Annotated in this window: 53 protein-coding genes and 1 tRNA gene (2 of these 54 cut by a window edge); 28 read left to right on the plus strand and 26 right to left on the minus strand. The window is 58.6% G+C overall.

Features of this window, described 5'->3' with window-relative positions; translation table 11 throughout:
* Both ACQUTI_RS13050 and ACQUTI_RS13055 read left to right on the plus strand, forming a co-directional pair.
* Nucleotides 1-720, plus strand: partial view of an ABC transporter ATP-binding protein gene (locus tag ACQUTI_RS13050; protein WP_017900983.1) — the 3' portion only. 63 nt of this gene lie to the left of the window's left edge; the window shows 720 of its 783 coding nt (coding positions 64-783); its start codon lies beyond the left edge, outside the window; its stop codon occupies nt 718-720.
* Nucleotides 713-1,408 (plus strand): ABC transporter ATP-binding protein, encoded by a 696-nt coding sequence (locus ACQUTI_RS13055; protein ID WP_004204908.1) that lies wholly within the window; start codon nt 713-715, stop codon nt 1,406-1,408. Before ACQUTI_RS13050 ends, ACQUTI_RS13055 begins: the two co-directional genes overlap by 8 nt.
* Nucleotides 1,409-1,524: 116 nt before the next feature.
* Here the strand turns inward: ACQUTI_RS13055 and ACQUTI_RS13060 are convergent, their stop codons facing one another.
* Complete coding sequence (locus ACQUTI_RS13060; protein ID WP_002890108.1) at nt 1,525-1,695, minus strand: hypothetical protein; 171 nt, start codon at nt 1,693-1,695, stop codon at nt 1,525-1,527.
* 334 nt (nt 1,696-2,029) lie between these two features.
* Here ACQUTI_RS13060 and ACQUTI_RS13065 point away from each other — a divergent pair, with 334 nt between their 5' ends.
* From ACQUTI_RS13065 to ACQUTI_RS13080, 4 genes are read left to right on the plus strand one after another with little or no spacing between them, the layout of a single operon-like run.
* Nucleotides 2,030-2,839 carry an ABC transporter substrate-binding protein gene (locus tag ACQUTI_RS13065; RefSeq protein ID WP_002890106.1) on the plus strand — a complete coding sequence of 270 codons (810 nt, stop codon included), beginning with the start codon at nt 2,030-2,032 and terminating at the stop codon, nt 2,837-2,839.
* Nucleotide 2,840: 1 nt separating this feature from the next.
* The gene (locus ACQUTI_RS13070) at nt 2,841-3,659 is read left to right on the plus strand and encodes an amino acid ABC transporter ATP-binding protein (RefSeq protein ID WP_004204909.1); all 819 of its coding nucleotides are present in this window, start codon (nt 2,841-2,843) and stop codon (nt 3,657-3,659) included.
* Nucleotides 3,656-4,408 (plus strand): amino acid ABC transporter permease, encoded by a 753-nt coding sequence (locus ACQUTI_RS13075; protein ID WP_017900980.1) that lies wholly within the window; start codon nt 3,656-3,658, stop codon nt 4,406-4,408. The genes ACQUTI_RS13070 and ACQUTI_RS13075 overlap by 4 nt, the downstream gene beginning before the upstream one ends.
* On the plus strand, nt 4,398-5,087 hold the full coding sequence (locus tag ACQUTI_RS13080) for an amino acid ABC transporter permease (RefSeq protein WP_017900979.1): 690 nt from the start codon (nt 4,398-4,400) through the stop codon (nt 5,085-5,087). Before ACQUTI_RS13075 ends, ACQUTI_RS13080 begins: the two co-directional genes overlap by 11 nt.
* A gap of 3 nt (nt 5,088-5,090) precedes the next feature.
* Here the strand turns inward: ACQUTI_RS13080 and ACQUTI_RS13085 are convergent, their stop codons facing one another.
* The 6 genes from ACQUTI_RS13085 to ecpR all read right to left on the minus strand — a co-directional run bounded on the left by ACQUTI_RS13085 (nt 5,091) and on the right by ecpR (nt 11,883).
* A complete protein-coding gene (locus tag ACQUTI_RS13085; protein ID WP_017900978.1) occupies nt 5,091-5,801 on the minus strand; it encodes a fimbria/pilus periplasmic chaperone in 711 nt (236 codons plus the stop codon).
* A complete protein-coding gene (gene ecpD, locus ACQUTI_RS13090; protein WP_004204915.1) occupies nt 5,770-7,413 on the minus strand; it encodes a fimbrial adhesin EcpD in 1,644 nt (547 codons plus the stop codon). Before ecpD ends, ACQUTI_RS13085 begins: the two co-directional genes overlap by 32 nt.
* On the minus strand, nt 7,403-9,928 hold the full coding sequence (locus ACQUTI_RS13095) for a fimbrial biogenesis outer membrane usher protein (RefSeq protein ID WP_043521468.1): 2,526 nt from the start codon (nt 9,926-9,928) through the stop codon (nt 7,403-7,405). Before ACQUTI_RS13095 ends, ecpD begins: the two co-directional genes overlap by 11 nt.
* A gap of 25 nt (nt 9,929-9,953) precedes the next feature.
* Nucleotides 9,954-10,622 (minus strand): hypothetical protein, encoded by a 669-nt coding sequence (locus ACQUTI_RS13100; protein ID WP_017900976.1) that lies wholly within the window; start codon nt 10,620-10,622, stop codon nt 9,954-9,956.
* A 57-nt stretch (nt 10,623-10,679) separates the two neighbouring features.
* The gene (gene ecpA, locus ACQUTI_RS13105) at nt 10,680-11,267 is read right to left on the minus strand and encodes a common pilus major fimbrillin subunit EcpA (RefSeq protein ID WP_004204919.1); all 588 of its coding nucleotides are present in this window, start codon (nt 11,265-11,267) and stop codon (nt 10,680-10,682) included.
* Between the two features lie 73 nt (nt 11,268-11,340).
* Nucleotides 11,341-11,883 (minus strand): ECP biosynthesis operon DNA-binding transcriptional regulator EcpR, encoded by a 543-nt coding sequence (gene ecpR, locus ACQUTI_RS13110; RefSeq protein WP_004144585.1) that lies wholly within the window; start codon nt 11,881-11,883, stop codon nt 11,341-11,343.
* A gap of 837 nt (nt 11,884-12,720) precedes the next feature.
* Between ecpR and phnC the strand changes: the two genes are divergently transcribed.
* From phnC to phnE (ACQUTI_RS13130), 4 genes are all read left to right on the plus strand, one after another.
* Nucleotides 12,721-13,563: a phosphonate ABC transporter ATP-binding protein gene (gene phnC, locus ACQUTI_RS13115; protein WP_042939290.1), complete on the plus strand. Its 843-nt coding sequence runs from the start codon at nt 12,721-12,723 to the stop codon at nt 13,561-13,563.
* Nucleotides 13,564-13,585: 22 nt separating this feature from the next.
* Nucleotides 13,586-14,524 carry a phosphonate ABC transporter substrate-binding protein gene (gene phnD / locus ACQUTI_RS13120; RefSeq protein WP_032426081.1) on the plus strand — a complete coding sequence of 313 codons (939 nt, stop codon included), beginning with the start codon at nt 13,586-13,588 and terminating at the stop codon, nt 14,522-14,524.
* A 66-nt stretch (nt 14,525-14,590) separates the two neighbouring features.
* Nucleotides 14,591-15,463, plus strand: a complete 873-nt coding sequence (gene phnE, locus ACQUTI_RS13125) for a phosphonate ABC transporter, permease protein PhnE (protein ID WP_002890001.1) — start codon at nt 14,591-14,593, stop codon at nt 15,461-15,463.
* On the plus strand, nt 15,460-16,344 hold the full coding sequence (phnE, locus tag ACQUTI_RS13130; RefSeq protein ID WP_017900973.1) for a phosphonate ABC transporter, permease protein PhnE: 885 nt from the start codon (nt 15,460-15,462) through the stop codon (nt 16,342-16,344). Before phnE (ACQUTI_RS13125) ends, phnE (ACQUTI_RS13130) begins: the two co-directional genes overlap by 4 nt.
* Nucleotides 16,345-17,078: 734 nt before the next feature.
* Here the strand turns inward: phnE (ACQUTI_RS13130) and ACQUTI_RS13135 are convergent.
* The gene (locus ACQUTI_RS13135; protein ID WP_049002969.1) at nt 17,079-17,744 is read right to left on the minus strand and encodes an HAD family hydrolase; all 666 of its coding nucleotides are present in this window, start codon (nt 17,742-17,744) and stop codon (nt 17,079-17,081) included.
* A 95-nt stretch (nt 17,745-17,839) separates the two neighbouring features.
* Nucleotides 17,840-18,709: a DMT family transporter gene (locus ACQUTI_RS13140; RefSeq protein WP_049002967.1), complete on the minus strand. Its 870-nt coding sequence runs from the start codon at nt 18,707-18,709 to the stop codon at nt 17,840-17,842.
* 410 nt (nt 18,710-19,119) lie between these two features.
* On the opposite strand from ACQUTI_RS13140, the gene ACQUTI_RS13145 reads away from it, so the two are divergent.
* Nucleotides 19,120-19,686 (plus strand): NlpC/P60 family protein, encoded by a 567-nt coding sequence (locus ACQUTI_RS13145; RefSeq protein WP_004222859.1) that lies wholly within the window; start codon nt 19,120-19,122, stop codon nt 19,684-19,686.
* Nucleotides 19,687-19,731: 45 nt separating this feature from the next.
* Here the strand turns inward: ACQUTI_RS13145 and phoE are convergent, their stop codons facing one another.
* Nucleotides 19,732-20,784, minus strand: coding sequence for a phosphoporin PhoE (phoE, locus tag ACQUTI_RS13150; protein WP_004204700.1), 1,053 nt, complete (start codon nt 20,782-20,784; stop codon nt 19,732-19,734).
* A 288-nt stretch (nt 20,785-21,072) separates the two neighbouring features.
* Here phoE and proB point away from each other — a divergent pair, with 288 nt between their 5' ends.
* The 3 genes from proB to ACQUTI_RS13165 all read left to right on the plus strand — a co-directional run bounded on the left by proB (nt 21,073) and on the right by ACQUTI_RS13165 (nt 23,629).
* Nucleotides 21,073-22,176 carry a glutamate 5-kinase gene (gene proB, locus ACQUTI_RS13155; protein WP_008805306.1) on the plus strand — a complete coding sequence of 368 codons (1,104 nt, stop codon included), beginning with the start codon at nt 21,073-21,075 and terminating at the stop codon, nt 22,174-22,176.
* 10 nt (nt 22,177-22,186) lie between these two features.
* The gene (gene proA, locus ACQUTI_RS13160; protein ID WP_004147253.1) at nt 22,187-23,440 is read left to right on the plus strand and encodes a glutamate-5-semialdehyde dehydrogenase; all 1,254 of its coding nucleotides are present in this window, start codon (nt 22,187-22,189) and stop codon (nt 23,438-23,440) included.
* A gap of 113 nt (nt 23,441-23,553) precedes the next feature.
* Nucleotides 23,554-23,629, plus strand: a tRNA-Thr gene (locus ACQUTI_RS13165).
* 239 nt (nt 23,630-23,868) lie between these two features.
* Here ACQUTI_RS13165 and ACQUTI_RS13170 read toward each other — a convergent pair.
* Nucleotides 23,869-26,634, minus strand: coding sequence for a LuxR C-terminal-related transcriptional regulator (locus ACQUTI_RS13170; protein WP_323112693.1), 2,766 nt, complete (start codon nt 26,632-26,634; stop codon nt 23,869-23,871).
* Between the two features lie 253 nt (nt 26,635-26,887).
* Here ACQUTI_RS13170 and ACQUTI_RS13175 point away from each other — a divergent pair, with 253 nt between their 5' ends.
* The 4 genes from ACQUTI_RS13175 to lpdA are packed head-to-tail and all read left to right on the plus strand — an operon-like array spanning nt 26,888 to nt 31,804.
* Nucleotides 26,888-27,847, plus strand: coding sequence for a thiamine pyrophosphate-dependent dehydrogenase E1 component subunit alpha (locus tag ACQUTI_RS13175; protein ID WP_032455609.1), 960 nt, complete (start codon nt 26,888-26,890; stop codon nt 27,845-27,847).
* Between the two features lie 11 nt (nt 27,848-27,858).
* The gene (locus ACQUTI_RS13180) at nt 27,859-28,878 is read left to right on the plus strand and encodes an alpha-ketoacid dehydrogenase subunit beta (RefSeq protein ID WP_004178692.1); all 1,020 of its coding nucleotides are present in this window, start codon (nt 27,859-27,861) and stop codon (nt 28,876-28,878) included.
* Between the two features lie 3 nt (nt 28,879-28,881).
* On the plus strand, nt 28,882-30,417 hold the full coding sequence (locus ACQUTI_RS13185) for a 2-oxo acid dehydrogenase subunit E2 (protein WP_186602296.1): 1,536 nt from the start codon (nt 28,882-28,884) through the stop codon (nt 30,415-30,417).
* Nucleotides 30,407-31,804, plus strand: a complete 1,398-nt coding sequence (lpdA, locus tag ACQUTI_RS13190) for a dihydrolipoyl dehydrogenase (protein WP_122543333.1) — start codon at nt 30,407-30,409, stop codon at nt 31,802-31,804. Before ACQUTI_RS13185 ends, lpdA begins: the two co-directional genes overlap by 11 nt.
* Nucleotides 31,805-32,144: 340 nt before the next feature.
* On the opposite strand, the gene ACQUTI_RS13195 is transcribed toward lpdA, so the two are convergent.
* Nucleotides 32,145-32,609: an HNH endonuclease gene (locus ACQUTI_RS13195; protein WP_004191854.1), complete on the minus strand. Its 465-nt coding sequence runs from the start codon at nt 32,607-32,609 to the stop codon at nt 32,145-32,147.
* A gap of 218 nt (nt 32,610-32,827) precedes the next feature.
* On the opposite strand from ACQUTI_RS13195, the gene ACQUTI_RS13200 reads away from it, so the two are divergent.
* The gene (locus tag ACQUTI_RS13200; protein WP_048323085.1) at nt 32,828-33,466 is read left to right on the plus strand and encodes a glutathione S-transferase family protein; all 639 of its coding nucleotides are present in this window, start codon (nt 32,828-32,830) and stop codon (nt 33,464-33,466) included.
* Between the two features lie 40 nt (nt 33,467-33,506).
* On the opposite strand, the gene ACQUTI_RS13205 is transcribed toward ACQUTI_RS13200, so the two are convergent.
* On the minus strand, nt 33,507-34,256 hold the full coding sequence (locus ACQUTI_RS13205; RefSeq protein ID WP_032455602.1) for an SAM-dependent methyltransferase: 750 nt from the start codon (nt 34,254-34,256) through the stop codon (nt 33,507-33,509).
* Between the two features lie 57 nt (nt 34,257-34,313).
* A complete protein-coding gene (locus ACQUTI_RS13210) occupies nt 34,314-34,571 on the minus strand; it encodes a YjhX family toxin (protein WP_002889848.1) in 258 nt (85 codons plus the stop codon).
* 462 nt (nt 34,572-35,033) lie between these two features.
* Between ACQUTI_RS13210 and glaH the strand changes: the two genes are divergently transcribed.
* The 6 genes from glaH (at nt 35,034) to csiR (ending at nt 42,349) form a co-directional block, all read left to right on the plus strand.
* On the plus strand, nt 35,034-36,011 hold the full coding sequence (gene glaH, locus ACQUTI_RS13215) for a glutarate dioxygenase GlaH (protein WP_025999352.1): 978 nt from the start codon (nt 35,034-35,036) through the stop codon (nt 36,009-36,011).
* Nucleotides 36,012-36,038: 27 nt separating this feature from the next.
* Nucleotides 36,039-37,307, plus strand: a complete 1,269-nt coding sequence (gene lhgO / locus ACQUTI_RS13220; RefSeq protein WP_065878132.1) for an L-2-hydroxyglutarate oxidase — start codon at nt 36,039-36,041, stop codon at nt 37,305-37,307.
* Nucleotides 37,308-37,330: 23 nt separating this feature from the next.
* A complete protein-coding gene (gene gabD, locus ACQUTI_RS13225) occupies nt 37,331-38,779 on the plus strand; it encodes an NADP-dependent succinate-semialdehyde dehydrogenase (protein WP_122543335.1) in 1,449 nt (482 codons plus the stop codon).
* A 12-nt stretch (nt 38,780-38,791) separates the two neighbouring features.
* Nucleotides 38,792-40,075, plus strand: coding sequence for a 4-aminobutyrate--2-oxoglutarate transaminase (gabT, locus tag ACQUTI_RS13230; protein ID WP_004204663.1), 1,284 nt, complete (start codon nt 38,792-38,794; stop codon nt 40,073-40,075).
* A gap of 135 nt (nt 40,076-40,210) precedes the next feature.
* A complete protein-coding gene (gene gabP / locus ACQUTI_RS13235; RefSeq protein ID WP_004204661.1) occupies nt 40,211-41,611 on the plus strand; it encodes a GABA permease in 1,401 nt (466 codons plus the stop codon).
* 45 nt (nt 41,612-41,656) lie between these two features.
* Nucleotides 41,657-42,349, plus strand: a complete 693-nt coding sequence (csiR, locus tag ACQUTI_RS13240) for a DNA-binding transcriptional regulator CsiR (protein ID WP_043521479.1) — start codon at nt 41,657-41,659, stop codon at nt 42,347-42,349.
* A gap of 97 nt (nt 42,350-42,446) precedes the next feature.
* Here the strand turns inward: csiR and crl are convergent, their stop codons facing one another.
* The 3 genes from crl to gpt all read right to left on the minus strand — a co-directional run bounded on the left by crl (nt 42,447) and on the right by gpt (nt 44,711).
* Entirely contained in the window at nt 42,447-42,845 is a 399-nt protein-coding gene (crl, locus tag ACQUTI_RS13245) for a sigma factor-binding protein Crl (protein ID WP_002889793.1), read from the minus strand.
* 57 nt (nt 42,846-42,902) lie between these two features.
* Entirely contained in the window at nt 42,903-44,147 is a 1,245-nt protein-coding gene (gene frsA, locus ACQUTI_RS13250; protein ID WP_004204644.1) for an esterase FrsA, read from the minus strand.
* A 105-nt stretch (nt 44,148-44,252) separates the two neighbouring features.
* Entirely contained in the window at nt 44,253-44,711 is a 459-nt protein-coding gene (gpt, locus tag ACQUTI_RS13255) for a xanthine phosphoribosyltransferase (RefSeq protein WP_002889733.1), read from the minus strand.
* Between the two features lie 257 nt (nt 44,712-44,968).
* Between gpt and pepD the strand changes: the two genes are divergently transcribed.
* Nucleotides 44,969-46,426 carry a cytosol nonspecific dipeptidase gene (pepD, locus tag ACQUTI_RS13260; protein WP_042937963.1) on the plus strand — a complete coding sequence of 486 codons (1,458 nt, stop codon included), beginning with the start codon at nt 44,969-44,971 and terminating at the stop codon, nt 46,424-46,426.
* A 48-nt stretch (nt 46,427-46,474) separates the two neighbouring features.
* On the opposite strand, the gene ACQUTI_RS13265 is transcribed toward pepD, so the two are convergent.
* Both ACQUTI_RS13265 and dinB read right to left on the minus strand, forming a co-directional pair.
* The gene (locus ACQUTI_RS13265) at nt 46,475-46,921 is read right to left on the minus strand and encodes a GNAT family N-acetyltransferase (RefSeq protein WP_023319792.1); all 447 of its coding nucleotides are present in this window, start codon (nt 46,919-46,921) and stop codon (nt 46,475-46,477) included.
* Nucleotides 46,922-46,923: 2 nt separating this feature from the next.
* Nucleotides 46,924-47,979 (minus strand): DNA polymerase IV, encoded by a 1,056-nt coding sequence (gene dinB / locus ACQUTI_RS13270; RefSeq protein ID WP_004204641.1) that lies wholly within the window; start codon nt 47,977-47,979, stop codon nt 46,924-46,926.
* Nucleotides 47,980-48,138: 159 nt separating this feature from the next.
* Here dinB and ACQUTI_RS13275 point away from each other — a divergent pair, with 159 nt between their 5' ends.
* The gene (locus ACQUTI_RS13275; RefSeq protein ID WP_122543340.1) at nt 48,139-48,999 is read left to right on the plus strand and encodes a glycerophosphodiester phosphodiesterase family protein; all 861 of its coding nucleotides are present in this window, start codon (nt 48,139-48,141) and stop codon (nt 48,997-48,999) included.
* A 236-nt stretch (nt 49,000-49,235) separates the two neighbouring features.
* On the opposite strand, the gene nqrM is transcribed toward ACQUTI_RS13275, so the two are convergent.
* The 7 genes from nqrM to ACQUTI_RS13310 are packed head-to-tail and all read right to left on the minus strand — an operon-like array spanning nt 49,236 to nt 55,296.
* Complete coding sequence (gene nqrM, locus ACQUTI_RS13280; RefSeq protein ID WP_122543337.1) at nt 49,236-49,451, minus strand: (Na+)-NQR maturation NqrM; 216 nt, start codon at nt 49,449-49,451, stop codon at nt 49,236-49,238.
* A gap of 2 nt (nt 49,452-49,453) precedes the next feature.
* The gene (nqrF, locus tag ACQUTI_RS13285) at nt 49,454-50,677 is read right to left on the minus strand and encodes an NADH:ubiquinone reductase (Na(+)-transporting) subunit F (protein WP_004204637.1); all 1,224 of its coding nucleotides are present in this window, start codon (nt 50,675-50,677) and stop codon (nt 49,454-49,456) included.
* Between the two features lie 12 nt (nt 50,678-50,689).
* A complete protein-coding gene (gene nqrE / locus ACQUTI_RS13290; RefSeq protein WP_004177335.1) occupies nt 50,690-51,286 on the minus strand; it encodes an NADH:ubiquinone reductase (Na(+)-transporting) subunit E in 597 nt (198 codons plus the stop codon).
* Between the two features lie 6 nt (nt 51,287-51,292).
* On the minus strand, nt 51,293-51,931 hold the full coding sequence (locus ACQUTI_RS13295; protein WP_002889716.1) for an NADH:ubiquinone reductase (Na(+)-transporting) subunit D: 639 nt from the start codon (nt 51,929-51,931) through the stop codon (nt 51,293-51,295).
* Nucleotides 51,924-52,718 carry a Na(+)-translocating NADH-quinone reductase subunit C gene (locus ACQUTI_RS13300; RefSeq protein ID WP_032455592.1) on the minus strand — a complete coding sequence of 265 codons (795 nt, stop codon included), beginning with the start codon at nt 52,716-52,718 and terminating at the stop codon, nt 51,924-51,926. The genes ACQUTI_RS13295 and ACQUTI_RS13300 overlap by 8 nt, the downstream gene beginning before the upstream one ends.
* Nucleotides 52,711-53,949, minus strand: a complete 1,239-nt coding sequence (locus ACQUTI_RS13305) for an NADH:ubiquinone reductase (Na(+)-transporting) subunit B (RefSeq protein WP_004204634.1) — start codon at nt 53,947-53,949, stop codon at nt 52,711-52,713. The genes ACQUTI_RS13300 and ACQUTI_RS13305 overlap by 8 nt, the downstream gene beginning before the upstream one ends.
* A 3-nt stretch (nt 53,950-53,952) precedes the next feature.
* Nucleotides 53,953-55,296, minus strand: coding sequence for a Na(+)-translocating NADH-quinone reductase subunit A (locus tag ACQUTI_RS13310; protein WP_064188071.1), 1,344 nt, complete (start codon nt 55,294-55,296; stop codon nt 53,953-53,955).
* A gap of 411 nt (nt 55,297-55,707) precedes the next feature.
* Here ACQUTI_RS13310 and dpaA point away from each other — a divergent pair, with 411 nt between their 5' ends.
* Nucleotides 55,708-56,379, plus strand: partial view of a peptidoglycan meso-diaminopimelic acid protein amidase gene (gene dpaA / locus ACQUTI_RS13315; RefSeq protein ID WP_122543338.1) — the 5' portion only. Its footprint extends 69 nt past the window's final position; the window shows 672 of its 741 coding nt (coding positions 1-672); the start codon lies at nt 55,708-55,710; its stop codon lies beyond the right edge, outside the window.

A 56,379-nucleotide genomic window follows, 5' to 3' on the forward strand; every position in this document is an offset into this window, starting at 1 on the left:
GCCATCGACAACGTCAGCTTCCATGTTGACGAGGCGGAGATCTTTGGCCTTATCGGCCCGAACGGCGCGGGTAAGACCACCCTGTTTAACGTCATCACCGCCAACTATAAGCCCACCAGCGGCAGCGTCACCCTCGCGGGCGCCTCGCTGAAGGGGCTGAAGCCCAACCAGGTGGTGAACGCCGGGATCGCTCGCACCTTCCAGAATATCCGGCTGTTTAACTCTATGACGGTGCTGGAGAATGTGATGGTCGGGCTCGACCGGGCCAGCCGCTATTCGTTGCTGGAGGCGGCCCTGCACATTGGCCGCTACTTTCCGGCCGAGCGGGCGGCGAAGGCCAAAGCGATGGCCATTCTGGAGGATATCGGCATCGCCCACTTCGCCCATATGCAGGCCACGAACCTGAGCTATGGCAACCAGCGCAAAGTGGAGATCGCCCGCGCGCTGGCCACCGCGCCGAAGCTGCTGCTGCTCGATGAGCCGGCTGCCGGGATGAACCCAAAGGAGACCGAGGATCTGGCGGAGCTGATCTTCCGCATGCGCCATGACTATCAGCTCAGCGTCCTGTTAATCGAGCACGATATGCCCTTCGTCAACCGCCTGTGCGAACGGGTGATGGTCCTGGAGTATGGTAAGCCATTGTTCAGCGGCCTGATGGCCGAGGCGATCCAGCATCCGGACGTCATTTCCGCTTATCTGGGAGAAGCCAATTATGCTTAACGCCCGGGAACTGAAGGTTTTTTACGGCGTGATCCAGGGGCTGAAGGGCGTCGATATCGACGTCTATGACCGGGAGATCGTCACCCTGATCGGCAGCAATGGCGCCGGTAAAACCTCCACCCTCAATGGGATCGTCAACCTGGTGCGCTCCAGCGGGCGCGTCAGCTTCCTTAACGACGATATCTCGCGCAGCCAGACCCACCAGATCGTGCGCCGCGGGCTTGCGCTGGTGCCGGAGGGACGCCGGGTCTTTACCAACCTGACCATCGAAGAGAACCTGCGCATGGGCGCTTACAATAATCTCGCCGGCTACACCCGCCTGCGCGATCGCATGTACGCCCTCTTTCCACGGCTCAAGGAGCGGCGCCATCAGATGGCTGGCACCATGAGCGGCGGCGAGCAGCAGATGCTAGCCATCGCCCGGGCGCTGATGAGCGAGCCGGTGTTATTGATGCTGGATGAACCGAGCCTCGGACTGGCGCCGAAAATTGTCGGCGAGCTGTTCGGCATCATTAAGCAACTGCGCGAAGAGAATATGACGGTGCTGCTGGTGGAGCAGAATGCGACGGCCGCGCTGGCGATCGCCGATCGGGCGTATGTCCTGGAGAATGGCCGGATCACCTTGTCAGGCGCGGCGCGGGAGATGCTGACTAATCCGGAAATTAAGCGGATGTATCTGGGGGGATAGGCATGGTCAAAACTGCCTGGGCTGCGGCGGCGCCTCCTGCGAGGCCGCAACCTCAGGCAGTCTCTTGCTACACAAAGCACACCTCGTTCCAGTAGGCTTCTCGCGTCCTGCGTCGCTCAGTATGTCTTATCATGACGGAACCACCGGGTTTCCACGTTGCCAATGTCCACGCCGTAAAGGCTGGCCACCGGCAGGATCGCCTCCATGACGCGTTGGGTATCTTGCTGTCCGGCTTCACCGTTGGACAAAAAAGCCAGCCAGCCCGTTAACCGTTGCCACAATGCCACTTTCGTTTTCTCCTCTGTCGGGAAGCGTATCGCCTGGGTCTATTTCAACCACAGTTGGCCGGGCGCGGGAAATATTAATTCCGAATTTGCAATCCTGGCTGGCGCATATTATCCCCGGTCCTTTTCCCCTCACCCTAACCCTCTCCCTGAGGGAGAGGGAACCGTTCGGCGGTCGTTGTCGCACCGGGAAAACGCCAGCGGCGCATAAAGAATACCCACAGGTTTGTTAAGTTCTTTTTGGTTATAGATAAGAATTTTTTCTTCTTTGCCGCCGATGGGCAATTTATGGGAGCGTGATGTCCACAAAACAAAACAGGGATTCAGGGGAAAAACTATGCGCAACAAAACCACAAAAATCGCACTGGCGCTGGGTATGCTGCTGCTCGCCTCGCAGGCGCAGGCCGACCAGTTGGCTGACATCAAAGCCGCTGGCGTCGTGAAAGTCGCCACCTTTGACGCCAACCCGCCGTTCGGCTCCGTAGACGCCAAAACCCACCATATCGTCGGCTACGACGTCGACTTTGCCCAAGCGCTGGCGAAAGCGCTCGGCGTCAAACTCGAGCTGGTGGCCACTAACCCGGCCAACCGTATTCCGCTGCTGCAGTCCGGCAAAGCCGACCTGATCGTCGCCGACATTACCATCACCCCGGAGCGGGCCCAGGTTATTGATTTCTCAACGCCGTATTTCGTCACCGGCCAGCAGTTCCTCGTGCCGGCCGGTTCTCCGGATAAGCTTGATGAGTACAGCAAAGCGCGCATCGGCGCGGTGAAAGGCACCACCGGCGAACAGGCCCTGCACCAGCGTTTCCCGCAGGCTCGCGTCCTCTCCTATGACGATATTCCGCTGGCCCTGACCGCCCTGCGCAACGGCAACGTCCAGGCCATCACCCAGGACAGCACTATCCTTGCCGGTCTGTTGGCGGAAGCGCCGGATAAAGCCAAGTTTAAAATTCTGCCCGATCTGCTCAGCAAAGAAGAGATTGGCGTGGGCGTGAAGAAAGGCGAACCGGCCCTGCTGAAAGCCGTCAACGATGAGCTGGTGAAGCTGGAGAAAACCGGTGAAGCCGCGAAAATTTACGATGTCTGGTTTGGCCCTGCCACTAAAACGCCGCAGCCGCGCGCCTTTACCATAGAAGCGAAATAATATGTTCTCGGGTTTATTCTCCCACTCCGCGGCCCCGGCCGCGGATTTTTCACGTCTGCAGCGCGCCAGCATAACGTTTCGTGAGGTAGCCAAGCGCTACGGCGATCATCAGGTGCTTAACGCTATCAACCTGCAGGTCGAGCCCGGCGAAGTGGTGGCGATCCTCGGTCCTTCCGGATCGGGAAAATCGACGCTGATCCGCTTGATCAACCAGCTCGAATCCTTAAGCGGCGGCGAGATCCTGATCGACGGTAAACCCACCAGCCGGCTGAGCGGCAGCGCCTTGCGCCAGCTGCGTAGCCGCGTCGGCTTTGTCTTCCAGCAGTTCAACCTTTACGCCCACCTGACGGCGCAGGAGAACATCACGCTGGCGCTGGAGCGCGTCCACGGCTGGGGAAAAAGCGCGGCTCAGGAGCGGGCGCTGGCGCTGCTGCGCCAGGTCGGGCTGGAGGAGAAAGCGCAGCAGATGCCGGCGCAGCTCTCCGGCGGCCAGCAGCAGCGGGTGGCCATCGCCCGCGCTCTGGCCTCCTCGCCGCAGATTATCCTGTTCGACGAGCCCACCTCGGCCCTCGACCCGGAGATGATCGGCGAAGTGCTGCAGGTGATGAAAAACCTCGCCCACAGTGGGATCACCATGCTGGTGGTGACCCACGAGATGCAGTTTGCCCGCGAAATTGCCGACCGGGTGGTGTTTATCGACGGCGGCGACATTCTCGAGGTCGCCCCGCCGGCTGAGTTTTTCGCCCATCCGCAGCATGCCCGCGCGCGGCGTTTTCTGCAGAAGGTGCTGGATCCGCTGCACCAGGAGAGCCTCGAGTGACGCCGATGCTTGACTGGCACGGCGTCCTGAGCGGACAGCCGTTGCAATGGATTATCTCTGGTTTTCTCACCACCGTCTGGGTCAGCGTCGCCGGGATCCTGCTTGCCACTGCGCTGGCGGTCCTGCTGCTGGCCCTGCGTCTCGGCGGCGGCCGCGTGGGGCGCGGGCTGGTGGCCGCGTGGGTCTCGCTGTTTCGCAATACTCCGCTGCTGGTCCAGCTGCTGTTCTGGTACTTTGCCGCCTGGAACCTGCTGCCGCTGGCGGTGAAGGACGTGGTAAACGACGAGCACGCCTGGTCCATTCTGCCGGGCAATGTCTGGTGGCTGACGCCGGAGTTCCTCTGCTCGATGTGGGGGCTGGGGGTCTTTACCTCCGCCTTTCTGGTGGAAGAGATCGCCTCCGGACTGCGCGCCGTCAGCCACGGGCAGCGGGAAGCCGCGCTGTCGCAGGGCTTTACCCCGTGGCAGGAGCTGCGCTTTATCCTCCTGCCGCAGGGACTGGCCAACGCCTGGCAGCCGATTGTCGGCCAGTATCTCAACCTGATGAAACTCTCATCGCTGGCCAGCGGCATCGGCTTTGCGGAACTGACTTATCAGGTGCGGCAGATTGAGAGCTATAACGCGCACGCCCTGGAGGCGTTTGCCGTTGGCACCGCGCTGTATCTGGCGCTGGGGGTGGCGATGGGCGTGGCGCTAACGCGTCTCGGCCCGGGAAGAAAACTGCAACGGAGCGCCCAACATGAACGCTAATCTGGCGGTGATCGCCGATAACCTTGATTACCTGCTGTGGGGCCGGCTGGCGGAGGGCCAGCCCGGCGGCGTGGCCCTGACCCTGCTGATGGCCATCGGCGCCACCCTGCTGGCGCTGCCGGGAGGCATTGCGCTGGCGGGGCTGGCCTGGCGCTACGGCGGGCTGACGCGACGTCTGCTGTTCCTGTGGGCTGAAATTATCCGCGGCATCCCGCTGATATTTGTCATCTTCTGGCTGTGGTATCTGCTGCCGATGCTGACCGGCGGCGATCTGCCCGGCGCGGTGACCGTGACCCTGGCGCTGGCGTGGTTTACCGCCGCCTCGGTGATGCATTCGGTGCTGGCCGGGCTGCAGTCGCTGCCGAAAGGACAGTATGAGGCGGCGCTGACCCAGGGGTTCGCCCCCGGGCAAACGCTGCGCCTGGTGCTGCTCCCGCAGGCGCTGCGCAACGTTCAGCCGTCGCTGGTGGGGATCTTTATCGGCCTGCTGAAGGACACTTCGCTGGCGTTTATCGTCAACGTCCCGGAGCTGACCACCGTGGCCGGCCAGGTCAACAACCGGGTGCAAATCTATCCCCTGGCGATCTTCGTCTTCACCGGCGCGGTGTACTACCTGCTGTGCTGCGGTCTGAGCCTGCTGGCCAGCCGGCGCTTTACCCGCCGCGCGACCGCCGGATAAGGCTCACTCCGCGGGGCGGGGCTTCAGCGGACAGGTATCGCTGATCTTAATAAATTTGTCGTTATAGACCAGATAGTGGTTCCCCGGCTGGCGCAATGCCGGCTGGCGAACCACGTCCCCGGGACGCAGATACCACGCGTCGCCCTCCTCTTCGGTCGAATCGCACCCGGGTTTAATCAGCAGCTTAAACCAGGTATTGCCGGTGTTGCTCACCGTCCCGGCCGCCTTATCGAAAGACCATTTAAACTGTACCTGCCGCGGGCGCACCACCAGGATGGTATCCATCACCACCACTGGCTCCATGCTGACTTCGCCGCCGGTCGGGCTGCGCCTCGTCAGGTTACGGGTGGGAATTTCACGAAACGAGACCCGATAGTAGCGCTCGCGGTTATCCCGCGGCCCATGATAATAAAATTTGAAATATTCGCTCTCCCCGGCCTGCAGCGCCAGCTGGCGGGGGGCGAACAGCAGTTCGCCATCCACCGGCCGGGAGCGCACTTCGCTGCCGCCAGGGCGGTCGATGGCGCTGACAGTGATCCGGTACAGCCGCGCGCTTTTATTGTTATTGACCACCCGTTTGCTGGCGAAATCCGCTTCAGCCGGCAGGGAAAAGGTCAGATTGCCGACCGAGATCGCCTGCGCCAGCGGCGCCGCCAGCAGGCAGCTCAGCGTCAGCAGGGCCTTAGTTAATGTTGCGCCACGTCGCCTGGACATGAATCTCTCCTGAAGCGCTGACTTCGCCAAACCAGCCGTTATCGTCTACCGTCCGCAGCGAAATGGCGTTATCCATCGGAATCGAAAATTTCACCGTGGTCTTATCCATCTGCCCCACTTCGCCGGAGATATCGGTCCACGGCGTGGTCAGCCACAGCGCATCGGTCATATCCCGCCAGCTGTCATCGCACCCGGCGTCGTAGGTCTGCGTCGCGCCGCTGCGGGTGATAAAAGAGAGCGTCGCCGGGAACGGCACTTTCGCCGTACCGTCATCGGAGCTGAAGAGACAGTAGGAGCGCCCACCAATCACCTGCGCCGGTCCGGTCACTTTGATCAGCACTTCGTCGGCGGCCGTTTTACCGCTGGTGGTGACGATGTAGCCGAAATCGAGCGCCGGTTCACCACTGCCGACATACCCCTCCCGCGACGGCGCCGAGGTATATTCGTCAGAGATAATGCTGATGCTGAAATCACGGGGCTTGATAATCAGCGTATTGGAGGTGGAAAACTCATACCAGCCTGACTCCGGCGAGGTGGTGTTCTGGAAGCGAAAGTTGAACAGATCCTTGGTATTGATATCGCTGATCCCGAGATTCACCATCTGCTTAAAGAAGTTGCTGGAGAAGAACACATAGATCGCATCTGAGCTCTTCATCTCGTTGAAGGTGTAGTAATAGGCGGTATTGCTCACCGGCTTCCATGAGCTGCCGTTGAGGCTGAACTGCATATCATACGCCCCGACGGCCGAGGCCAGCGACGAGTTGGCGATCGCCGGGAAAATATGGATCGACGTATTGCTTAACCCATTGGTCTGCAAGGTATAATTGACCATCTTACAGCTTAATCCTGAACGGCTGCCGATAGTCTGTGTCCGGCAGTCGGCGTTCCCTTCCCCAAGGGTTGGCACGCCATCGCTGTTGATAAACACCTCCGCCAGCGAGTGGGTGTTTATCAACCGCAGGTTCGCGGCTTTGGTGTGGGTGACGTTGCGCACATACCAGTTGCCGGAGGCCTGATCCTTACAGCGCGCGCCGCTGCTGGCGTCGTAGTTCACCGAGGTCTGGCAGGCATTGATGGTCATCGTGAAGCTGCCGCCGACCGGCATCTGTTGCAGATACTGATAAAACGCGTCCGACATCATACCGTGCATCCACTTCGCGCCGCCGCTGGTCACCGTCGCGCCATAGAACCCGCTGGCGTCAGTGGTCTGCGGCAGGATCAGGCTGGTGGCCATATCGCACCCGGCGTACCAGTTGATGCAGCGCAGGCCGGTTAAGGGGTGCGAAACCGGCGAGTTTTCCAGCCACATATCAAACTTCCAGTTGGCATTGAGCCCGGTGTTGTAGCCGTTATCGATATAGCCGAGACTCTGCTGATAGATGGTCCCGGAGCCGGTGTATTTTAAGCCGGTCCAGCGGTTGGCGCCGGTCATGCGCGGATCCAGCGCCCCGCCGGGAGTGACGAAAAAGTTGTCGTCGGAGTTGTTTTCCACAAACACAAACTCGCGCGCCGGCGCATCCGACCAGGTGGTCTTGGTCACCGCCGCCCTGAGCGCAGCCGCCGGCCAGAGCAGCGCGAGGATCGCCAGGGCGATTAATGGGTTAACTTTCATTCTCTTCTCCTGTCTGCTGCACCGCCGCCCACGACGAGAGGCCGCTGCAAACCACATCCCCCACCCACACGGCGCCGCGCGCCTGGCTGAGCTCCAGCGCCACTTCGCAGGTTTTATTGCCGCCGTAGCTGAAATCGATCGTGGGGTATTTCTTATCCACATCCATAACAAACTCGCCGTTTTCATCGGTGCGGGTACGGCCGATATGGTTGTTAATCCGCGCATTCGCCAGCAGCGTGCCGTCTTCCGCCCGAATACGACCGGAGACGGTGACCATCTGCTTCACCTCTGGCTCAATCACCGCCACGTTGCCGGGATAGAGAGTCAGATGACTCTTGCGCCCGCTGACGATGTCGTAACTGTCGAGCGAGTTTTTGCTGTTCTGCAGCTCCACCTCATAGCGGCCATAAGGGGAGAGCGGCAGATAGTTACGCTTACCGCTGAGCGGGAAGATCCGCCCGTTGACCCTGGCGCTGATTTGACCATCGTCCTCCAGCCCGGTGTTGAAGATCACCCCGGCGTTGCCGTCGGTTCGTCCGCTGGCGGCGATATTTTTGCCCTGCCAGCCGACGCTGCCGCTGGCGGTGAGGTTGGTGTTGACGTAGCCGTCCGCTGCGCTGTTGACGTTCAGCGTGCCGCTGGCGTAGCGGGCGTCGAACTGGGCATACGCCCCGCCGCTGAGGGTTTTGTCATCCCCGGTATCGCCGGAGATGGCGCGCGACAGATTGGCGCCGATGGTGCGAATGGTGCCTTCATCAAACTGTTTACGCGCTGAGAGGTTAGCCATGGTGTAGCCGTTCTGATGGGTCATCCCGGCGCTGAACCAGTTGCCCAGCGGCAGCGACAGATCGAGGGCGATATATTTCCCGGTGTTGGCGCTGCTGTCGCCATTGTTATAGCGCTGGATCCCCGCCCGCAGGCCGAGCGAGCCAAAGGCGCCGCTGTAGACCGTCTGATAGTAATCCGCGGTGTAGTAATGGCTGTTGTAGCGGCGATCATCGTTGTAGCTCACGCTGAACGTCCCCAGCTTCGACCACAGCGCGTTCAGGTTGAGGGTGCCGCCGATCGCCCGGTTATCGGCATCGCTGCGCCGCAATTGATCGCCAATGTGGGTTCTCTCCTGGTTGACCCACACTGAACTAAAGCCCCCCGGCAACGTGGCGCTGATGCTGCCGACGCTGCTCCACGAGCTGTCGCTGGCCAGCATGTTTTGCAGGTTAACGTTGATCGCCTCGCCCAGCGGCAGCGTCAGGCGAGTTTCTCCCACCGCCTGGTTGTCGTAGCCATAGCCCGTTGCCGCCCAGCTCAGGGTGCTGAGCGACCCGGAGGCCGAGAGGCCCGCCAGCCAGCTCTCTTTCGCCGGTCGGGTCTTTTTTCCGCTCTCCGACCAGCGATCCATATGAAAACTGCCGCCCCATACCTGCCACGCCAGCGGCGCGCCGGCGCCGCGTCCCCGGCTGAACAGCTTATTGACCCGCTGGGTGCGTTTGCTGACCACCCGCCCGTTGACGATCACCTCCACTTCCACGTCGTAAATACCGTACGGCAGGCCGCGGGTATCCACTTCATGGTTGCCCATGGCGAAGTTCTGGACGCTCAGCAACCGGCCGTCGCGGGTGAGATGCACCTCGCCCGCCGCCGGTAAAAAGGCAATCACCGGCGTGGCGGACTGGCTGTTGTCGAAGACGGTGGAGCTGGCCTGGTTCCCCCAGGAAAGGCCGTAAATCTTGCCCGCCGAAATAGCGGTCATCGGTCCCAGAGACTGCAGGTTCCAGGTGTCAAGCATCCCGCCGGCAAAGCGGTGGCCGGCGAAATCGCGTTCATACATGGCTTTATATAATTCACTGTCCTGCTGACCACTGCCGATGCCGTACAGCGAGCCGTCGAGCACCACGTGATGCTCACGCAGCGCCGTGACGTTGTTCAGCGACAGGTAGCTGGAGGTGTTGCTTCCGCCGTTGCGCATCTGGTTGTTATAGACGCCGAGGTTATAGCTCAGGTTGCTGCTCAGGGCGTTGACGCTCGACTGGCCGATGTCTTCGCTGCGCGAGCGCAGCACAGTGCCCAGCGCCTCGCGCTTGACCACCAGCTGCAGCAGCAGCTGGCGCAGGCTGAGATCCAGCTGCGCGCTGTCGGTCAGAGTAATGGTGAGCGCCTCGCTGAACGGGGCGTTGGCGAGGCCGATCAGCTGCTGTCGGGTCTGTTCGCTGACGCTGGCGTTACCCTCATTGTCCTCCAGGCGGATCTGCCGAACGCGCAGCTGGCCGCCATCCAGCCAGATAAAGGCGCTGCCGATCCGCTGATCGTCCCGGGTGTCCTGGCTGCCGGCAAGATGAATATAAAGAGGAACGCTCATGCCGTCCTGCAGCGCCTGGCTGAAGGCCTGCGGAATAATCACCCCGCCAATCTGCTGCGCGCCTGGGGCCGCCGCACTGGCGTCGGGCTGAACGAACAAAAAAAACATGCCGAAGGCAAGCCGCGTTTTCAGTCCTGGGGAAATCCGTTGTAGAGGCATCGTCGTTATCCATCTGCACAGCTGTCTATTTCACGGGAACAAACTGCTCACCCTGCCAAAGCGCAACCCGTCCTTTTTTATCCGCCGTGTCCACGCGCGTAAAACGGCGTGATTTACCCGGCATCAGGTAGTAGTTCTCTTTGCACTCCTTACCGTCGGCGGCCTTCAGGCAGGGGCCGTAGGCGAGGATCCGCAGCGTCGCATTCCCGGTGTTGGTCAGGGAGCCGTTGGCATACTGAAAGCGGTAGTTCACCTGCCGGGGCGCCACCACCAGGATGGTGCCGATGCGAGCGGAAGCGGTGGCCACCGCGCTGCGGGTGGCGTTATCGCGCTGGGCATCGCTGAGCGCCTGGTCGAACCAGACAATGCGGTAGTAGCGCTCTTTGTTATCCGCCGGGCCTTTGTAGAAGAAGCGGATCACATCGCTGGCCTGGGCGGGTAGCAGCAGGCTGGCGGGAGTGAGCAGCACCTCATCCGGTTTATCCATCGGGATAACCTGTCCGTCGTCCAGCGGGGAAGAGAGCCGTTCGAGATGGATATTGATCAGGCGGCCGCTGTCGGTGCTGTTCTTGATCGTTTTGCTCAGTGTGCTGCTGCCGCTGTTCATAAACGATGAGATATCGCCGACATCCAGCGCCTGCGCCGGCGATACTCCGGCAAGCAGCAGCCCGAGGGCCAGAAGGTGCTTTTTCATAACAATTCCGTCCGTGAAAAAAGCAGGGGGAGCCCCCCTGCTGGCGCATCACAAGGATCAGCTGGTCCAGGTGGCGTCGAACTGTACGCTGACGTCGCCGCTCCAGATCCCTTCCGGCAGGGTGCTGTAATCGGTCACTGCGGTGGTACCGTCGGTGGTGCCGCTGATGATCGAGAAGGTGAAACCATCCTGCGCGGTGGTACGGCCGCTGGCGTTGTAGCCGTTAGCCAGCGCGCTGAGGTTGCCGCCCAGAACGTTGTTGGCGGTATCGATCATCACGGTATCACCGGTTTTTTCCACCGCTGCGCCGTTATAATCCACGCCCACGCTCAGCGTGGAGCCGGAGGTATCCAGCTGGGTTAAGGTGTTGGTGATAAGACGCGAGGTCAGCTTAAAGGCGGTCGCCGTTGCGTCACCCTCAATCGCCACGTCAAACAGACCTTTCTGCGAGTTAAAACCTTTCACGCCTTCGGCATACTGGAACGCCAGGCTGCCGAGCGGAGTGACCACCAGCTTGCTGGTGGTGTCTTTTTTGGCGGTCGCAGACCAGGTCGCTACAGCCTGAGCCGTTACGTCAGCAGCCTGCGCCACGCCCATACCGGTAAACGCCGTTACCAGAGCTATTGCCAGAACCTTTTTTTTCATCGCTTTTTCTTCCTGAGTTGAATTAAGGACATGATGTCCCGGTGAACCATTCAAAAATTAACTTGCCTGGGTGTTACTGAACTAATTTGTATATTTTGGAATACAGCTTGGCCTCGGCATTGCGCCGATGGGTATATACTGTCTTCACGCTACAATTTTCAATTCTGGCGATCGATTTCGGCTGCATGCCCTGGGCGGTCATGCGGATAATTTTCATTTCCCGGTCTGTAATTTTATCTTTCTTAATATCTTTACGGAGAAACCTGCCATTAATCACATAGGCCAGCTCTTTTCGAATATCGCGACTCAGGCCAACATATACCACGCCGCGAATATCGCTATTGTAATACCAGTAATTCGCTAAGGCTTCTGACTTCCTGGCCGCAATTAATACGACCTGTTTCCCCTTTACCGCGGATAGCCATTCGCTGTCGCGCCTGATAAACTCGTTTAACGAAGCCGTATTGAGATTGATAAACACGAAATCTTTTCTGATTTTCTCTAGCGACAGATAAATTAATTCGTCGATATCTACAATCAGTTCGGACAATCCTTTATAGAAGTAGGAGTCATCGGCAGACCAAATATACTTATCGGAACAGCTTTTATATTCCATATAGTTTTTAACCTCATAGTCCTTGAAGTAATCATTTTTAAAACGTCACTGCTTGCCAGGCCTATAAAGTTTACTGGCGTATTCGATTCCTTTAGTAAATCGCCATTAAATAAGACACGCATTACTTATCAATATTGAATAAGCGGGGTTAAACTATAATTATTTTCTGCTTGGCGTTGAATTTAAGTTTTTTCCTATGGAGTGTCAACATGCGGGAAGGCAATGAATTTCGCGCCCAGGTCAATATTTACAAAAACTGAAAATATCTCATTTTTGAGCGAAAGAAAAAGGTATTTATTTTCATAAGGTTATTAGCAATATAACCCTCAATTCTTAGCAGAATTTTATATTACCCAGGATCTTCACCCTATTATGTTAGGAATATTCTTAATGAAGGGCAGAATGCAGTTGTCAAATAAACCAAATTTATTCAAAAATAAAGAATATAAGTCTAAAAATCAGCAATAACCAGGATGATTCACCAATGCATAAGACTCATAAATAGATTAACATGCCGCACAAAATAGTTATATATATGTTAATTTTGCGGAATGATGAATGCTAAACAAAGGCAGAAGCATTATCTATTCGATTAAACAGACCTCATTAGCAAGATAAAACGAGTTTTGCCGATGGGTTCCAGCCGCACGGGGACGCCAGCCTCCGCGTTCCCGAAAGCATAGCCGCTTTTCGGCGCTTCGCCAGCGTACCGCGCACGGTGAACCGCTCACCGCCGCCCTTTCCCGCCTGTTCACGGTTTGTTCGCAATACCGTCATCGAAATTTCACATAAAGACCTATTAATAGTGGCCAGTTAATGACGAACCTGGACACTCTTATGAACAGCTCTCTTGCCGCGGTGGCCGAAACTGATTTCCAGCCGTTCACCGAACTCAATGCCGGCCGGCAGCGGAAGGTCTTAAGCGTGCGTAATCTGAGTAAAGCTTATCAAGCCCAGCACAAGGTGCTGGACGGCATCAGCTTTGATCTGCACGCTGGCGAAATGGTTGGCATCATAGGCCGCTCCGGCGCCGGTAAATCGACGCTCCTGCATGTCCTCAACGGCACCCACAGCGCCAGCGGCGGAGAAATTCTTAGCTACCCGGAAGTCGGTACCCCGCACGATGTCTCACAGCTGAAAGGTCGCGCGCTCAATGCCTGGCGCAGCCACTGCGGAATGATTTTTCAGGACTTCTGCCTGGTGCCCCGTCTCGATGTGCTCACCAACGTCCTGCTGGGCCGCCTCAGCCAGACTTCAACCCTGAAATCGCTGTTTAAAATCTTTCCTGAAGCTGACCGGGCGCGCGCCATTGCGCTGCTTGAGTGGATGAACATGCTGCCGCACGCGCTGCAGCGGGCGGAGAACCTCTCCGGCGGGCAGATGCAGCGGGTGGCGATCTGCCGGGCACTGATGCAAAACCCCGGCATCCTGCTGGCCGACGAGCCTGTCGCCTCGCTGGATCCGAAAAACACCCAGCGCATCATGGATGTGTTGCGCGAAATTAGCGAGCAGGGCATCAGCGTAATGGTAAACCTGCATTCGGTAGAGCTGGTGAAGACCTACTGCACCCGGGTTATCGGCGTCGCCAGCGGCCAGCTTATTTTTGACGATCACCCCTCCCGGCTGACGCAGGATGTGCTGCAGCGGCTGTACGGCGATGAAGTTAGCCAATTGCATTAATTTCACTCACACGGGCAACATAATGAAAAAATCTATGACTGGCGCAGTTCGTTTATCCGCAATGGTCGCGGGCATGATGATGGCATGGCAGGCAGCGGCGGCGCAGCCGAAAGAGCTGAATCTGGGCATTCTCGGCGGACAGAACGCCACCCAGCAAATCGGCGATAACCAGTGCGTGAAGGCCTTCCTCGATAAAGAGCTGAACGTGGACACCAAACTGCGCAACTCTTCCGACTATTCCGGGGTGATCCAGGGTCTGCTGGGAGGAAAAGTCGACGTGGTGCTGAGCATGTCTCCCTCCTCTTACGCCTCGGTTTATCTTAATAACCCCAAAGCGGTGGATATCGTCGGTATCGCCGTGGACGACAAAGATCAGTCTCGCGGCTACCACTCGGTGGTGATTGTCAAAGCTGACTCCCCGTATAAAACGCTGGACGATTTAAAAGGCAAAGCCTTCGGCTTCGCCGACCCGGACTCCACTTCCGGGTATCTGATCCCTAACCATGCGTTTAAAGAAAAATTTGGCGGTAACGCCGACAACAAATACAACAACACCTTCTCCAGCGTCACCTTCTCCGGTGGCCACGAGCAGGACATCCTCGGCGTGCTGAATGGCCAGTTCGCGGGCGCGGTCACCTGGGCCTCGATGGTGGGCGATTACAACACCGGCTACACCACCGGCGCGTTCAACCGTCTGATTCGCATGGATCATCCGGATCTGATGAAGCAGATCCGCATTATCTGGCAATCGCCGCTGATCCCGAACGGCCCGATCCTGGTGAGCAATGCGCTGCCAGCGGACTTTAAAGCGAAGGTCGTGGCGGCGGTGAAAAAACTGGATACTGAGGATCACGCCTGCTTTATCAAAGCGATGGGCGGTACTCAGCACATCGGCCCGGGCAGCGTGGCTGACTTCCAGCAGATTATTGATATGAAACGCGAGCTGGTGAGCGCGCGTTAATCCTGCCTCAACGCCGCCTGCTTGCCCCAGGGTAAGCGGCGGCGCTACGTTGAAGATCCCCGACGCATGAAGACGACCCACACCGAATTTGAACGCTATTACCAGCAGGTACGCTCGCGGCAAAAGCGCGATGCCGTCTGCTGGTCGCTGCTGCTGCTGGCGCTCTATTTTGCCGCCGGCAGCGCCGCGGAATTTAATCTGCTGACTATCTGGCACTCGCTGCCCCATTTCTTTGACTATATGGCAGAGACCATTCCGCCCCTGAGCGCCGGTAACCTGTTCGCCGACGTGCAGACCAAAGGCTCGCTGGCCTGGTGGGGCTATCGCCTGCCGATCCAGCTGCCGCTGATCTGGGAAACTCTGCAGCTGGCGCTGGCCTCAACCCTGGTGGCCGTCGCCATTGCCACGGTTTTCGCGTTTCTTGCCGCCAATAACGCCTGGTCCCCGGCGCCGGTGCGCTTTGCCATTCGCGTGCTGGTGGCGTTTTTGCGCACCATGCCCGAGCTGGCGTGGGCGGTGATCTTTGTGATGGCGTTCGGCATCGGCGCGATTCCGGGCTTTCTGGCGCTGATGCTGCATACCGTCGGCAGCCTAACCAAACTGTTCTACGAGGCGGTGGAAAGCGCGCAAAACAAACCGGTACGCGGCCTGGCGGCCTGCGGCGCATCCCCGCTGCAGAAAATTCGCTTCGCCCTGTGGCCTCAGGTGAAACCGCTGTTTCTCTCCTATGGCTTTATGCGGCTTGAAATCAACTTCCGCTCGTCGACCATTCTCGGGCTGGTGGGCGCGGGCGGCATCGGCCAGGAGCTGATGACCAACATCAAGCTCGACCGCTACGATCAGGTGAGCATCACCCTGCTGCTGATCATTCTGGTGGTGTCGGCGCTGGACATGCTGTCCGGTCGTCTGCGCCTGTGGGTACTGGAGGGTAAGAAATGAGCGTCTGGCACATGCAACCGGATCTCGCCGCCAGCCGGCGGCAGCATAAGCAGCTCTATCAGGTCCAGGGGCGCTACCTGCGCTACGTCGGACTGGTGGCGCTGGCCTGCCTGCTCTATTACGTCTGGTTTTTTCTGCAGTTCGGCATCAGCGGCGAACAGCTGACCACCGGCCTACAGCAGATTGGCCGCTATCTGGCGCGGATGTTCGTCTGGCACGACTTCTGGAACTGGCCGTTCGGCTATTACTTCACGCAAATCGGCATCACTCTGGCTATCGTCTTCGCCGGGACGCTCACCGCCACGGTGCTGGCGCTGCTGCTCTCCTTCTTCGCCGCCCGCAACATCATGCGCGGCGTGGTGCTGGGGACCCTCGCCCTGCTGATGCGCCGCCTGTTTGATGTGCTGCGCGGGATCGACATGGCTATCTGGGGGCTGATTTTCGTGCGCGCGGTAGGCCTCGGGCCGCTGGCCGGGGTGCTGGCGATCATCATGCAGGACACCGGCCTGCTGGGACGGCTGTACGCGGAAGGACACGAAGCGGTGGACCGCTCCCCCGGGCGCGGACTGACCGCCGTGGGCGCGAACGGCCTGCAAAAGCATCGCTTTGGCATTTTTACCCAGTCGTTCCCGACCTTCCTCGCATTGAGCCTGTATCAGATTGAATCCAACACCCGCTCCGCGGCGGTGCTGGGCTTCGTCGGCGCCGGCGGTATTGGGCTTATCTATGCCGAGAATATGCGCCTGTGGAACTGGGATGTGGTGATGTTTATCACCCTGCTGCTGGTGGCGGTGGTGATGATCATGGACACCCTCTCCGCCTGGCTGCGCCGTCGCTATATCGGCGGCGCCGTGGTGCCGCTGTATCAGGACGAACGCTAGCGCACCTTTGTGCCGGGTGGCGGCTACGCCTTACCCGGCCTGCGGGGTCCTCTCACTGGCTGACACATCGTAGGCCCGGTAAGCGCAGCGCCACCGGGCGATGACAGCGGGTACGGAGCTGCTTTTATGCCGGGTGGCGGCTGCGCCTTACCCGGCCTACGGCCCGAGCAACCAGTCATTAATTTACCCACTTGCGCGACTGAAACTGCCGGTGCTGGCGGCCTCAACATCGCTGAGACGTTCCCGGAAGGCCGGGGCAGCCCGCATGGATGCGGGCTGAGGGCCGTGTTTTGCAGGGACGCTGCCTCGGCCCGACCCGAAGCCTGCAGGGATAAGTCGAAGGCACCACGCAGTGGCGATGTTGCTGGCCGGAGCCCGGGGGTACAGGGGGCGGCGGCGACTGGCCGCCCCCTGTGCGCTCCCGGCGCCGTAAGTGACATAACGCAGAAGAACTAACCGGGAGCGCAATCTGCCCGGCATTAAAATAGAAGTTGTAGCCCTGCTAAACGCAGCGCGAGCAGGGACATTTCCGGTTGCGCCGATATTTCGCCGGGTGGCGGCTGCGCCTTACCCGGCCTACAGGGCCCTCTCACAGGCTCACACCCCGTAGGCCCGCGCAAGCGCAGCGCCGCCGGGCAATGACCGCCGGCACGGAGCCGCCTGTATGCCGAATGGCGGCACACGCCTTATCCGGCCTGGAACGACTGAACCCGCAGAAATATTTATCCGCTCCGCTATTCCAGCCGCCAGCTCAGCACCGGCCAGCCGTATCCGGCACCGGCCGCCTGCAGCTGCGGACAGGGATTGACCAGCCGCACGCGATCCGCATGCAGGCACAGCGGCAGATCGTTAATGGAATCGGTATAGAACGTCACCTCGCCGTCATACTGCGGATGCGCCTCGCGCCACTGCGCCAGACGCGCCACCTTCCCCTGCTGATAGCTGGGGATCCCGGCAATGACCCCGCTGTAGCCGCCGTCGACCATCGCCACGTCAATGCCCAGCGCCTGATCGATCTCCAGCGCGGCGGCCACCGCCTGCACCAGCAGGCTAACCGAGGCGGAGATAATCAGCATCTGCTCCCCCTCGGCCCGCAGACGACGAATGAGCTCCCACGCCTGCGGATAGACCCGGGGCAGGATCGCCTCGCGGACGCAGCGGGCCACCAGCGCATCAACGTCCGATTTCGGTATTCCGGCCAGCGGCGCCTGGATCAGGGCCACATAATCGGCGATATTCATCTCTCCCCGGTCATAATCCGCCATCAGCTGCGCCTCGCGGGCAAGATACCCCTTCTGCGTCGCCAGCCCTTCGCGAACCATAAACTGGCTCCAGACCGTACTGCTATCGCCCTGTATCAGGGTGTTATCGAGATCAAAAATCGTCAGCGTGTTGCCCATGGTACTTTCCCTTACTGGTCAAAATAAGCTGCCGGGAGCATGCGTAAAAAAGATGACAGGAAAATGAACCGGACGCCGCAGCGCCCGGCTCGTCGTCAGCCGGCGCGGACCTTGCCGGTGCGGAACACCAATACGATCCCGCCGACGATCGCCACCATACCGACCATCGCCGCCGCCGGCAGCCGGTTGCCCAGCAGCAGATAATCCAGCAGCGCCGTGATCGCCGGCACCAGATAAAAGAGGCTGGTGACATTGACGATATTTCCCGCGCTCAGCAGACGATACAGCAGCAGCTGGGCGACCACCGAAATCAGCAGCCCGAGAAACAGCACCGGAATAATCAACCCGACGTTAACGGTAAACCGGAAGCCGCTGACCGGGGCGATCAACAGGCACAGCCCCAGACTCACGGCGTACTGCAGCGGCAGGACATCCGCCGGCGACTGACGGCTGCGCTTTTGCCACAGCGCGCCAAAAGTCATCAGCAGCAAAGCCGCCAGCGCAAACAGGATCCCCGCCATCGCCATGGGCGACGCCGCCAGGCTGCGCCATACCAGCAGCACCAGCCCCGCCAGGGCAAGCAGCAGCCCCAGCAGCCGCCGCCCCTGCAGGCGGCGCTCCACCACGCAAAGCGTGAGGATGGGCTGGATCCCCATGATGGTGGCGATAAGTCCCGGCGTCACGCCGTTGGCCATCGCCTCGAAGTAACAGACCGAATAGCCGCCAATCAGCATCAGGCCGGTGGCCGCGGTCTGCAAGCGGGTGCCCGGCGCGGGCAGCCAGCGCCGACGGACGATGGCCAGCGGCGCCAGCGCGACCAGGGCAATCAGAAAACGAAAGACCAGCAGCGCCACCGGCGAGGCGTTGTCCAGTCCCCAGCGGGTGAAAATGGCCGCACTGCCCCACAGCAGCACAAAAATGGCCGTTGTCGCCTGCGAGGCGAGCAGAGAATAGCGAACGTGCATAGCATGCTCCAGAACGTCAAACACAAGGTATCAAGCGTCATACCGGCAGGTAAGCGCCTGCAAAGACGGCGCTAAGCGCCGAAAACAACCCGGTCTGGAGGGGGAGGCGGTGGGCAGAGCGTGGCGAAGCGATGATGAGGCGCAGACGTCATCCACCCCGCGTCGAAAGCGGCGCCGGGCAAAGTCTCACCAGAGATGGCGTAATGCGTCATGGAATGCCTCGTGAAATGTTTAATCAGAATCCTGGCACAGGCCGTTCGGAAGTGACAACTGCCTTTTATGGGTGATCTCTCGGCTGGTTGTTTATTTTTAATCGTAAATAAACGTAAAGGCGGCCTCGGCTTATTCAGCCGTTCTTTTTAATCGGCTATAAAACAAAGCAGTCTGCTTGCTACTTCGAAAATAACGATATGAAGCCAAAACTGACGCATGCTCTCTTTTTAATTCCTTTTTTGTTGTTGGCAGGATGCTCCTCCTCACCGAAACAGGCAAAGAACACAAAATCTCATGCGGATATGACCATTGACGGCGGATCGGACGATCTGATCCCGGTGGTGGCGGCCCTGCATGATCAGATGCACACCTGGCAGGGAACCCCCTATGAATGGGGCGGTACTGAACAAAGCGGCGTCGACTGCTCGGGTTTCGTCTGGCGCACGCTGAAGGATCGCTTTAACCTGCCGATGGAGCGGATCACCACCCGCGAGCTGCTGCACATGGGCGTGCGGGTCAATAAGCGGGATTTACGTCCCGGCGATCTGGTGTTCTTCCGCACCCGGGCCGGGATGCACGTTGGCTTTTACGATACCGATCATAATTTCCTTCACGCCTCGAGCAGCCAGGGCGTGATGCGTTCTTCGCTGGACAACCCTTACTGGGAGTCGGCGTTCTATCAGGCGCGTCGTCTGCCGAAGGAGTATAACGCGCAGATCACCATGAACAGCGACACCCTGCATCTGGCGAAGAATCGCCGCTAAAAAAAAAGCCGCAGCCTGGGCTGCGGCGGGTGGTTCTGAAGTTGATCAGAACTGGTAGGTCATGCCCAGCGCGACGATGTCGTCATCGTTGATGCCGAGTTTGTTATCGCTTTTCAGCTGGTTGATTTTGTAATCCACGAAGGCGTTCATGTTTTTGTTGAAGTAGTAGGTCAGGCCCACGTCAATGTAGTTAACCAGATCTTCGCTCCCCACCCCTTCGATATCCTTCCCTTTCGACAGCACATAGCCGAGGGACGGACGCAGACCGAAGTCGAACTGATACTGGGCCACCGCTTCAAAGTTCTGCGCTTTGTTGGCAAAACCGCCGCTGATCGGGGTCATTTTGCGGGTTTCAGAGTACATGGTCGCCAGGTAGATATTGTTGGCGTCATATTTCAGGCCGGTCGCCCAGGCTTCCGCTTTCGAACCCTGGCCGCGGGCCAGCAAGTTCTGATCGTTGGTACGGTCGGAGCTGGTGTAGGCTGCGCTGACGGCGAAGTCGCTGCCGCCGAAATCATAGCTTAACGAGGTGCCGACGCCGTCGCCGTTCTGTTTCTTCGCTTCACGGCCTTCGTTTTTACCCTGGTACTGCAGGGTCAGATCCAGGCCATCCACCAGACCGAAGAAGTCGGTGTTGCGGTAGGTCGCCAGGCCGCTGGCGCGCTTGGTCATAAAGTTATCGGTCTGAGCGGATGAGTCGCCGCCGAATTCCGGGAACATATCGGTCCAGGCTTCCACGTCGTACAGGGCGCCAAGGTTACGGCCGTAGTCGAAAGAACCGTAGTTCTTCAGCTTCACCCCAGCGAACGCCAGACGAGTCTTCTGGCTGGAGTCGCTCTCGGTTTTGTTACCCGAGAATTCAGATTCCCAACGGCCATAGCCGGTCAGGTCTTCGTTAATCTGCGTTTCGCCTTTAATACCGAAACGCACGTAAGTCTGATCGCCATCTTTGCTGTCATAATCGCTGAAGTAGTGCATGGCTTTGATCTTGCCGTACACATCCAGCTTGTTCGCGTTCTTATTATAAACTTCCGCTGCCTGCGTCGCCGTTGAAGCCACAAAGCCCATCATCATTAATGCCAGAGTACTCTTTTTCATTATTCAGTCCTGGTGATTTATTTATACGCGCTATTCAATTGCGGGCGCTCGCCCATCAAAAACAGGAGTTTTTTAACGCTGGCATATTAAATATTTATGACAATGTGGAACTTTTTATAAAAAAGAGTATTTAAATGTATCTGACATATTTTTGTCACATATCCTCTCCAGAATGCCCGATCCCGCGCAATAAAATGGCGCGCCCGCCACCCCGGGTGTTGGCAAGCGGGCCGACTCCTGCTACAACATCAGCTCGATATCGATATTCCTTTTGAACGGCAGAGAATCATGAGTGAAAGCCAGACGCTGGTGGTAAAACTGGGCACCAGTGTTTTAACAGGCGGGTCCCGTCGCCTGAACCGCGCCCATATCGTTGAGCTCGTGCGCCAGTGCGCACAGCTGCACGCCATGGGACACCGTATTGTCATCGTGACCTCCGGGGCCATTGCCGCCGGGCGCGAGCACCTTGGTTACCCGGAACTGCCCGCCACCATCGCCTCCAAGCAGCTGCTGGCGGCGGTGGGACAAAGCCGTCTTATCCAGCTGTGGGAACAGCTGTTTTCTATCTATGGCATTCACGTTGGCCAGATGCTGCTGACCCGCGCCGACATGGAAGACAGAGAACGGTTCCTCAACGCCCGCGACACCCTGCGCGCCCTGCTGGATAACAGCATCGTCCCGGTCATTAACGAAAATGACGCCGTCGCCACCGCGGAAATCAAAGTGGGCGATAACGACAATCTCTCCGCGCTGGCCGCGATCCTCGCCGGGGCGGATAAGCTACTGCTGTTAACCGACCAGCCTGGCCTGTTCACCGCCGACCCGCGCAGCAACCCGCAGGCGGAGCTGATTAAAGACGTTTACGGCATCGACGACGCGCTGCGCGCCATCGCCGGCGACAGCGTCTCCGGACTCGGCACCGGCGGCATGGGCACCAAGCTGCAGGCAGCGGACGTCGCCTGCCGCGCGGGGATTGATACCATCATCGCCGCCGGCAACCGCCCGGACGTCATCGGCCACGCGATGGAAGGCCTGCCGGTAGGCACCTGCTTCCACGCCCAGGAGTCTCCGCTGGAGAACCGTAAACGCTGGATCTTCGGCGCGCCGCCGGCCGGTGAACTGACCGTCGATGCGGGCGCGACCCAGGCGATCCTCGAACGAGGCAGCTCGCTGTTGCCAAAAGGCATCAAAATCGTCAGCGGCAACTTCTCCCGCGGCGAAGTGATCCGCATCCGCAATAGCGAAGGACGCGACATCGCTCACGGCGTCAGCCGCTACAACAGCGATGCGCTGCGCCTTATCGCCGGCCAGCACTCGCAGCAAATCGATGCCATTCTGGGCTACGAATACGGCCCGGTGGCCGTCCACCGCGATGATATGATCATCCGTTAAGGAGCTGAAAATGCTGGAACAAATGGGCATTGCCGCCAAAGCGGCCTCCTGGCAGCTGGCGTTACTCTCCAGCCGGGAAAAGAATCAGGTACTGGAAAAGATCGCCGATTATCTGGAAGCGCAGACCGACGATATTCTGCGCGCCAACGCGGAAGATTTAGCCGAAGCTCGCGCCAATGGCCTGAGTGAAGCGATGCTCGATCGCCTCGCGCTGACCCCGGCGCGTCTGAGCGGCATCGCCAGCGATGTGCGCCAGGTGTGCAATCTGGCCGATCCGGTCGGCCAGGTGATCGACGGCGGGCTGCTGGACAGCGGTCTGCGTATTGAGCGTCGCCGCGTCCCGCTGGGGGTGATTGGCGTGATTTATGAAGCGCGTCCTAACGTGACGGTCGACGTCGCCTCCCTGTGCCTGAAAACCGGCAACGCGGCGATCCTGCGCGGCGGGAAAGAGACCTGGCGCACCAACGCCGCCACGGTGAAAGTGATCCAGCAGGCGCTGCAGGAGTGCGGTCTGCCGGCCGCCGCGGTACAGGCCATTGAGAGCCCGGATCGCGCGCTGGTGGGCGAAATGCTGAAGATGGATAAATACATCGATATGCTGATCCCCCGCGGCGGCGCGGGCCTGCACAAGCTGTGCCGCGAGCAATCCACGATCCCGGTGATCACCGGCGGGATTGGCGTATGCCATATCTTCGTTGATGAAACCGCCGAGATCGCCCCCGCGCTGAAGATCATCGTCAACGCCAAGACCCAGCGGCCGAGCACCTGCAATACCGTGGAAACGCTGCTGGTGCACCGCAACATCGCCGACACCTTCCTGCCGGCGTTAAGCAAGCAGATGGCCGAAAGCGGCGTCACCCTGCACGCCGCCCCTTCCGCCCTCCCCGCGCTGCAAAACGGCCCTGCGAAGGTCGAGCCGGTGAAAGCGGAGCAGTATGACGACGAATATCTGTCGCTGGATCTGAACGTCAAAGTGGTGGCTGATATGGACGAGGCTATCGCCCATATCCGCGAACATGGCACCCAGCACTCCGACGCCATCCTGACCCGCACCCTGCGTAACGCCAACCGCTTTATCAATGAAGTGGACTCTTCCGCGGTATATGTGAACGCCTCCACGCGCTTCACCGACGGCGGCCAGTTCGGCCTCGGCGCGGAAGTGGCGGTCAGCACCCAGAAGCTGCACGCCCGCGGCCCGATGGGGCTGGAAGCGTTAACCACCTATAAGTGGATTGGTTTCGGCGACGATACCATTCGTGCGTAAATGAGAACGGGCGATGCAAAAATAGGCAGTTGATTCCACTGACTATTGACGCATCGCCCGCTAAGTTCTAACCTTTTGCCTCGTGATTCACGCTCGTGAACACCTCTTGCAGGGCCGATATAGCTCAGTTGGTAGAGCAGCGCATTCGTAATGCGAAGGTCGTAGGTTCGACTCCTATTATCGGCACCACTTCAATCAAAACGTTACAGAAAACACTCCCCTAAAGCCTCTCTGGGATGACTTTCCCCTGGCGTCGCCTCCTTAAAACCAATGTTCATATCGCTGAGCCTGGGCATCAAAACTGCCATCACTGTTCAGAGAGCTCCCCATGGACTTACAAGTACCTCACTTATCCATGGCTCATAGCCCCGTTAAGAAAGTGGCTCGTCTTAATAATATTTTGTATCCAGCCCCCCCTGTTCAAACCATTAATCCAGTAGTTTCATCTCCAGCGCCCGGCTCATCGCTTGAGTGCGGCTATTCACTTTAAGCTTCGCGTAGATGTTTTTGATGTGCCATTTGACCGTCTCGGCAGAAATAGCGAGGGAGCGAGCGATTTCTTTGTTCATCTGACCTTCAGCGATCAGCTGTAATATCTGAAACTCTCGCTCGCTGAGCTCGCCAGGAATATCGGGGCTTCCACTATTAAACGGTGTTCTATCTGCAGGCCAGCGCTTGTCTGCCCAGGGTCCCTGCACTCCCCTTTCCTCTGTCCAAGCCGAAGAGGAGTCATTCATACCGATAAGCAAAGGTTGCAAGGTATCGCCAGCTTCAAGAAAGAGGCCTTTGAGATGCTGTTGTTCAGCCAGCTGCACGACTGGCTGAAATGTCGTGCGCGCTGCCGCAGTTTTGCCGCTGTGCCACAAGGCCAATGACCAGAGCGTACGCAGACGCGCTGCGGTTAACCTGTCCCCCCGGTTTTCCTGATCAGGGACCATCTCAGCCAGTAGAACACAGGCTTGCGGCGCCAGGCCTCTGGCGAGAAGAAGCCGGCTGCGGCTAAGGGATGCAGACATAACGATAGCGCGTTGGCAGGGATGTTCGGCATCCATTCTGAAGCTGGCGGACATTTGTTCAAGCTGTCGCTGCAGTTGCTCTGCGCCTGTGAAATTGCCGCGCTGCAGTCGCACCCTCACCTGCTCGGCTAACATCATGGCCTGGAGCCGTTGCCAGCCGCGAGACACCGCAAGACGCTGCGCATGCTCCAGCAATCGCTCGGCCTCATACGGCATATCGCCATCCAGAGCCTGACGCGCGAGATAGGTATAGCAACGACTCAGCGCGTCGGGTGGACTGAATCGGTCGATGAATTCGAGCCGGTCGGCTAACAGATGATCGGGCGAGTCACCCCTCTGACATTCATAGGCTATCTCCGCCAGCAGCGGCGCCAGCGTCGCGCCACTGGTCGACTGGGTACCGGTATAACATTCAGCCTGACGCAACGTTTTCTCTGCATACCACCCGGCTTTTCCCAGATCGCCCTGACAAAGATGGCATTGGGCAATAATAAAAGCGCGATAAACCGAGACAAACAGATTATCTAAAGGACTTTCCGGAGAGGGCATATGCTGTTGAACCTCCAGCGCGTCGTGATAGCGCTGGTTAACAACATGGCAATAGCTGAGAATATTGCATATCAGACCATCAACCCAGGTGTCACCGCAGGGCACTTCGGCCAGCAACGGCTGAACAATAGCCAGACTCTCCGGGATGTTTTCAGCAAAGGCTTCGCAAATTGCCCGCACAACGCGCAATTTACACCAGGTGCTGCGGGTTAAATCCTCACGATGATGAAGTACCATCTGATCGAGGTTATCAAGCAGCTGCCTCGACTCATCAAAGTGGAAATAATGCGCCAGTGCCCAGGCCAGGTTAATTTGCAGGTCAATGCGCGAAGGATCGGTGCTGGGCGGTAAATGATGCATCCATGAGATCAGGGTATCGATATCCCCTTCTTCCGCCAGTGACTGAGCGCTTGCGCCATCCTGCACGGGGCTATGCACCGGCTTGCCTGCGCTGAGCGCATGGCGTACCGCCTCAGACCACAGCTTCTGTTCGACGAACCAATGACTGGCTAATTCATGTAGCTGTTTGCGATCAATAGCGTTGTTCTGCTGCAGCATAGTCCGAAGATTTTCCTGTAACAGAGGATGGTAGCGGAACCAGTAGCCTTGTTCGTCAAGGGCTGACAAAAAAAGGTTGTGTCGCTCAATCCATGCCAGCATCGCTTGACTATCATCTCGTCCTGTCACTGCATTGCATAGTTCGGCATTTAACCGGCTGAGGAAGGACGTTTTTACCAGGAAATCGAGAACCTCTTCCGGCAGCGGGTCCAGTACCACCTCTTTCAGATAGCGGGCAATGGACCGTGTTCCTCCATGCATATTGCGCAACAGATGCTCGGGATCATGCTGTAATTCTGCCGACAATGAAGCGATCTTCATCCCTGCAATCCAGCCCTCTGTCACGGACTGTAGCCGCTGTGCATGGTGGTTGCTGAGGGGTAGCGCAACCGTGCGGCTAAAATAGTGTTTTGTTTCTTCGAGCGTGAATTGCAGGTCTCGATCATAGATCTCCACCAGTTGGTCCTGGGCCTGCAGCTGGCTCAGCGCAAGATTCGGGTGGAAACGGCTGCCAATGATCAGATGCAAGGCGGCAGGCGCATGCTTGATTAAATACCCCAGCGCTTCATAGACCCCACGATCGTTAATCACGTGGAAGTCGTCGATAATCAGGTACACGTCATGCGGGCAGTAGTGTAGCTGGTTAATGAGCCCGGCCAGCAGTTGCTCGGAGCTGGAGAGCTTCTGTTCTTCCATATCACGCCAGAAATCGGCGTCCCAGTCAGCATAGAGTGGACGCAATGCTTGCAGCAGATAAGGAATAAACTGCCATACGTCATCATCATCCTCATCGAGGCTCAGCCAGGCGATACGTTCGCCCTGGGCGACCATCTGCTGATGCCATTGCGCCAACAGCGTGGTTTTGCCAAATCCAGCGCCGGCGCAGACGACGCCCAGCCGGCACTGCTGAACGGGACTGAGAAGCTGAAGCAGCCGGGGGCGCTCCAGCAATTGTATCGAGGAGCGAGGCGGGACGAATTTGGTCAGGATTAGCGGCAAGCCTCGCGTCAGCCGCAATGGCCCGGAGACCAGTGAGGGTGATTGGCGACTTTCTAAATCCGATGGCTTCATCCGTGGTTATCTACTCGCTTTGTTTTTTTCAATTGTACGCCAGCCCCCGGGATGACATGGGACAGCCAAACTTTATTACTACACAAAATTTAGAAAGTTTGACCTCAAGCATGAAAACCCCCACCTACCCCCCCATGAAGGTGGCTTCGCACTCCCTTTAACCGCTCGTAGATTCATTGCATGGGTGTGGCCAGGGTTATCCGCCCTGTCTGTTGGCCCCGCCTGGGTGACCTTTATTGAGGAGAATTAAACGATGCTCAGCAAACAGGCGTTATTGCAGGCTTACCGCAAGATGCGGGAGATCAGGACCTTTGAAGAGCGGTTGCATCAGGAAAATACCAGCGGTGATATTCCGGGCTTCATTCACCTTTACACCGGCGAGGAAGCCATCGCGGTGGGGGTCTGCGAAAATTTAACGAGCGCAGATTTCATTGGTTCAACACACCGTGGACATGGCCACTGTATTGCTAAAGGTTGTGACATTCACGGCATGATGGCCGAAATATTCGGTAAGGACAGCGGGTTATGTCGCGGTAAGGGCGGGTCGATGCACATTGCCGATCTGTCGAAAGGAATGCTGGGGGCGAACGCTATCGTTGGGGGAGCCCCTCCCCTGGCCATCGGCGCCGCGCTAACGGCAAAGACGCTAAAAACCGGCAACGTCGGTGTCTCTTTTACGGGCGATGGGGGTTCTAATCAGGGCCTGGTCTTTGAAGCCATCAATATGGCCGTCGTGCTCCAGCTTCCAGCCGTCTTTATTTTCGAGAATAACGGTTACGGCGAAGGGACCGGCCATGACTACGCCGTGGGTGGGCGTGATATCGCCCGGCGCGCCGCTGGCTTCGGCCTGCCGGCAGTGACCGTCGATGGCACCGATTTCTTTGCCGTTTATGAGGCAACCTCAGAGGCGGTCAAGCGTGCGCGAGAAGGCGGTGGCCCAAGCGTCATTGAGGCCAAAGCCTTCCGCTGGCATGGTCATTTTGAGGGCGATCCCGCGCTATATCGTGCGGAAGGTGAAGTGCAACGCCTGCGTGAACAACATGATCCGCTGAAGATTTTCACCGCTAAGGTCAAGCAACATATCACCCAGGAAGAACTAACGGCGATTGACGAGGAAGTAGAAGCCCTGGTCAACGATGCCGTATTGAAGGCCCGGGCCGCTGCCTACCCGGCTCCGGAAGACCTGCTGACAGACGTGTACGTCTCATACTGAGGGTGATAACCATGACAATAAAAACCTATCGTGAAGCGGTCAAGGAAGCCCTGGCTCAGGAAATGGAACGCGATGAACGCGTGGTGCTCATCGGTGAAGACTTGCGTGGCGGTCATGGCGGAAATGCGCCCGAAGAGGCGAAGATAGAAGCCTTTGGCGGTGTGCTTGGGGTCACTAAAGGGCTGTGGACGCAGTTCGGCTCCGATCGGGTGATCGACACGCCCATTACCGAGTCGGCCATTATCGGTATGGCGGCCGGCGCCGCAGCGACGGGTCTACGGCCGGTCGCGGAATTGATGTTCATGGATTTTTTTGGCGTGAGTCACGATGCGCTGTACAACCAGGCGGCTAAGTTCCGCTACATGTTTGGTGGCAAAGCCAGGGCCCCGCTGGTGATGCGAGGTATGATCGGCGCGGGGTTTTCCGCCGCGGCCCAGCATTCACAGTCACCCTATAATATCTTTGCCACCACCCCAGGGCTGAAGGTGGTGGTGCCCTCGACGCCTTATGACGTCAAGGGTCTGTTAATCCAGTCCATTCGCGACGACGACCCGGTGGTATTCTGCGAGCATAAAATGCTGTACGACCTCAAGGGCGAGGTACCGGACGAGAGCTATACCATCCCGCTAGGTGTAGCCAACTATACCCGCGAAGGAGAGGACGTCACCATCATTGCGTTGTCGGCAATGGTGCATAAAGCCAACCAGGTGGCGGACAAGCTGGCTAAAGAGGGGATCTCGGTCGAGGTAGTCGACCCGCGAACCATTTCGCCGCTGGATGAGGAAGGGATTCTGGAATCGGTGGCTTCCACGGGGCGGGTCGTGATTGTCGACGAATCCGCAGCACGCTTCGGTTTTGCTCATGATGTCGCGGCGCTGATTGCGTCCCAGGCATTCCATTTCCTCAAAGCGCCCGTTCTGCTGGTGACGCCGCCACACACGCCGGTCCCGTTCTCCCCTGCTCTCGAAAAACTCTGGATCCCTGGTGTAGAACGTATCGAAGCCGCCGTCCGTCAAGTGCTGGAGGATTAACCTATGAGCGAAATCAAGACGCTTGAAATGCCAAAGTGGGGGCTTTCCATGGAGGAAGGCTTGCTCGCTCGGTGGGCAATCCAGGAGGGTGACAGCTTCACCCCAGGGCAGGAAATCTGTGAGATTGAAACCAGTAAAATCGTCAATGTGCTGGAGGCACCCTTTGCCGGTACGTTACGTCGGATAATCGCCCGCGAGGGTGAGACGCTTCAGGTAGGCGCCGTGCTGGCCCTGGCGGCTGACGCGTCGGTCAGCGATGCTGAACTGGACAAATTTGCTGCCAGCCTGGCTTCGGCGAAACCCGCAGCCCCTGGCCCGGAGTCTGCCGCGCCGGGCGTAGCGGCACAGGCAGGCGCTAAGCCAGCTTCCATTGTTTCGCCGCCATCCAACAGCCCCGAGCCCCCTGTTGGGCAGACCGATATCCCCGTCAGTCTGCAAGGCGTGACCGATGTGACTCAGGTTAATGCCACGCCCCATGCGTTAAGACTGTCTGCCCGCTGGGGTGTCGACCTGAAAAAAGTCCGCGGCAGCGGGCGCGGGGAGCGTATCTCTGTTTCTGATCTGGAAAGCGCGATCGTGGCCGCCGGCGGTCGTCTGGCCTCTCCGACGCCCCCCGTTCGTCGCAGCAAAGCGCCCCGCTCGCATGCCGATGATAGCCAGGTATCGGCTACCCCGCTGGCGCGCCGTCTGGCCGGCAAACTGGGTATCAACTTACATGACTGCCGAAGCAGCGGTTCACGCGGTCGGGTGAGTCGCGATGATGTGCTGGCCGCGGCGTTGTTACTCGACGAGCAACCGCAGACCAGCCCTGTGCAGGAGAGTGCCCCGGCCCCCTTTGAGAGCATCCCGATGTCCGGTATGCGGCGGGCTATCGCTTCTCGCCTGCAAACGTCCAAGCAACAGTCTCCCCATTTCCGTTTGAGCGTCGATCTCGATCTGGAGCGACTGTTAGCGTTACGTCAGGACATTAACCGCGAAGTACCCGGCGTCAAGATTTCGGTGAATGACCTGCTGGTGAAGGCCTGCGCCCTGGCGCTGGTGGCCGTGCCTGACGTCAATATCCAGTTTGATGAAGCGGCACAAAGTATCCGCCGCTTTACGGATGCCGACATTTCGGTGGCCGTTGCGCTGCCTGCCGGGCTAATTACCCCTATTGTTCGCTCGGCGAACCGGAAATCGATCAGCGACATATCGCACGAAATTCACTCGCTGGTGACCAGAGCCAAAGCGGGCACGCTGAAGCCGGAAGAGTTCCAGGGCGGGACCTTTAGCCTGTCAAATCTGGGGATGCTCGGCGTCCGGCAGTTTGACGCCATCATCAATCCACCGCAAAGCGCAATCCTCGCCATTGGCGCCGGCGAGCTCCGGGCGGTAGTACGCGACGGGCAAATCGTCGCGCGCCAGCAAATGACGGTATCGCTATCCTGCGATCACCGGGTCATCGATGGCGCGGCAGGTGCGGCTTTTCTCCGGGAACTCAAGCGACTGATTGAAACCCCGACCTTGATGTTTATCCAGGAGACGAGCTATGCACGATAAATACGATGTGCTGATCATCGGCGGTGGTCCTGGGGGATACGTTGCCGCCATCCGTGCCGGTCAGCTAGGGCTTCGTACCGCATTAGTGGAAAAACAGCATCTGGGCGGCATCTGCCTGAACTGGGGATGCATTCCAACCAAGGCGCTGCTGCATGGCGCTGAGGTTGCGCACACTATCACCCATGCCAGTCAGCTGGGCATCAGCGTGGGCGAGGTGAACGTCGATCTGCAAAAACTGGTGCAATTTAGCCGTACCGTATCGCAACAGCTCACCGCAGGGGTTGCGTACCTGTTGAAGAAAAATGGCGTGAGGGTGATTGATGGCACCGCGCGGCTGCGCGGCAAGGGGCAAATCACGGTCGAGGATGCACGCGGTGAAGCGCGCGATTACCGGGCCGATCACGTGATCCTGGCAACCGGCGCCCGGCCACGCGCATTACCAGGCATCACGCCAGATGGCGAATATATCTGGACCTATTTCGAGGCGCTGCGGCCTAAGCGATTGCCCAAGTCGCTCTTAATCATCGGTTCAGGGGCGATTGGCGTCGAGTTCGCCAGCCTTTATAACGATCTGGGCTGTAAAGTAACGCTGGTCGAGCTAGCTTCGCAGATTTTGCCAGTGGAAGATGCCGAGGTGTCTGCAGCAGTGCGTAAGTCATTCGAAAAACGCGGGATTCAGGTCCATACCCAGACCCTGGTGACGCAAGTACAGCTCACCGATACCGGGGTGCGCTGCACACTGAAAAACACCAGCGGCGAATATTCCCAGGATGTCGAAGGTGTGCTGCTGGCGGTCGGCGTACAGCCGAATATTGAAGATCTGGGGCTGGAAGCGCTGGGCGTTGAGTTAGACCGCGGTTTTATCAAGACGGACGCGGCTTGTCGCACTAACGTATTCGGGCTTTATGCCATCGGCGATGTAGCCGGCCCGCCGTGTCTGGCGCACAAGGCCAGTCACGAAGGCGTGATCTGCGTTGAAACCCTGGCCGGTGTCGAAGGCGCCCATCCGCTTGATCGCGACTATGTGCCCGGTTGCACTTATGCCCGGCCTCAGGTTGCCAGTCTGGGCCTGACGGAATCGACGGCTCTGGCAAGGGGACGGCCCGTCAGGATCGGTAAGTTCTCTTATCAGAGCAATGGTAAGGCGCTGGCCAGCGGCGAGACAGAGGGTTTTGTGAAGACGATTTTCGATGCTGAAACCGGCGAGTTGCTGGGCGCGCATATGGTTGGCGCACAGGTCACGGAACAGATCCAGGGCTTTGGCATCGCCCGTCACCTGGAGGCCACAGACGAAAGTCTCCTGTCGATGATCTTTGCGCATCCGACACTTTCCGAAGCGATGCATGAATCCATACTCGCGGCCTGCGACCAACCGTTGCATCAATAAAAAATAAGGGAGGCGATAGCTGAGCGATACGGAGTAAGTTCCCGTTATCCCTCCTGTATTTTCCTTAAACGTTCGATAAGGTAACAGCCCGTCGTTAGGTAAGTATCCCGCATCATTGATCTCCAGCCACTGGCAGTCATCTCACTTTATTGAAAATGAGCAGGACTAACGCAAGGCAAATGGCGCTACCGACAAATGCGGTGATGAAGGAATTCACCAATGAGCTGCTGTAACGAAATAAAAGCGTCATTGCGGATTCATTCCGTCAAGACTTGCTTATTTGTTCGTTACGAACATTTTAATACCAGGGGAATTGCACATAGCCGCTAACCTGTCCTTATTATTGCCACGCAACCTCATCTCTGTTGCCCTTACTGACGTTGCACTCGTTGCACATGATTTGCAGATTGGCAATATCGAGGGCTAAATGCGGGTAAAGAGAACGCGGTTTTATATGATCAACGTGCATCACCATCCCGTCACTGGCGCCGCGCCCGCATACGCAACATTTATTGCCGTAGCGCTGGAACGCCTGGTAACGTAAACGCCGCCACTCCCTTGAGCGGTAGAATGTCTCAGCCTCTTTAGCAGCTTGCTGCCGCTGCGCCTGCTCACGTCGGAACTGTTCGAATAAAACGACATGCCCTTCGGCTTTAGGGTAATTTCCCCAGGCATCCGTCGCTGGTGTCGTGTCGGGCTTCTCCTGTACCTTCACCGAGTCTTGAGGATAGAGTTTGCTCGTAACCTTTTGTACCAGCTTGAAAAGTATCCATACGACTACGGCCAGAATAACTAACGTTTCCACTCCCTCGCCTTATTCTCGTTCAAAGATGATTGCTGCATTATTTTATACAAGCGCCATATTGATGGTCATTATACCTTTGTAGGGATGAATTCGCGTTATCGCAAGGGGATAACATGCGTCCCCACACCATATACACCGCTATACCCCCCATCTTTTCCCCCTCACGTTTTCAACCCAACCTGCTATGCTCCTTCTTTCATTATTCTCTGGAGATCCCGATGCTGACCATCTGGGGCCGAAAAACCTCCTCTAACGTGCAGGCGCTGATGTGGTGTGTTGGCGAGCTTGGGTTGGACTATCTCCGGTTCGACGTGGGGCATCGCTATGGCGGTACCGACAGCGAGGCGTTTTATCAGCTCAATCCCAATCGTACGGTGCCAGTGCTGCAGGATGACGAAAATCCGCCGCTGTGGGAAACCGGCGCGATCCTTCGCTATTTAGCCAGTCGCTACGCCGACGACGCCTTCTGGCCGGGCGAACTGCTGGCTCGTACAGAGGTTGATCGCTGGGCCGAGTGGTCAAAGCAGAATATCGCCCTCGGCTTTACGGCGCCGGTGTTCTGGCGCGTGGTGCGCACGCCCGCCGCCGAGCGGGATCCGCAGGCCATCGCCGCGGCGGTGACGGCCCTGGAGCAAAAGCTGGCGATTGCCGAGGCACGTCTCGCCGGCAGTCGCTATCTGGTGGGCGATACCTTCACCCTGGCCGATATCCAGTTTGGCCATGTGCTGTACCGCTACTTTGCCATCGATATCACCCGTCGTCCCCTCCCCCACCTTGCGGCGTATTATGCACGGCTAACCGCACGGCCCGCCTTTCGCCAGCACGTCATGGTCAGCTACGACGAGCTGAAGGTCTGAAAATGGTCGGTAGCGCCTCCTGACGCTACCGACATACCGGTTAACGCGCCATCAGGACAAACACGCCCCAGCCGAGATATTCCCGGGTCCAGGTGACGTGGTGTAGCGGCGCAGTGGTCAACTGCTGGCGAACCTCCGGCGCGAAGTCATCGTGCGGATTGGCCTCCAGCCAGCGGCGCATCGTCAGCCATTTCGCCGCTTCATAACGATCCCAGCCCTCCTGGTCGGCCAGCACCATCTCCACCACGTCATAGCCCAGTTCGCCAAAGTGAGCGACCAGCGCCGGCAGCGTCAGGAAGTCATCGGGTGACTGCGCGCCGCAGGCAACCGCCTCTTCCGCCGTGGCGGGGCGTTTGCGCCACCATGGCTCGCCGATAAGCAGCATGCCGCCTGGGTTAAGACTCTGCTTCAGTAGCGCAATCGTGCCTGCCACTCCGCCGCCGATCCACGTTGCCCCCACGCAGGCGGCAATATCGCACGGCTGACTGGCGACATACCCGCTGGCATCCTGGTGTATGAAGGTCACCCGGTCGCTCACCCCGAGCGCTTCTGCCCGGGCGGCCGCCTGCTGACTGAATAGCAGACTCATGTCCACCCCGGTGCCGACGATCTGATGATCGCGCGCCCAGCTACAGAGCATCTCGCCGGAGCCGCTGCCGAGGTCAAGAATGGCGGTGCCCGGCGCCATTCGCAGCGCCCGTCCCAGCGTGGCGTACTTTTCCGGGGTAAAAGGGTTATGAATACGGTGTTCGCTTTCACTGATAGTAAAAATGCGAGGGATATCGATCATGGGTGTTTCTCCTTGAGAGCCATACGCCCGGGCAGCGCCCCTGCCCGGGTCGCTGTATCAGCGGTTGTCCGCCTGTGCGCGAACGTTATTCAAACCGGTGGTGTTGATCCGGTACGGCTGGCCATTCACCGACTTAATCAGCTTTTTGGTTTTGAGCTTTTTGAAGACCGCGAGGGTACAGTCGCTCAGCAACAGCCCTTCCCGGGTGTAGCATTCGACGGCGGTAATGCGGCCGGAGGTATCGCGGACGTGCGCAATACGGCCACCTTTGGCGAGTACGTGTAAGGTCCGTTGTTCCTGACGGGATAAATTCATACTGAAACCTGTTCATTATCATGTGCGAAAACATGCCTACACCCGCAGGTGTGTGCGTAAGGTTTAAGCGCAGCGATAATCAGTCCGGCCTGGGCAGGTCGGGAAGCTGATTATCTGATAATGACATTCTCCAGCATCGAAGCCTCGGTGAGCATTGAAAGGTATTTACCGGCTGAATATTAACACCTTCATCTGGTAAGGGTATTGTGCAGATTAAAAACTGTGACCGGTATTACGATTTCCCGTCAGCCTACCCCCATTTTTTGCGCTATCCGCCGCTCGCTCTATTCCTCAACTTTCACCACCACCTTATCCCCCTCCCGCATTGTTAAATAATTGTTGTCAGATCACAAAATGGAAACAAAAAGGCTATTTCGTACGCATTTTATAAAAATGTAGATATTTTTAATTTATGGCTACGAAATGAACATCACCCTGACCTTACAGCGAGGAACGATCCTGATGAACGCCCTGACCGCAGTAAAACCGACACCCGCGCCGTTAGCCCAGCAATACCCTGGCTTTACCGTCTCCCCTTCCGCCCAGTCGCCGCGCCTGCTGGAGCTCACCTTTTCCGCGGACACCACCACCCAGTTTCTGCAGCAGGTCGCGCAGTGGCCGGTGCAGGCGCTGGAGTACAAATCTTTCTTACGCTTCCAGGTGGGCAAGATCCTCGACGATCTGTGCGGCAACCAGCTGCAGCCGCTGCTGATCAAAACATTGCTCGATCGCGCGGAAGGCGCGCTGCTGATCAACGGCGAAGGGATCGATAACGTCAGCCAGGCCGAAGAGATGGTCAAGCTGGCCACCGCCGTCGCCCACCTGATTGGCCGTTCCAACTTCGATGCCATGAGCGGCCAGTATTACGCCCGCTTCGTGGTGAAAAACGTCGATAATTCCGACAGCTACCTGCGCCAGCCGCACCGGGTGATGGAGCTGCACAACGACGGTACCTACGTCGAAGAGCAAACCGACTACGTGCTAATGATGAAGATCGACGAGCAGAACATGCAGGGCGGCAATTCCCTGCTGCTGCATCTCGACGACTGGGAGCACCTCGACGAATTCTTCCGCGACCCGCTCGCCCGCCGCCCGATGCGCTGGGCCGCGCCGCCGAGCAAAAACGTCAGCAAAGATGTTTTCCACCCGGTGTTCGACGTCGACCAGCTGGGTCGCCCGGTGATGCGCTATATCGACCAGTTCGTCCAGCCGAAAGATTTCGAAGAAGGCACCTGGCTGAGCCGCCTCTCCGACGCGCTGGAGACCAGCAAAAACATTCTTTCTATACCGGTGCCGGTAGGCAAATTTCTGTTGATTAACAACCTGTTCTGGCTGCACGGCCGCGACCGCTTTACGCCGCACCCGGACCTGCGCCGCGAGCTGATGCGCCAGCGCGGCTACTTTGCGTATTCCACGAATCATTACCAGACTCATCAATAAGGGTTTTCAGGCGAAGGAATTGAGCGGATGTATGATTTCGTGATTATCGGCGGCGGCATCATCGGCATGTCGACCGCCATGCAGTTAATTGAGATTTACCCGGACGCCCGCATTGCGCTGCTGGAAAAAGAGTCCGGCCCGGCCTGCCATCAGACCGGCCACAACAGCGGCGTGATCCACGCCGGGGTGTATTACACCCCCGGCAGCCTCAAGGCGCAGTTTTGCCTCGCCGGCAACCGCGCTACCAAGGCCTTTTGCGAGCAGAACGGCATCCGCTATGACGTCTGCGGCAAGATGCTGGTCGCCACCTCGCCGCTGGAGATGGAGCGGATGCGCGCCCTGTGGGATCGCACTGCCGCCAACGGCCTGCAGCGGGAATGGCTGAGCGCCGGGGAGCTGCGCGAGCGCGAACCGAACATTACCGGGCTCGGCGGGATCTTCGTCCCTTCCAGCGGCATCGTCAGCTACCGCGACGTGGCGGCGGCGATGGCGAAGAACTTCGAATCGAAAGGCGGCGCCATCGTCTACAACGCCGAAGTCAGCGCCCTGAAAGAACACGCCAGCGGCGTGGTCGTCCACACCCGCCAGGGCGGCGAGTATGAGGCCTCGACGCTGATTACCTGTTCCGGGCTGATGGCCGATCGACTGGTGAAAATGCTCGGCGTCGATCCCGGGTTTATCATCTGCCCGTTCCGCGGGGAGTATTTCCAGCTCGCTGCGGAGCACAATCAGATCGTCAACCATCTGATCTATCCGATCCCCGATCCGGCGATGCCGTTCCTCGGCGTCCACCTGACCCGCATGATCGACGGCAGCGTCACCGTCGGCCCCAACGCCGTGCTGGCCCTGAAGCGCGAAGGCTATCGCAAGCGCGATATTTCGCTGGCCGATACCCTGGAGATCCTCACCTCGCCCGGCATTCGCCGGGTACTGCAAAACAACCTGCGCTCCGGGCTGGGCGAAATGAAAAATTCGCTGTGCCGAAGCGGCTATCTGCGGCTGGTGCAGAAATACTGCCCGAGCCTGACATTGCGCGATTTGCGCCCGTGGCCGGCCGGCGTGCGGGCGCAGGCGGTGTCGCCGCAGGGCAAACTGATCGACGATTTTCTCTTCGTCACCACCGCGCGTTCCATTCACACCTGTAACGCGCCGTCACCCGCGGCGACGTCGGCTATCCCGATCGGCGCGCATATCGTCAGCAAGGTGCAGACCCTGCTGGCCAGCCAGAGCAATCCCGGACGCACGCTGCGTGCGGCACGTAGCGTGGAGACACTACACGCCGCTTTTACCCGTTAACCCCCTGAAGACAGGAAGCGATTATGCAACTCAACGATATGACTCTGTTTCGCCAGCAGGCGCTGATTGATGGTCAGTGGCGCGATGCGCCCAACGGCGACGTGATTGCGGTGACCAACCCGGCCAACGGCGAGCAGCTCGGCAGCGTGCCGAAAATGGGCGCTGACGAAACCCGACAAGCGATCGAAGCCGCTAACCGCGCCCTTCCCGCCTGGCGCGCCCTCACCGCCAAAGAGCGGGCGAATATTCTGCGCCGCTGGTTCGATCTCATGCTGGAGAACCAGGACGATCTCGCCCGTCTGATGACCCTCGAACAGGGGAAACCGCTGGCGGAAGCCAAAGGCGAAATCAGCTACGCCGCCTCCTTTATTGAATGGTTCGCCGAAGAAGGTAAACGCATTTACGGCGACACCATTCCAGGCCACCAGGCCGACAAGCGCCTGCTGGTGATAAAGCAGCCCATCGGCGTCACCGCCGCCATCACCCCGTGGAACTTCCCGGCGGCGATGATCACCCGCAAAGCGGGCCCGGCGCTGGCCGCGGGCTGCACCATGGTCCTGAAACCGGCCAGCCAGACGCCGTTTTCCGCGCTGGCGCTGGCCGAACTGGCCAATCGCGCCGGGATCCCCGCCGGGGTGTTCAACGTCGTCACCGGCTTAGCCGGCGCGGTCGGCGGCGAACTGACCAGTAACCCGCTGGTGCGCAAGCTCTCCTTTACCGGCTCGACCGAGATTGGCCGCCAGCTGATGGAGCAGTGCGCGAAAGACATCAAAAAAGTCTCCCTGGAGCTGGGCGGCAACGCGCCGTTTATCGTCTTCGACGATGCCGACCTCGACAAAGCCGTCGAGGGGGCGCTGGCGTCGAAGTTCCGCAACGCCGGGCAGACCTGCGTTTGCGCCAACCGCCTGTACGTCCAGGACGGGGTATATGAACGTTTCGCCGAGAAGCTGCAGCAGGCGGTGGAAAAACTGCGCATTGGCGACGGCCTGCAGGACGGGGTCACCACCGGCCCGCTGATCGACGAGAAAGCCGTCGCCAAAGTTGAAGAACACATTGCCGACGCCATCGCCAAAGGCGCGAAGGTGGTCACCGGCGGCAAACCGCACGCCCTGGGCGGCAACTTCTTCCAGCCGACCATCCTGGTCAACGTTCCCGACAGCGCCAAAGTGGCGAAAGAGGAGACCTTCGGCCCGCTGGCCCCGCTGTTCCGCTTTAAAGATGAAGCCGACGTCATTGCCCAGGCCAACGATACCGAGTTCGGCCTCGCCGCCTATTTCTACGCCCGCGATCTGAGCCGCGTTTTCCGCGTCGGCGAAGCGCTGGAGTACGGCATCATCGGCATCAATACCGGCATTATCTCCACCGAAGTCGCCCCGTTCGGCGGCGTTAAGGCCTCCGGCCTCGGCCGCGAAGGGTCGAAGTACGGTATCGAAGACTACTTAGAAATCAAATACATGTGCATTGGCCTTTAACAGGAGTGTCGGATGAACAGCAATAAAGCATTAATGGCGCGTCGCAGCGACGCGGTCCCGCGCGGCGTCGGCCAGATCCATCCTATCTTCGCTGAGCGCGCGGAGAACTGCCGGGTGTGGGACGTCGAAGGGCGGGAATATCTCGATTTTGCCGGCGGTATCGCGGTGCTCAATACCGGCCACCTGCATCCGCAGATTGTCGCCGCCGTGGAGGACCAGCTGAAAAAGCTGTCCCATACCTGCTTCCAGGTGCTGGCCTACGAGCCCTACCTGGCGCTGTGCGAAAAGATGAACCAGAAGGTGCCAGGTGATTTCGCCAAGAAAACCCTGCTGGTCACCACCGGGTCGGAAGCGGTGGAGAACGCGGTGAAGATCGCCCGCGCGGCAACCGGGCGCAGCGGCGCTATCGCCTTCACCGGCGCCTATCACGGCCGTACCCACTACACCCTGTCGCTGACCGGTAAAGTGAATCCTTACTCCGCCGGTATGGGCTTAATGCCGGGCCACGTCTATCGCGCCCTCTACCCGTGCGCGCTGCACGGCGTCAGCGATGACGAGGCGATCGCCAGCATCCATCGCATCTTCAAAAACGATGCCGCGCCGGAAGATATCGCCGCCATCATTATCGAGCCGGTGCAGGGTGAAGGCGGATTCTATGCCGCCTCCCCGGCCTTTATGCAGCGCCTGCGCGCCCTGTGCGACGAGCACGGCATTATGCTCATCGCCGATGAGGTTCAGAGCGGCGCGGGCCGCACCGGTACCCTGTTCGCCATGGAGCAGATGGGCGTCGCGGCGGATATCACCACCTTCGCCAAATCCATCGCCGGCGGTTTCCCGCTGGCGGGCGTCACCGGCCGCGCGGAAGTGATGGACGCCATCGCCCCGGGCGGACTGGGCGGCACCTACGCTGGCAACCCCATCGCCTGTGCCGCTGCCCTGGCGGTATTGCAGATTTTCGAGCAGGAAAACCTGCTGGAAAAAGCCAACCAGCTCGGCGATACCCTGCGCCAGGGCCTGCTGGCGATTGCTGAAGATCATCCGGAGATCGGCGATGTCCGCGGTCTGGGAGCGATGATCGCCATCGAGCTGTTTGAAGAGGGCGATCACAGCAGACCGAATGCAAGACTCACGGCGGATATCGTCGCCCGCGCGCGCGACAAAGGCCTGATCCTGCTCTCCTGCGGGCCGTACTACAACGTACTGCGCATCCTGGTGCCACTGACCATCGAAGAGGCGCAGATCGAGCAGGGGCTGAAGATCATCGCCGACTGCTTTACCGAGGCGAAACAGGCATAAAACAACAGATATGCGGACACGAAGTACGTTAGTAAGGGAATGAAGACGAGACCTGCAAAACAATAATTATACGCGTGCCCCGGCGCGGGAATGTCGGGGCGCTCTCCCAGGTGACACACTTCGAGAGGGTAAATGATGGGGCAACTGTCGCAATCACAGGATTTAGGGGCGGGACTGAAGTCGCGCCACGTCACAATGTTATCTATCGCCGGGGTGATCGGCGCGAGTTTATTTGTCGGATCCAGCGTCGCCATTGCCGAGGCGGGCCCGGCGGTGCTGCTGGCCTATCTGTTTGCCGGGCTGCTGGTGGTGATGATTATGCGTATGCTGGCCGAAATGGCGGTCGCCACGCCGGATACCGGCTCCTTTTCCACCTACGCCGATAAAGCCATCGGCCGCTGGGCGGGGTATACCATCGGCTGGCTGTACTGGTGGTTTTGGGTCCTGGTTATTCCGCTGGAAGCCAATATCGCGGCGATTATTTTGCATTCATGGGTGCCGGGCGTCCCGGTGTGGTTGTTCTCCCTGGTCATCACCCTCGCCCTCACCGGCAGTAACCTGCTGAGCGTCAAAAACTACGGCGAATTCGAGTTCTGGCTGGCGCTGTGCAAAGTGGTCGCTATTCTGGCGTTTATCGTACTGGGCGCGGTCGCCATTACCGGTTTTTATCCCTATGCCGAGGTGAGCGGCATTTCGCGTCTGTGGGATCACGGCGGCTTTATGCCCAACGGCTTCGGCGCGGTGCTCAGCGCAATGCTGATCACTATGTTCTCGTTTATGGGCGCGGAGATTGTCACCATTGCCGCCGCCGAATCAGATACTCCGGATAAACATATCGTGCGCGCCACCAACTCGGTGATCTGGCGTATCTCTATTTTTTATCTGTGCTCGATCTTTATCGTCGTCGCCCTCATCCCGTGGAATATGCCGGGGCTGAAGAGCATCGGCTCCTACCGCTCGGTGCTCGAGCTGCTGCATATTCCCTATGCCAAGCTGATTATGGACGGCGTGATCCTCCTGTCGGTCACCAGCTGTCTGAACTCGGCGCTGTATACCGCTTCGCGGATGCTCTACTCCCTGAGCCGCCGCGGCGATGCGCCGGCCATCATGGGCCGGACCAACCGCAGCAAAACGCCGTACGTGGCGGTGCTCCTCTCCACCGGCGCGGCATTCCTCACCGTGGTGGTGAACTACTACGCGCCTGCCAAGGTGTTTAAATTCCTCATCGACAGCTCCGGCGCCATCGCCCTGCTGGTCTATCTGGTGATCGCCGTTTCGCAACTGCGGATGCGCAAAATCCTTCAGGCGCAAGGCGGCGAGATCCGTCTCAGAATGTGGCTCTATCCGTATCTGACCTGGCTGGTGATCGCCTTTATCACCTTCGTGTTGGTGGTGATGCTGTTCCGTCCGGCGCAGCAGCTGGAGGTGATCTCTACCGGCCTGTTAGCATTGGGAATTATTTGTACGGTACCGATTATGTCGCGCTGGAAAAAGCTGGTATTGTGGCAAAAACTGCCGCTGCAAAATACGCGTTAACCCTCTTCCCGGCGCCCGCCGGGAAGAGTATTCAGGAGTAAGAACATGACCGCCATTTCCCAGGCGACGGCCATTGACGGGTACCGTTGGTTAAAAAACGACATCATCCGCGGGGTCTACCAACCCGATGAGAAGCTGCGGATGAGCCTGTTGACCTCGCGCTATGCCCTGGGGGTCGGTCCGCTGCGCGAGGCGCTTTCGCAGCTGGTGGCCGAGCGGCTGGTGACGGTGGTCAATCAGAAAGGCTATCGGGTAGCGCCCATGTCGGAACAGGAGCTTCTCGATATCTTCGACGCGCGCGCCAACATGGAAGCCATGCTGGTGCGCCTCGCCATTGAGCGCGGCGGCGATGAGTGGGAAGCCGAGCTGCTGGCCCGCGCCCATCTGCTCAACAAGCTGGAGTCGTGCGAAGCGAGTGAGCACTTACTCGATGAATGGGACCAGCGCCATCAGGCATTTCACACCGCCATCGTCGCCGGCTGCGGTTCGCAGTATCTGCTGCAGATGCGCGAACGGCTGTTCGACCTGGCGGCCCGCTACCGCTTCATCTGGCTGCGCACCACTGTGCTGTCGGTGGAGATGCTGGAAGATAAGCATGTCCAGCATCAGACTCTGGTGGACGCTATTCTGGCGCGCGACGCTGAACAGGCCAGCGCGCTGATGCGCGAGCACTTACTGACTCCGATCCCGATTATTCAGCAGGCGATGGCCGACAAGCTGCAGCCGCAGGTAGTGTGAGTCAGGCGGCGGGGTAGAAAGTACGGGGATGCCGGCAACGTCTTCGTCACGCTCCTCCACGCCGCACGGGCGTAGAGAAATCGTATCCGTAGATCAATCAGGCCCGCAGACGAACCGGCTCGCTGAAATCGTCGGCCGGTTCCAGCTTCAGATTAAAGGTGGTCAGCAGCGCTGCCGCGCGCTCGTGAAACTCGCGCAGCGTTTTTTCCAGTCTGTCGCTCACTTCCGGGTCGTCAATGTCGACCGCCTGCCATGACCCTTCTTTATTGAACAGACCAAACTGGTAGCTATAGGTGAAACGTGACTCTTGTGCTTCCATTTCCATCCACCAGCCCCAGAATTCACGCTTCTCCGGCGCGGGCTTAACATTGACGCAAACTGCCAGGCAATCGAAAAAGAAACGGTTGTCATGGCACTGCTCTTCGCGAATGTAAGGCCCTAGCGCCGTGAATTTCTTGATCAACTTACTTTTCAGGTGTCCACTCGGTAACGTCATTGCGATCTCCTTTAGTGATGCAACTGTTTTACCAAACCAATAGAATTTAGCAATAAATTAACCAAATCTATGATTGATCCAGCGGGCGATCTGTCGCAATGCGTGATCAAAATTGCGATACACCGGGTTAAACGGGATCTCCAGCAGTTTGCCATCGGCAGATGACGAGGTGATTAACCGCGACTCCTCTTCAGGGCTGAACGGATCATCCTTCCAGAAGCCGGAGAGCATCGGCGTCGGGCAACGGCGCCCCAGCAGTCCCTGGGTTTTGAGCGAATAGCGATTGAGCTCCACGCGCAGCGCTTCATCGGATGCGTCATGCATGCCCAGCCGCGAGGCCAGCACGTCGAGGTACATCTCCGGCACGCGCCCCTGATGCAGGGGATCCACCAGCAGACCGTGGACCACCGGCCCCAGACAGGCTACGGCCTTCAGCCGCTGCGGCTCCAGGTAACCGAGACGCACCGCGATATTGGCGCCAAAGCGGAAGCCGAAGGCGGCGACCCGGGTATGGTCAATCCACGGCACATTTTCCAGATGGCGCAGCGCGTGCTGATGCAGCAGGCTGGTGTCCTGATTCAGCGTCCATTTTGATGAGAAGCCGATGGAGGGCATATCAATGGTCAGCATGGCAATGCCGAGCGGTGAGAAGTAGTTTTCATACAGGTTGTAATAATCGGTCTGCAGCGAGTCCAGCCCCCCGCACATCAGCACCGTCGGAAACGGCCCCTCGCCTTTCGGCATATGCAAAAAGCCGGTTATCGGCGAGCCGCCAGGGATAGTAAACTCCAGCTCGCGCAGGGCGCCAGGCAGCCGCTGGGCGGCCTCTTCATACGCCCGGTTGGCTAAAGCCTGCGCCTGTTCCGCCAGCTCATCGCCTTTGATATGCGGATAAGCGGCAATGCTGTACAGGTTCGAAGCATGCAGCCAGTGGCGGCCGCTCAGCAAAGGATCGGCTTCCTGCCCGGCCTTTTGCTGCCACTGCATGGCTTCTTTCGCCCACTCAAAAATCCAGTTGCCGCCGCGATAGCCGATAACGGTATCGAACAGCTCGGGATCGGTTCGTTCGGCCTCGCTCATTACAATGCGCGCTTGCACATCGAGGATCTCCTGCGGGGTTACGCCGCGCCAGATCCACATTAAGCGATTGATCAGACGGTACCAGTGATCGACGTGATTGCCGCTCAGCGCTGACTGCATCGCCTGGGGTTTTCCGGCAGAAAACCGGCGCACCAGCGTAGAGGTTTCTGGATGTTTGAAGCGAGGTTTAAACAGCGTTTCGCTAAGGTTAGCCTGTGACATGTGCAGTCTCCGTCGTAGTGCCACTCCGGATATTGTAACCTGCTAAAGGATAAAAAAAACCACGCCCGGCAAGCCGGGCGTGGTAAATAGCACTGTCCTGAAGAATTAACGACCTGCGATAGGCGGTACAAACACCACGCCCATATCCCACGGCTGTTCAATCCAGGTATCCTGCGGAATATCAACCACGTAATCATCAACCAGCGGACGGCCTGCCGGTTTGGCGAAAATGGTGACAAAGTGCGCTTTGGGATACATTTCGCGGATCGCCACAGCGGTCCCGCCGGTATCCACCAGATCGTCGATAACAATAAAGCCTTCGCCATCGCCTTCCGCACGTTTCAGCACTTTCAGCTCGCGCTGGTTATCATGGTCGTAGCTGGAGATGCATACGGTATCAACATGACGAATGCCCAGTTCACGCGCCAGTAACGCTCCCGGTACCAGTCCGCCGCGGCTAACGGCAATAATGCCTTTCCATTGCTCAACCGGCAGCAGACGGCTGGCCAGTTTGCGGGCGTGAATCTGCAACATGTCCCAGGTGACGACGTATTTTTCGCTCATGTGAAGTGTCCCAGCCTGTGTAATACGGCTTAAATAATGTTCGAGGGGGAAAATGGTTGCGCGAGATTATAGAGATCTGACGCACTAAAAACCAGTGTTAAGCGGTTTGCGCAACGCTTTTTGCGTTGTTTACACTACCTGCGGCGGTGGAAAGTGGTATTCTCAACCCCATCGCGCAAGCCCGGGCTTGTTGTGTATTTTAACGCTAACCCTCGTCCTGCAACCGCTGTATGCAGGAGTCTGTAAGGAGACTTACCGTGTCTGAACTGTCTCAACTATCCCCGCAGCCGCTTTGGGATATTTTTGCCAAGATTTGCTCCATCCCGCACCCGTCCTATCACGAAGAACAGCTCGCCGAGCACATTATGGGTTGGGCAAAAGAAAAAGGCTTACACGCGGAACGCGACCAGGTTGGCAACATTCTGATTCGTAAAGGCGCGACTGCCGGTATGGAAAACCGTAAGCCGGTAGCGCTGCAGGCGCACCTCGATATGGTGCCGCAGAAAAATAACGACACCGTCCACGACTTCGCCAAAGATCCGATTCAGCCGTACATTGACGGCGAATGGGTGAAAGCGCGCGGCACCACGCTGGGCGCGGACAACGGTATCGGGATGGCGTCCGCACTGGCGGTACTGGCCGACGACAGCGTCGCTCACGGCCCGCTGGAAGTGCTGCTGACCATGACCGAAGAAGCCGGCATGGACGGTGCCTTCGGTCTGCAGGCCAACTGGCTGCAGGCCGATATCCTGATCAACACCGACTCCGAAGAAGAAGGCGAAATCTACATGGGTTGCGCCGGCGGGATCGATTTCACCTCTAACCTGGCGCTGACCCGCGAAGCGATTCCGGCCGGGTTCCAGAGCTTTAAAGTCACCTTAAAAGGGCTGAAAGGCGGCCACTCCGGCGGTGATATTCACCTTGGTCTGGGTAACGCCAACAAGCTGCTGTCGCGCTTCCTCGCCGGCCACGCCGATGAGCTGGATCTGCGTCTGGTCGATTTCAACGGCGGCACGTTGCGCAACGCCATCCCGCGTGAAGCTTACGCTACTGTCGCCGTCGCCGCGGATAAAGCCGATGCGCTGAAAGCGCTGGTGAATACTTACCAGGCGCTGCTGAAAAACGAGCTGGAGGCCAAAGAGAAGAACCTGGTGGTGCTCGTGGAAGCGGTCGATAACGACAAAGCGGCGCTGACTCAGGCTTCCCGCGACGGTTTCATCCGCCTGCTGAACGCCACGCCGAACGGGGTTATCCGCAACTCTGACGTGGCGAAAGGCGTAGTGGAAACTTCGCTGAACGTCGGCGTCGTCACCATGACCGATGACAACGTACAGATCCACTGCCTGATCCGCTCGCTGATCGACAGCGGCAAAGACTACGTGGTCAGCATGCTGGATTCTCTGGGTAAGCTGGCGGGGGCGAAAACCGAAGCCAAAGGCGCTTACCCTGGCTGGCAACCGGACGCCAATTCGCCGGTGATGCACCTGGTGCGCGAGACCTATCAGCGTCTGTTCAACAAGACGCCGAACATCCAGATCATCCACGCCGGTCTGGAATGCGGCCTGTTCAAAAAACCGTATCCGGAAATGGACATGGTCTCCATCGGGCCGACCATTACCGGTCCGCACTCTCCGGATGAGCAGGTACATATCGAAAGCGTCGGCCAGTACTGGACGCTGCTGACCGAGCTGCTGAAAGCCATTCCGGCTAAATAAGCACCACCACCGGCGGCAGTCCGCCGCCGGTTTTTCACCCGCCTCACCTTAGCGACCCGCGCTTTCCATCCGGTAGTTAATAAACCACTCTCCGCGCGCCGCTACCCGCTGCTCAGCCACCACCTTAAAGCCATGGGCTGTAAAACAGGGCTTTGCCGTAATGCTGGCGTCCACCGTCAGGATTTGCGCAGGATACTGAGCGCAGAGCGCCTCGATAAGCGCGCCGCCGATACCCTGCCGGCCATGATCCGGCGAGACGAAGAGTAAATCGATATGCGTCCCGATGGCGGTGATAAAGCCAACCGGTTGATGCTCTACTTCCGCCACCAGCCCGATTGAATCAGCCAGCTTTTGCCGCCAGCGCGTCTCATCCACCTGCGCCCAGGCCGCAATCTGCGCCGGGGTATAGTCCCGGCTGGCCGTTTCCCGCACCGCGCGCAGAAAGATCTGGCAGAGCAGTGGCAAATCGCTGTCGTGGTAAGGGCGAATGTGCATGGTTAAATCCCTAATAAAAGCTGCCTTTCCAGCTGCGGATCGAGCAGCGTTACGTGGAGCCCAACCAGACGCACGCCACGTCCGCCACGGCGCTCATCCCAGGCCTTGTGCGCGGTGGCAATCAGATCCGCTTTGTTCAGCCGCGGCCAGACGTGCTCCTGGGTGGTCAGCTGGAAGTCATTGAATTTCAGTTTAATCCCCTGACGGGCGATCAGCAGGTCCGGTTTAACCTTCGCCAGCCGGCGCTCCAGCTCCGGGTAGAGGTTTTCGATTATCGCTTCGCACTCCGGCCATTCGTGAATATCTTCCGCTAGGGTGCGCTCCACGCCCACCGACTTGCGCTGCCGGTCGTTATGGATTTCCCGCTCATCAATCCCGTGGCTACGCTCCCACAAAATACGGCCAAATTTACCGAAGCGCTTAAGCAGCATGGCCAGATCGCTGTTCTGCACATCGCCACAGGTACGCAGGCCCATATTTTCCAGCTTCGCTGCCGATACCTTCCCGACGCCGGGTATTTTCGCCAGCGGCAGCGCCCGCACAAACTCAGCCACCTGATGGGGAGCGATAACGAACTGGCCGTTGGGTTTATTCATGTCAGAGGCGATTTTGGCAAGAAACTTCACCGGCGCCACCCCCGCCGAGGCGGTGAGGCGCAGCTCCCGTTCAATGGTTTCGCGGATCTCCTGGGCTATCAGGGTGGCCGACCCGTGACAATGCACGCTGTCGCTGACGTCAAGATAGGCTTCATCCAGCGACAGCGGCTCAATGCGCGAGGTGTAGCGGGAGAAAATTTCGCGGATATGGTTCGAGGCTTCTTTGTAGGCATCGAAGCGGCCGGGAAGCAGTGTGAGATGCGGGCACAGCTTGAGCGCTGTCGCCGTCGGCATAGCGCTGCGCACGCCAAACTTGCGCGCAGGATAGTTCGCGGTACTAATCACGCCACGCTGTACCCGACTGCCGCCTATTGCGAGGGGGATATCGCGCAACGCCGGGTTGTCGCGCATCTCCACCGCCGCAAAGAAACAGTCCATATCGACATGGATAATTTTACGCATCGTCAGACTCAACACTGTATACCCATACAGCATAGCAAAACTCGCTGCGAATTTGATGCTTTTTTTATTTCATCGGCTAAAAAAGCGGTCAAAACATAAAAATGCAATGAATTATGTTTATTTTCATAAAGTTAACCAATGAATCTGGAAGGTGTAATCATGAAGAAAATACTTACCGCACTTTGCCTGCTGGCCACCGCCGGCGCCTGGGCAGCCCCACAGCTGATTGCCCACCGCGGCGGCACCGGCGATGCGCCGGAAAATACCCTGCCAGCGATCAAGCTGGCGCTGGAGAATAACGCTGAGGCCATCTGGGTCACCGTGCAGTTAAGCCGCGACGGCGTGCCGGTGCTCTACCGGTCAAGCGATCTTTCCGCATTGACCAATAGCGAGGGCAAAGTTTCCAGTTTGACCGCCGCCGAGCTGGCGAAAGTCGATGCCGGCTGGAAATGGGGTGATGACAGCCACCCCTGGCGCGGCAAGCAGGCCACCATTCCCACGCTGCAAGCCGTTTTGCAGCAATGGCCGCACACGTTCTTCTACATCGACATTAAATCTCCGGATGCCGACCCGATCGTGATGGGCGAGCACCTGCTTGCGGTGTTAAAAGCCACGCACAGCCTCAATCGCGTGCGGGTCTATTCCACCGAAGACCGCTATATCGCCGCGCTGCCGCCGGCTATTCCCCGCTTCGTCACCCGTAGCGAAACCCGCACCAGGCTCGCCAGTATTTCGCTCAGCCATCAGTGCCAGCCTGCCAGCCAGCGCGAAGGCGAACAGTGGTATGGGCTGGAGCTGAAGCGCAAGGTAGAGGTGGTGGAGAAATTCACCCTTGGAGAAGGGATCTCCCCGGCGACGCTCACCTGGGATAAAGAGGCGATGGATTGCTTCCGCTCGCAGGGCAAAGCGCACATTATCTTCTTCGGCATCAACAGTGCGGAAGATTACCGCACGGCGAAGGCGCTGGGCGCTGACGGCGTGATGGTTGATTCCCCGGCGCAGGCGAAAAGCTGGCAGTAAGGGCGCAAAGGGAGAAAAAAGGCCACGAAAGCGGCCTCACATTGCTGGCATGTTGTTGCCGGGTGGCGGCTGGCGCCTTACCCGGCCTACAAAACCGAAGCAGCAGACCCGGCAAGCGCAGCGCCACCGGGCACGGAGCCGCTTTATGCCGGGTGGCGGCTGCGCCTGACCCGGCCTACAAAACCGAAGCAGCAGGCCCGGCAAGCGCAGCGCCTCCGGGCCAAAATGGCCAAAGATTACAAAATACGCCGCTGCTGGCGCTGCGCCTCGCGGGCGAGACGTTTCTTACGCGCGTCGCAGGGCTCAGGACAGTCGCAGACTTTCTCCAGCCCCAGCGAGGAGATCCCCCCGCAGCTGCCCTGAATGCTCTTGCGCTTCACCAGGTAGCCCAGCGACATCCCGAGGATCACCAACGCAAAAATCACAAAGGTTCCGACAAACACCGTCAGCATCGTCAGCCTCCAAAGTCGTCGAGCAGAATATTCTCGTCCTCGACGCCCAGGTCCTTCAGCATCTTAATCACCGCGGCATTCATTACCGGCGGCCCGCACATGTAGAACTCGCAGTCTTCCGGCGCCGGGTGATCGCGCAGATAGTTCTCGTACAGAACGTTATGGATAAAGCCGGTATGCCCCGTCCAGTTATCTTCCGGCAGCGGATCGGAGAGCGCGACGTGGAAGGTAAAATTCGGGTTATCCCGCGCCAGCTGTTCAAACTCATCATCGTAGAACATCTCGCGCAGCGAGCGCGCTCCGTACCAGAAGCTGATTTTGCGTGTGCTGTGCAGGCGCTTGAGCTGGTCGAAAATATGCGAACGCATCGGCGCCATCCCGGCGCCGCCGCCGATAAACACCATCTCAGCGTCGGTTTCTTTGGCAAAGAACTCGCCGAACGGCCCGGAAATCGTCACCTTATCGCCCGGCTTCAGCGACCAGATATAGGACGACATGATCCCCGGCGGGGCATCCGGCACCTTCGGCGGCGGCGTCGCAATGCGCACGTTGAGCATAATGATGCCCTTCTCTTCCGGATAGTTAGCCATCGAGTAGGCGCGCAGGGTCGGCTCTTTCACCTCAGAGACGTAGCGGAACAGGTTGAACTTGTCCCAGTCCGAGCGGTATTCATCCGGAACATCGAAGTCAGCATAGGCCACTTTATGCGGCGGACATTCGATCTGAATATAGCCCCCCGCGCGGAACGGCACCACCTCCCCCTCCGGGATCCGCAGCTTGAGCTCTTTAATGAAAGTGGCTTTGTTATCATTGGAGATAACTTCGCACTCCCATTTTTTCACACCGAAGATTTCCTCCGGTAGCTCAATCTTCATGTTCTGCTTCACCGCGACCTGGCAAGCCAGACGGCAGCCGGCTTTGGCTTCACGTTTGGTAATATGCGAAAGCTCGGTCGGCAGGATATCGCCGCCGCCCTCTTTGATAGTCACCCGACACTGGCCGCAGGAGCCGCCGCCGCCGCAGGCGGAGGAGACAAAAATCCCGTTGCTCGACAGCGTGTTCAGCAGCTTATCCCCCGCCGGGGTGCGGATCTGCTTATCCGCTTCGTTATTGATCTCAATAACCACGTCGCCCGCGTTCACCAGCTTTGAGCGCGCTGCCAGGATAAGCCCCGACAGTACCAGCACAATCAGCGTGAACATCACGACGCCAAGAATAATTTCCATACTTATACGCCCTTATAGCTGCACGCCGGAGAAGGACATAAAGCCCAGCGCCATCAACCCGGTGGTGATAAAGGTGATCCCTAACCCGCGCAAGCCGGCAGGCACGTTGGCGTACTTCATCTTTTCGCGGATCCCCGCCATCGCCACAATCGCCAGCATCCAGCCGATGCCGGAGCCGAAGCCGTAGACAATGGATTCCGGGAAGTTGTAATCACGCTGCACCATGAACGACACACCGCCAAAAATCGCGCAGTTAACTGCAATCAGCGGCAGGAAGATCCCCAGCGCGTTGTATAGCGCCGGGAAGTACTTATCGAGGATCATCTCGAGGATCTGCACCAGCGCGGCGATCACCCCGATAAAGGTGATGAAGTTCAGGAAGCTGAGGTCCACCCCTTCCACCAGCGCGCCGTCGCGCAGCACCAGGTTATACACCAGGTTGTTGATCGGTACGGCAAGACCCAGCACCACCGTCACCGCAACGCCGAGGCCGAAGGCGGTGGAGACCTTTTTCGACACCGCGAGGAAGGTACACATCCCGAGGAAGAAGGCCAGCGCCATGTTCTCAACGAACACCGCGCGGACAAACAGGCTAATGTAATGAGCCATCATCGATTACTCCTTTTCCTGCTGTTCAGGCTTCCAGCTACGCAGGGCCCAGATCAGCAAACCGATAATGAAGAACGCGCTCGGCGCCAGCAGGAACAGGCCGTTCGGCTGATACCAGCCGCCGTTCTGCACCGTCTCCAGCACCGTGATCCCGAACAGCTTGCCGCTGCCGATAAGCTCGCGCAGGAAGCCGACGATAATCAGGATCGCGCCGTAGCCGAGACCGTTGCCGATACCGTCCATAAAGCTGGCCAGCGGCGGCGACTTCATAGCGTAAGCTTCGGCGCGGCCCATCACGATGCAGTTGGTGATGATAAGCCCGACGAATACCGACAGCTGCTTGGAAGTCTCATAGGCGAAAGCCCGCAGTAGCTGATCCACCACGATAACCAGCGAGGCGATGATCGCCATCTGCACGATGATGCGCACGCTGTTGGGAATGTGGTGGCGGATCATCGAGATAAACATGCTGGAGAACGCCGTCACCAGGGTTACCGCAATGGTCATCACGAAGGCGGTTTCCAGTTTAGTGGTGACCGCCAGCGCGGAGCAGACGCCCAGCACCTGCAGGGCGATGGGGTTATTGGCGATGAGCGGGCCCACTAGCACGCGCTTCACCTCTTTCATATCGCTCTGTTCAGCCATTGTTCAGCCCTCCTTCACGCACCTTTTTCAGGAACGGACCAAAGCCCAGTTCACCCATCCAGAAATCAAAGCTGTGCTGTACGCCATTTGACGTCAGCGTGGCGCCCGATAAGCCATCAACCGCATGCAGGTCACCAGCGCGCGCGCCGCCTTTGACCACTCTCAGCGCCGGCATGCCGTTGTCATCCAGCACCTGCTTGCCGACAAACTGCTGGCGCCAGTTCGGGTTCTCCACTTCGCCGCCCAGCCCCGGCGTTTCGCCCTGATCGTAGTAAGTAATGCCTTTTACCGTGCGGCCATCGACGTCCAGCGCCACGAAGGCATACATCATCGACCACAGGCCGTTGCCATAAATGGGCAGCACCACCTGCTCAATCTTCTGCTGCGCGTCACGCACCAGGTAAATTTCCGCGAGGTTGCTGCGTCGCTTTATACCAGCCGGATCCTGGCTGGCGTCCAGCGCCATACTCTGTTGCGGATCCTTCAGCGCCTGGGCCTGATTGAATTTTGACGGGTCTTTCTCCAGCAGCTCACCGGTCGCCAGATTCACCAGTCGCGGCGAAATGCGCGCCGCGAAGGTGTCGGCGACCGCATCAGCATCCATGCCGGGCTGCATCAGCCCTGACACTGCCAGGATATTACGCTGCTTATCCAGCGCCCGCTGCGCCTGCTGGCGGGATTTCAGCCCGACGGCCGAGCCCGCTACTACGATGGAGCAGACCAGACAAAGCACCAGCACCACCAGCAGCGTTTTGCCGATGCTATCGTTACTTTTCTTCTCAGCCACGCGACTTCCTCCGCTTAATATTGGCCTGCACCACCAGGTAGTCGAACAGCGGTGCGAAGAGGTTGGCAAAGAGGATCGCCAGCATCATCCCTTCCGGATAAGCCGGGTTCACCACGCGGATCAGCACGCACATCACGCCGATCAGCACGCCGTAACTCCATTTCCCTTTATCAGTAAACGAGGCGGATACCGGGTCCGTCGCCATAAACATCATGCCGAAGGCAAAGCCGCCGAGCACCAGATGCCAGTACCATGGCATAGCGAACATCGGGTTGGTGTCGGAGCCGATAACGTTAAACAGGGTGGCGGTGGCGATCATGCCGATCATTACCCCGGCGACGATGCGCCAGGACGCGACGCGGCCAAAGAGAATGATCGCGCCGCCGATCAGGATCATCAGCGTTGAAACTTCGCCAATCGAGCCCGGAATATTGCCGAGGAAGGCGTCCATCCAGCTCACCGGGATGCCTGTAGCGACGTTAACCAGCGCTTCACCGCCGCCGCTGGCCCACTGGGAGAGCGGCGTCGCGCCGGAGAAACCGTCCGCTGCCGTCCACACCAGGTCGCCGGAGATCTGCGCCGGATAGGCGAAGAACAGGAACGCGCGCCCCGCCAGCGCCGGGTTGAGGAAGTTGCGCCCGGTGCCGCCGAAAATCTCCTTAGCGATCACCACCCCGAAGGAGATCCCCAGCGCCGCCTGCCATAGCGGCAGCGTGGGCGGGACGATCAGCGCAAACAGAATCGAGGTGACAAAGAAGCCTTCGTTGATCTCATGTTTGCGCACGATAGCGAACAGCACTTCCCAGAAGCCGCCGACGATAAAGACGGTGATATAGATAGGCAGGAAGAAGACCGCGCCTAAGGTCATCATGCTCAGCCAGCCGGCGTCGGCGCTGAAGCTCACCCCTAACCACTGGGCGACGCTGTAGTGCCAGTTGTTGGCGATCGCCTGCTGCAGTTGTTCGGCGCCGTAAAGCTTATGCAGCGCCGGAATGGTCTGCAGCCCAACGTTGTACATGCCCCAGAACATTGCCGGGAATACGGCAAACCACACGAGGATCATCATCCGCTTGAGGTCGATGGCGTCGCGCACGTGCGCCGCGCCGCGGGTGACCTGGCCTGGAGTGTAGAAGATGGTCGCCGCCGCCTCATACAGCGGGTAATATTTTTCCAGCTTGCCGCCGTGCGTGAAATGCGGCTCAAGTTTTTCAATCAGATGCTTTAAGCCCATCTCTTATCCTTCCTGCTCAATCCGGGTTAAAACGCTGCGCAGCGCCGGGCCATATTCATACTTCCCGGGGCAGACGTAGGTGCAGAGCGCCAGATCTTCTTCATCCAGCTCCAGACAGCCCAGCGCCTGAGCGCTGTCGGTGTCCCCGGCCAGCAGATCGCGCAGCAGTATGGTCGGCAGGATATCCAGCGGCATCACCCGTTCGTAGTTGCCGATCGGCACCATCGCCCGCTCGCCGCCGTGGGTATCGGTGGAGAAATGAAAGCGCTTGCGCTTGAAGAAATGGCCAAGCGTAGTGCGGGTTATCGAGAATTTCTCTTTGCCCGGCATCACCCAGCCGAAGAGCTCTTTTTCCCGCCCTTCTTTGACCACGCTCACCTGCAGATGGAAGCGCCCAAGGAAGGCGTGAGGGCCATGGGCGCGGGTGCCGCTGAGCACCGAGCCGGAAATGACGCGGTTTTCCCCCTCCTCCAGCTCGCCCGCCAGCAGATCGTCCAGACTGGCGCCCAGCGTCGTTTTGACCAGCCGCGGCGACTTCACCTGCGGGCCGCCGAGCGCAATCACCCGCTCGCAGTTCAGCTCACCTTCAAGGAAAAGCTTACCAATGGCGATCGCGTCCTGATAATTGAGGTGCCAGACCTGCTTATTCAGGCTCACCGGCTCCAGAAAGTGAATATGCGTTCCCGGCAGCCCCGCCGGGTGCGGCCCGGTGAACTGGTTAAAACAGACCTGGCCAGCTGGATGACCGCCGAGCTTACCGCCGCTGGGCTGGCAGACGTGGACTTTCCCGTCGGTCAGACGCGTCAGCACGGTAAGGCCGGCGTCGAAAGCGGCCCGTTCGGCCAGAATAATCGGCTGCGGCTCCGCCGCCAGCGGATTGGTATCCATGGCGTTAACAAAGATAGCAGCCGGCACGCTGCCCGGGCGCGGCGTTTTACTGAATGGCCGGGTGCGCAGCGCCGTCCACAGGCCCGACGCCAACAGCTGCTGCTGCACGGTGTCGCGCGGCAGTTCAGCCAGCGCGTCCGCGGCGTAACGGGTAAACGCCACCGCGTCATTGCCCTCGATATCAATCACCACCGACTGCAACACGCGCCGTTCACCGCGGTGGATCGCGCTGACGACCCCGCTCGCCGGGGCGGTAAAGCAGACGCCGGGGATCTTTTTATCTTCGAACAGGATCTGACCTTTTTTGACCCGATCGCCTTCTTTGACCGCCATGGCGGGACGCATGCCGACGTACTCTTCGCCGAGTAGCGCGACGCGCTTCACCGCTGGCGCGGAAGAAATCTGCTGTAATGGCATGCCAGCTATGGGCAAATCCAGCCCTTTCGTGATTTTAATCATATCGTTAGCAGGTATCCGTAACCTCAACCCCGACGCAGGCCGGGGCCAGCTTATTGACAGAATGGTAGAGAAGAAAGGGCAAAACGGCGCCAGTAGCGCTCAGGACGGAAGAGAAGCATCCTTTCTTACTCTGGTGATGAACCGGCGCAAGTGTAACATTTCGTGAGCGGCGGCTGTAGCGCAAGGGGCGATAAGTGCTTCTAAAATGGGAGCTATTGCGCAAAGTTCTCACTGTGTTTTCGTCGCCGTCAGGGTATAAAGTGAGGCGGAATTGTAAACGCCGCCACGTCGCCCTTGCGAAAAAATGCCGTGATGCTAATGTGAGCGCTCTAAATCCAGAAAACTCTGATTTCGGGTCTCTCTTGCCGTCCTGGCAATGTGGCTATTTTGTTTTATCAAGGAACAAGCAGTATGCGCAAAATCGCATTATTTATTGCGATGCTTCTGCTGCCGTGCGTGTCATTTGCCGGGCTGCTCAGCAGCAACAGCCCGACGACGCCGGTTAGCAAAGAATATAAGCAGCAATTAATGGGTTCACCGGTTTACATTGAGATCTTTAAAGAAGAGCGCATGCTCGACCTTTACGTCAAAATGGGTGAGACCTACCAGCTCCTCGACAGCTATCGGATCTGCAACTACTCCGGTGGCCTGGGCCCGAAACAGCGCCAGGGCGATTTTAAGAGCCCGGAAGGGTTCTATAACGTCACCCGCAGCCAGCTCAAACCCGACAGTCGCTTCTATAAAGCGATTAATATCGGCTTCCCGAACGCCTACGATCGCGCCCATGGTTATGAAGGGAAATACCTGATGATCCACGGCGACTGCGTATCAGTCGGCTGCTACGCCATGACCGACCGCGGGATCGATGAGATCTTCCAGTTCGTGACCGGCGCCTTAGTCTTCGGTCAGCCAAGCGTGCAGGTGAGTATCTATCCGTTCCGCATGACCAACGCCAATATGGAACGCCACAAATACTCCTACTATGCGGATTTCTGGAAACAGCTAAAGCCTGGCTATGATTATTTCCAGCAGACCCACAAACCGCCGATCGTATCAGTGACCGACGGCCGCTATGTGGTGAGC

This window comes from Klebsiella sp. 7-CIP_Kleb. (assembly GCF_050378655.1).
GTDB classification, from domain to species: domain Bacteria; phylum Pseudomonadota; class Gammaproteobacteria; order Enterobacterales; family Enterobacteriaceae; genus Klebsiella; species Klebsiella quasipneumoniae.

Bases quoted from the DNA above. Each gene is read 5' to 3' on its own strand.
- gabD (WP_122543335.1), top strand. From the start codon at position 37,331: ATGCAACTCAACGATATGACTCTGTTTCGCCAGCAGGCGCTGATTGAT.
- ACQUTI_RS13275 (WP_122543340.1), top strand. From the start codon at position 48,139: ATGAAGAAAATACTTACCGCACTTTGCCTGCTGGCCACCGCCGGCGCC.
- ACQUTI_RS13140 (WP_049002967.1), bottom strand. From the start codon at position 18,709: ATGCACGTTCGCTATTCTCTGCTCGCCTCGCAGGCGACAACGGCCATT.
- proA (WP_004147253.1), top strand. From the start codon at position 22,187: ATGCTGGAACAAATGGGCATTGCCGCCAAAGCGGCCTCCTGGCAGCTG.
- csiR (WP_043521479.1), top strand. From the start codon at position 41,657: ATGACCGCCATTTCCCAGGCGACGGCCATTGACGGGTACCGTTGGTTA.
- lhgO (WP_065878132.1), top strand. From the start codon at position 36,039: ATGTATGATTTCGTGATTATCGGCGGCGGCATCATCGGCATGTCGACC.
- frsA (WP_004204644.1), bottom strand. From the start codon at position 44,147: ATGTCACAGGCTAACCTTAGCGAAACGCTGTTTAAACCTCGCTTCAAA.
- ecpR (WP_004144585.1), bottom strand. From the start codon at position 11,883: ATGGAATATAAAAGCTGTTCCGATAAGTATATTTGGTCTGCCGATGAC.
- ACQUTI_RS13200 (WP_048323085.1), top strand. From the start codon at position 32,828: ATGCTGACCATCTGGGGCCGAAAAACCTCCTCTAACGTGCAGGCGCTG.
- ACQUTI_RS13265 (WP_023319792.1), bottom strand. From the start codon at position 46,921: ATGCACATTCGCCCTTACCACGACAGCGATTTGCCACTGCTCTGCCAG.
- ACQUTI_RS13055 (WP_004204908.1), top strand. From the start codon at position 713: ATGCTTAACGCCCGGGAACTGAAGGTTTTTTACGGCGTGATCCAGGGG.
- phnE (WP_002890001.1), top strand. From the start codon at position 14,591: ATGAAGACGACCCACACCGAATTTGAACGCTATTACCAGCAGGTACGC.
- ACQUTI_RS13100 (WP_017900976.1), bottom strand. From the start codon at position 10,622: ATGAAAAAGCACCTTCTGGCCCTCGGGCTGCTGCTTGCCGGAGTATCG.
- phnD (WP_032426081.1), top strand. From the start codon at position 13,586: ATGAAAAAATCTATGACTGGCGCAGTTCGTTTATCCGCAATGGTCGCG.
- glaH (WP_025999352.1), top strand. From the start codon at position 35,034: ATGAACGCCCTGACCGCAGTAAAACCGACACCCGCGCCGTTAGCCCAG.
- phnC (WP_042939290.1), top strand. From the start codon at position 12,721: ATGAACAGCTCTCTTGCCGCGGTGGCCGAAACTGATTTCCAGCCGTTC.
- ACQUTI_RS13070 (WP_004204909.1), top strand. From the start codon at position 2,841: ATGTTCTCGGGTTTATTCTCCCACTCCGCGGCCCCGGCCGCGGATTTT.
- ACQUTI_RS13145 (WP_004222859.1), top strand. From the start codon at position 19,120: ATGAAGCCAAAACTGACGCATGCTCTCTTTTTAATTCCTTTTTTGTTG.
- ACQUTI_RS13205 (WP_032455602.1), bottom strand. From the start codon at position 34,256: ATGATCGATATCCCTCGCATTTTTACTATCAGTGAAAGCGAACACCGT.
- ACQUTI_RS13065 (WP_002890106.1), top strand. From the start codon at position 2,030: ATGCGCAACAAAACCACAAAAATCGCACTGGCGCTGGGTATGCTGCTG.
- gabP (WP_004204661.1), top strand. From the start codon at position 40,211: ATGGGGCAACTGTCGCAATCACAGGATTTAGGGGCGGGACTGAAGTCG.
- nqrM (WP_122543337.1), bottom strand. From the start codon at position 49,451: ATGCTGACGGTGTTTGTCGGAACCTTTGTGATTTTTGCGTTGGTGATC.
- ACQUTI_RS13185 (WP_186602296.1), top strand. From the start codon at position 28,882: ATGAGCGAAATCAAGACGCTTGAAATGCCAAAGTGGGGGCTTTCCATG.
- ACQUTI_RS13170 (WP_323112693.1), bottom strand. From the start codon at position 26,634: ATGAAGCCATCGGATTTAGAAAGTCGCCAATCACCCTCACTGGTCTCC.
- ACQUTI_RS13175 (WP_032455609.1), top strand. From the start codon at position 26,888: ATGCTCAGCAAACAGGCGTTATTGCAGGCTTACCGCAAGATGCGGGAG.
- ACQUTI_RS13210 (WP_002889848.1), bottom strand. From the start codon at position 34,571: ATGAATTTATCCCGTCAGGAACAACGGACCTTACACGTACTCGCCAAA.
- lpdA (WP_122543333.1), top strand. From the start codon at position 30,407: ATGCACGATAAATACGATGTGCTGATCATCGGCGGTGGTCCTGGGGGA.
- ACQUTI_RS13135 (WP_049002969.1), bottom strand. From the start codon at position 17,744: ATGGGCAACACGCTGACGATTTTTGATCTCGATAACACCCTGATACAG.
- gabT (WP_004204663.1), top strand. From the start codon at position 38,792: ATGAACAGCAATAAAGCATTAATGGCGCGTCGCAGCGACGCGGTCCCG.
- nqrE (WP_004177335.1), bottom strand. From the start codon at position 51,286: ATGGCTCATTACATTAGCCTGTTTGTCCGCGCGGTGTTCGTTGAGAAC.
- proB (WP_008805306.1), top strand. From the start codon at position 21,073: ATGAGTGAAAGCCAGACGCTGGTGGTAAAACTGGGCACCAGTGTTTTA.
- ecpA (WP_004204919.1), bottom strand. From the start codon at position 11,267: ATGAAAAAAAAGGTTCTGGCAATAGCTCTGGTAACGGCGTTTACCGGT.
- ecpD (WP_004204915.1), bottom strand. From the start codon at position 7,413: ATGAAAGTTAACCCATTAATCGCCCTGGCGATCCTCGCGCTGCTCTGG.
- ACQUTI_RS13310 (WP_064188071.1), bottom strand. From the start codon at position 55,296: ATGATTAAAATCACGAAAGGGCTGGATTTGCCCATAGCTGGCATGCCA.
- dinB (WP_004204641.1), bottom strand. From the start codon at position 47,979: ATGCGTAAAATTATCCATGTCGATATGGACTGTTTCTTTGCGGCGGTG.
- ACQUTI_RS13180 (WP_004178692.1), top strand. From the start codon at position 27,859: ATGACAATAAAAACCTATCGTGAAGCGGTCAAGGAAGCCCTGGCTCAG.
- phoE (WP_004204700.1), bottom strand. From the start codon at position 20,784: ATGAAAAAGAGTACTCTGGCATTAATGATGATGGGCTTTGTGGCTTCA.
- gpt (WP_002889733.1), bottom strand. From the start codon at position 44,711: ATGAGCGAAAAATACGTCGTCACCTGGGACATGTTGCAGATTCACGCC.
- ACQUTI_RS13305 (WP_004204634.1), bottom strand. From the start codon at position 53,949: ATGGGCTTAAAGCATCTGATTGAAAAACTTGAGCCGCATTTCACGCAC.
- crl (WP_002889793.1), bottom strand. From the start codon at position 42,845: ATGACGTTACCGAGTGGACACCTGAAAAGTAAGTTGATCAAGAAATTC.
- phnE (WP_017900973.1), top strand. From the start codon at position 15,460: ATGAGCGTCTGGCACATGCAACCGGATCTCGCCGCCAGCCGGCGGCAG.
- ACQUTI_RS13080 (WP_017900979.1), top strand. From the start codon at position 4,398: ATGAACGCTAATCTGGCGGTGATCGCCGATAACCTTGATTACCTGCTG.
- ACQUTI_RS13085 (WP_017900978.1), bottom strand. From the start codon at position 5,801: ATGTCCAGGCGACGTGGCGCAACATTAACTAAGGCCCTGCTGACGCTG.
- nqrF (WP_004204637.1), bottom strand. From the start codon at position 50,677: ATGGAAATTATTCTTGGCGTCGTGATGTTCACGCTGATTGTGCTGGTA.
- ACQUTI_RS13095 (WP_043521468.1), bottom strand. From the start codon at position 9,928: ATGCCTCTACAACGGATTTCCCCAGGACTGAAAACGCGGCTTGCCTTC.
- ACQUTI_RS13295 (WP_002889716.1), bottom strand. From the start codon at position 51,931: ATGGCTGAACAGAGCGATATGAAAGAGGTGAAGCGCGTGCTAGTGGGC.